The following is a 54,827-nucleotide window of genomic DNA, read 5'->3' on the forward strand; positions in this document are numbered from 1 at the left end:
AACCGCCGCCGGGACGCGAATACCGACGCACTGCTGCACGAAGCGGGCTGGCTGTCGGTGCGAATCTGGGAACACGAGGCGACCGATGTCGCCGCGTCGCGGGTGATCGAGACCGTGAAGGAACGCCGACCCCATTAATGTTGGCGCCATGCCTCAACCGGGTCAGCCCACCGCCGCGGAGTTCTTCGCCGGCATCGGTCTCGTGCGCCTAGGCCTCGAACCGACCGGCTTCGACGTCGCGTGGTCCAACGACATCGAACCGGCGAAGCAGGCCATGTACGAGGCACACTTCAACGACCAGGGCGCACACGAGTACGTACTAGGCGATGTCGCCGCCCTCCGCGGCACCGATCTGCCCGCCGGCCTCAGCCTGGCCTGGGCGTCGTTCCCCTGCACAGACCTCTCGCTGGCCGGCTGGCGCCGCGGCCTGGCGGGCTCGCACTCGTCGACGTTCTGGCAATTCACCCGCATCCTCGACGAACTGGGCCAAGACCGTCCGCCGGTAGTCGCGCTGGAAAACGTAGTCGGCCTGGCAACCAGCCACGGCGGCGACGACCTCCGCGCGGCGATCGGAGAACTCAACCGCCTCGGCTACTCCGCCGATGTCCTCACCCTGGACGCCCGGCGGTTCGTCCCGCAGTCCCGGCCCAGGTTGTTCATCGTCGGCGCGCAAAACCCGCCCTCGGACTCGCCCGCGCCGTCGCCGCTCCGCCCTCCTTGGCTCGCGCTAGACCCAGCGTTGCGGACACATCGCGCCGCCTTGCCCGCACCGCCCCCGCTGCTGGTCACCGGGCTGTCCGCCGCCGTCGAACGCCTCCCGGCCGATGACGAGCGCTGGTGGACCGCACCGCGCGCTGACGCGTTCATCGGGTCGCTGTCGCCGCTCCATTTGGAGCGATTGTCGCAGCTCAAGGCAGGAAAGAAGCTGGTGTACCGGACGGCCTACCGGCGCACCCGCAACGGAAAACCAGTGTGGGAAGTCCGGCCGGACGACATCTCAGGCTGCCTGCGCACTGCCCGCGGCGGATCGTCCAAACAAGCCGTCGTACAAGCTGGCCGCGGCTCGGTGCGGGTGCGGTGGATGACGCCGCGCGAGTACGCGCGGCTGATGGGTGCGGGGAAGTACGCGCTGGATGGGCTGCGGAACAACCAGGCCCTGTTCGGCTTCGGGGACGCGGTGTGCGTGCCGGTGGTGCGGTGGTTGTCGGAGAATTACCTGATGCCGTTGGCTCGTGGGGAAATGAGCCTCGAAGCCGCGGGCTAGTCCGCCCCAGTCGGCTTGGGGATGTCGAAATACCCCGACAACCGCACCGCCGGCGCGTACTCGCCCTTGACCTTTACCTTCCCCGTCACGAACATCGCCGCCACAGCCGCGTTCCCGGTCGCCATGCGGATGAAGTCCTCAACGGCGACAGTGATCGTCGTGTCCGGGGTGCGGGCCAGGTCGGTGCTCGACACGCACAGGCCGTCCTCGATGACTGTTTGGTAGCGGTCGAAATCGTCCCCGGCGGGGAAGCGCCAGGAGACCACGACGTCCACGTGCCGGGCTCGGTCTGGGCGGAAGTGTTCGGACATCCGGCGGAAGATCTCGTCCAGGAAGACCGCGCGCAGTTCGTCGTGGTCGGCGATGCCTTTGAGCTGCTCCCGCGAAGCCGCCGCGACGACGTCGACCAACGACTGTGTGGTCAGCGAAGCGATTTCGATGCCGGCTCCGGCGGTGCCGAGCATGTGCAACGTCTCCAGGACCTGCACGAACTGCTCCGGGGTCAGTTTGCCCACCTCGAGAGAGCGGGCGAAACCGTTCACCGCGTGCTCACCGGGTGAGTGCGCGGCACGCATGCGCGAACGCCAGCGGGACACGGAGCGGCTCAGGCCGGTCGGGGCAGGTCGAAGTGGCCGACCAGCCCGGCTGCGAAGGCCAGGTCGCCCTTGACCTTCAGTTTTCCGGTCACGAACAGCACCGCGGGCGTTGCCTGGTGGGTGATGATGCGGAAGAAGTCCACGGGCGAAAGCGTAATCGTCACGCGGGCTTTCTCGCGCATTTCGCGGGACACCGTGCAGGTTCCATCGGAAAGCACCGTCTCGTAGCGGTCGTAGCCGCCCTCGCCGGTGCCGCCGGACAGCCGCCAGTGCACCACCGCGCGCAGTGACTTCGCACGGATGTGCGCTCCCATGCGCGCGAAGATCTCGTCCAGCACCCGCTCGCGCAGCGGACGTTCGGCGACCACGGCTTCCAGCTGCGCCCGCGACGCCCGCGCGACCAGCGTGGCGAACTTCGTCGGGTCGACCTTGTCCAGCGAGAACGCCGGCACTTGTTCCGACAGCCGCATCAGCGCCGCCAGCAGCCGGTTCATATCGGAGCGGCCCAGTTCGCGGGGGTCGATGGCGTCCGCGACCGCGTTGACGTCGAGCGCGCTCGCGTCGACGGCTTCGGTGCGGTCCAGCGCGTCCAGCAGCGCGACCCCGCGCAGGCCGGCCAGGTCAGAGCTGGTCGCCTCCGGGTTGTCGGCCATCTTCCACCCCTTCCGGAACTTTCCGCCGTAAGGCTACCGGTGAGTAGGTAGCGCGGCAAGCAACGCCGCCGACCTGGGGACGGGTACCGTCCGTGCCAGCGAGAGGGAGGAAACAGTCACCGTGTCCGACGAAGATCAGCGCCCACCCGAGCGAGCGAGGCGGCTCCCGAGGGCGGTCCGTGAACGCCAGATCCTGGACGCCGCGGTGCAGGTGTTCTCCCAGCACGGCTACCACTCGGCGTCGATGGACGAGATCTCCGAGGTCGCGGGCGTCTCCAAACCGATGATCTACACCTATCTCGGCTCGAAGGAAGACCTGTTCGGCAAGAGCATCCAGCGCGAGGCGACGCGCCTGCTCGAGGCCATCCAGGCAGGCGTGCAGCCCGATCTGCCGCCGGACATGCAGCTGTGGCACGGCCTGCGCTCGTTCTACCGCTTCGTCGCCGAATACCGCGAGTCCTGGACGGTGCTGCACCGCCAGGCATTGACGGTCGGCGGCGGCTTCGCGGCGGAGATCACCGCGATGCGCACGCGCGCGATCGAACTGGTCGCGGCGCTCGTGGTGGCCGCGGGCACCCGCAAGGGCCTCGGCGAGCAGACGGAGTTCTCCGGCCCCGGTTTGGCCGCGGCGCTGGTCGGCGCGGCGGAATCGCTGGCCGACTGGGCACTGGACCACCCGGAGATCTCCGACGGCGTGCTCGCGTCCTGGCTGATGAACCTGGTGTGGCTCGGGTTCAACGACCTGGTTGAGGGGCAGGTCTGGAAGCCCTCAGAGGGCTGAGATCACCCCGTCCAGGTGCGGTTTCGGCTTCCGGGCGTGCCACAGCTCGAAGGCCCACCCGTCTTCCGTCTGCCAGGTCGTGAATGCCGCGCGGCCGGGCAGCAGCACCGGCTGTTTGAACCGCACCGCGACGCTGTACGCGTCCGGCAGCCTGCCCTCGAAGGACGCCAGCGCGTGCGCCTTCGTCCACATGCCGTGTGCGATCGCCTTCGGGAAGCCGAACAGGCGCGCGGTCAGCGGGTGCAGGTGGATCGGGTTGCGGTCGCCGGAAACCTCGGCGTAGCGGCGGCCGATGTCGCCCGGGACGTGCCACAGTGCGGACGGTTTCGGGGGCGTCAGCTGGGTGCGCGGACCCGACGAACCCGAGCCCGAGCCGGTGCGGCGGAGATAAGTCGACACCTCGCTCCACACGGTGTCCGCGCCCGAGTGGACCTCGCTCACCATGTCGAACTGGCTGCCTTTTTCGTGCGGGCGCAGGTTTTCCGCGCGCACGCTCACCCGGAACGTCTCGCCCAGCAGCAACGGACGGTGCTGGGTGATCCGGTTCTCGACGTGCACCAAACCCAGCAGGGGGAACGGGAACCCCGGCTCGGTCATCAACGCCATCTGCAGTCCGAAGACCAGCATGTGCGGATACGTCGCGGGCAGCTCGTCCGAGAAGCGGAATCCGCAGACTTCGTTGTAGGCCGCGACGTGTGCCGGGTCTACGACGACCTCGGGGCGCACCAACTCCGTATTGGGCAGGGTCGAGCCGCCGCCTCGGCGCAGCAGGGCTTTCGGGTACAGCGTCGCCAGGCTGGGCGCGCTCGTCACTTCACGAACAGCCATCCCTCACGCCCCCAGCAGCGCCTGGCCGCACACGCGGACCAGGTTCCCGTTGACCGCGGCCGACGCCGGGTTGGCGTACCAGGCAATGGTTTCCGCGACGTCCACCGGGAGCCCGCCCTGGCCGAGGCTCGACAGCCGCCGTCCGGCCTCGCGGATGAACAGCGGTACCGCGGCGGTCATCTTGGTCTCGATGAACCCGGGCGCGACCGCGTTGATCGTGCCGCCGTACTCCGCGAGCTGCGGCGCGCCGACGTTCACCATCCCGATCACGCCCGCCTTCGACGTCGCGTAGTTCGTCTGGCCGACGTTGCCCGCGATGCCCGCGATGGACGAAACCCCGATGACGCGGCCGTTTTCGCGCAGGATCTTGTCGCCGAGCAGCTTGTCGTTCACCGCGAGCTGCGCGGCGAGGTTCACCGCGATGACCGAATCCCAGCCGCCCTCGGTCATGTTGCCGAGAGTCTTGTCGCGGGTGATGCCGGCGTTGTGCACCACGACATCCACCCCGCCGTGGCGCGAAGTCAGGTACTCGGCGAGCTTGGCTGGCGCGTCCGCGGCGGTGATGTCCAACTGCAGCGCCGAACCGCCGATCCGATTGGCCACAGTGGACAGATCGCCGCCCTGCGCGGGGATGTCCAGCGCGACCACATGCGCACCGTCGCGGGCGAGCGTTTCGGCGATCGCCTCGCCGATGCCCCGCGACGCACCGGTCACCAGCGCGACCTTGCCGTCCAGCGGCTTTTCCCAGTTCTCCGGCGTCGGCGCGGTCTTGGCGTGCGTGCCGACGCGGATGACCTGGCCGTCCACGAACGCCGACTTCGCCGACAGCAGGAACCGCAGCGTCGACTCGGCCGCGTCCTCCGCCCCTTCGGCGACGTACACCAGTTGCGCCGTCGCGCCGCGCTTGAGCTCCTTGCCGACCGAGCGGACGAAACCCTCCAGCGCGCGCTGCGCGATCCGCTCGCGGCCCTCGGCCAGCTCCGGCGGCGTGCCGAGCACGACCACCCGGCCGGATGAACCGACCTTGCGGATCACCGGGTGGAAGAACCGGTAGACCTCACGCAGCTGGCCCGGGTCCTTCACACCGGTGGCGTCGAACACCAGCGCCGCGTTCCGGTCGGCGGGCGCGCTGATCACCTCGATGCCCGCCTCGGTGAGCTGCGCCCGGACGGTCTTCTCCAGCCGTCCGCCCGGCGCGGCCCCGAGAAGTGCGGGACCCTCAAGAGCGGGTTGGCCGGGACGGTACCGGCGCAACGTCGCGGGGTTGGGCAGGCCGAGCTTCGGCACCACGAACTTCCCCAGCGGGGTCTTCGTGAACTGCTGGTACCTGTCCGCCATCACGTGCCTCCCGTGCAGTCTGCGTCACGTCGCAGTCTAACCTACTCGCTAGTAGGTTACAGTGTGAAAGGCACGACTCCAGAGAGGTGGACGGCATGGCGACCAGGAAAACCCCGGCGGTGCGCAAGGTCGCGATCGTCGGCGGGAACCGGATCCCCTTCGCGCGGTCGAACGGCCCGTACTCCCGGGCCTCGAACCAGGACATGTTCACCGCCGCGCTGGACGGTCTGGTCAGCCGGTTTTCGCTGCAGGGCGAGGTGATCGGCGAGGTCGCCGCCGGTGCGGTGCTCAAGCACTCCAAGGACTTCAACCTCGCCCGCGAAAGCGTCCTCGGCAGCAAGCTCTCGCCCGCGACGGCGGCATCGGACGTCCAGATGGCGTGCGGCACCGGATTGCAGGCAGTCATCAACGTCGCCCACAAGATCGCGCTCGGGGAGATCGATTCGGCGATCGCGGGTGGCGTCGACACCACGAGTGACGCCCCGCTGGCGGTCAACGCCAACCTGCGCCAGATCCTCGTGCAGCTCAACGCGGCGAAGACGCTCGCCGACCGGCTCAAGCTGGTCGCGAAGATCCGCCCTGGCCACATCGTGCCGGAGATCCCGCGCAACGCCGAACCGCGCACCGGACTGTCGATGGGGGAGCACGCCGCCCTCACCGCGCAGGTCTGGGACATCACCCGCGAGGCGCAGGACGAACTGGCCGCGACCAGCCACCGCAACCTCGCCGCCGCCTACGACCGCGGCTTCTTCGACGACCTGGTCACGCCGTACCTCAAGCTCGCCCGCGACCAGAACCTCCGCCCGGACTCCTCAGTCGAAAAGCTCGCCAAGCTCAAGCCGGTCTACGGCGGCCCGGACGGCACGATGACCGCGGGCAACTCGACCCCGCTCACCGACGGCGCGTCGACCGTCCTGCTCGCGACCGAGCAGTGGGCGAAGGCGCACAAACTGCCGGTGCTGGCGTACCTGACGTTCAGCCAGACCGCGGCTGTCGACTACGTGCACGGCGACGAGGGCCTGCTCATGGCCCCCGCGTACGCGGTGCCGCGGATGCTCGAGCGCGCCGGATTGACGTTGCAGGACTTCGACTTCTACGAGATCCACGAGGCGTTCGCGTCTCAGGTGCTCGCCACGCTCAAGGCGTGGGAGGACCCGGCGTTCGCCAAGGAGAAGCTCGGCCTCGACGCGCCGCTCGGCTCGATCGACCGCACCAAGCTGAACGTGAACGGCTCCTCGCTCGCGGCCGGGCACCCGTTCGCCGCGACCGGCGGCCGGATCGTCGCGACGCTCGCGAAACTGCTGAACGAGAAGGGTTCCGGGCGCGGCCTGATCTCCATTTGCGCGGCGGGCGGCCAGGGCGTCACCGCGATTCTGGAGAAGTAAGCACGCCGACAAGGCCGCCGCCCGGAAACCCGGGTGGCGGCCTTGTTCGCGCACTCAGTCGGTAAGCGACTTCTCCGCGCGCTTGGCCAGCTTGTCGGCGCGCTTGCCCGCCTTCTTCGCCGCGCGCCGGGCCCGCCAGCCCAGCGACGGCTTGCCCGCGGTGTCGCTCGCGGCCAGCAGCAGCCCGCCGGCCAGCGACGCGTTCTTGAAGAACTGGATCTGCTGGGCCTGCTTCTCGCCCGGATCGGACAGCTGCCAGAACCGGTGCGCGGCCAGCGTCGTCGGCACCAGCGAGCCGAGCAGCGCCACGGCCGCCAGCCGCGGGGCCTTGCCGCTCGCCAGCGCGAGCCCGGCCCCGATCTTGACCGCCGCGTCGATCCGCACCAGCGTGGCGGGATCGCGCGGGACCTGGTCCGGAACCAGGCCCTCGACCTTGTCGAAGGTCTCGGTGAGGAACGGTTCGGCCGCCTTCGCGTGGCCTTGGGTGTCACGCAGGGCACCGATGCCGCCCAACACGAAGATCGACGCGAGCAGTGGACGTGCCACCCGGCGCAGTATCACGGTCTCGCCTCTCTGATCTGGAATCCCTGGAGATGAACCTACAACCGGGATTGCCCGCCACGCTCCCCGCCGAACCGAGCTAGCGATACCTAGGCGAATATTGCTTTTATTCTAGATTCCCCTAGACAGTTCTAGCGGACTTCGTGCTTGACCTTGCCGCTACGTCAACCTCTACCGTCGAAGCCGTGGTCAGGACGGAATGGTCGATCCAGGACATCGCCCGGTCCGCGGGCACGACGAGCCGGACCCTGCGGCATTACGACGCCGTCGGGCTCCTGCCGCCGACGCGGATCGGCAGCAACGGCTACCGCTACTACGACGAGGACTCGCTCGTCCGGTTGCAGCGGATCCTGCTGCTGCGCGAACTGGGACTGGGTCTGCCCGCGATCGCCGAGGTGCTCGACGGCCAACGCGACGGCGCCGCGGCCCTCGAAACGCACCTGGCGCTGCTGGAGAAGGAGCGGCAGCGGATCGGGCGGCAGATCGAGTCCGTGCGGACCACGCTCCGGAAACTGAAGGGAGGTGAACAACTCATGGCAGAGGAAATGTTCGACGGGTTCGACCACACCCAGTACAAGGAAGAGGTCACCCAGCGCTGGGGCGCCGACGCCTACCGCAAGGGCGACCAGTGGTGGCGGTCGCTCTCCGAGGACGAGAAGAAGGCTTTCCAGCAGGAACAGCTGGACATCTCGGCCGCGTTCGGAGCCGCCCGCGAGGACGGCTATGACGCTGGATCGGACGAGACGCAGGCTGTCACCGCACGGCTGCACGCCTGGTTGCTGCCCGCCGCGGGGACCGTCTCGAAGTGCTACTTCGCCGGTCTCGGGCAGATGTATGTCGACGACCCGCGGTACGGCTCGTACGACGAGAAGCACGGCCCCGGCACGGCCGAGTACATCCGCGACGCGATGAAGATCTACGCGGAGCGGAACCTGACGGACTAACGCTCCGTCAGAAGGTGCGCTGGGGGTAAGGATGGACGGGGCTGCAGACCCGGCCATCCTTCGGCGACACGCACTAGCGGTATATGGCGGAATATCGGTCCAGCGCTAGATACCTCGATACGGTGACAGAGTGGACCCCATCCGCAACCCCTTCGCGCCCGGCGCCGGGCAGCGGCCGCCCGAGCTGGCAGGCCGGGAAAGGGAGCTGAAGGCGTTCGAGGTCGTCCTCGAACGCGTCGCTCGCGGACGGCCGGAGCGCAGTCTCGTGCTGACCGGCCTGCGCGGGGTCGGCAAAACGGTGCTGCTGGGGGAGCTGCGGTCGATGGCCGTCCGGCACCGGTGGGGTGCGGGCAAGATCGAAGCGCGGCCGGACGCGGAACTGCGGCGTCCCTTGTCGGCGGCGTTGCACCGGGCGATCCGCGACCTCGCCGTGCGGCATCGCGCGCCGGACCGGGTCGAGGAAGTGCTCGGGGTGCTGAAGGCGTTCGCGCTCAAGGCGAACAAGCCGGACGCGAAGCTGCGCGACCGCTGGCAGCCCGGCATCGACGTGCCCGCCGCGCAGGGCCGGGCCGATTCCGGCGACATCGAAATCGACCTGGTCGAGCTGTTCACCGACGTCGCCGAGCTGGCCGCGGACGTCGGCACCGGCGTCGCCCTGCTGATCGACGAGATCCAGGATCTGCAGCCGGACGACGTCTCGGCGCTGTGCGCGGCTTGCCACGAGCTGTCGCAGTCCGGCGCGCCGCTGGTCGTGGTCGGGGCGGGGTTGCCGCACGTGCCCGCGGTGCTGTCGGCGTCGAAGTCGTACTCCGAGCGGCTCTTCCGTTACTCGCGCATCGACCGGCTCAGCCGCGAGGACGCCGACTACGCGGTGATGGCTCCGATCGAACGCGAGGACGCCGGGATCGAACCGGAGGCGCTCGACGCGCTGTTCGACGCGTCCGGCGGGTATCCGTATTTCATCCAGGCCTACGGCAAGGCCGCCTGGGACGCCGCGCCCGCCGACCCGATCACGGTCAAGGACGTGCAGGTCGCCGCGCCCGAGGCGGAGTCGGAGCTGGCGGTCGGGTTCTTCGGGTCGCGCTACGAACGCGCGACGCCCGCCGAACGCGAGTACCTGCTCGCGATGGCCGAGCTGACCCAAGGCCGCGACGAGGCCGCCGGCACCGCCGATGTGGCGGTTTACCTGGGGCGCAAGCCGTCGTCGTTGTCGCCGGCGCGCGACAGTCTCATGAAGAAAGGCCTGGTCTACTCCGCCGAACGCGGGCAGATCGCCTTCACCGTGCCGCACTTCGGGCACTACCTGCTCGGCCGCGACTGAGCGGATCTTCCCTGCGCTACCGGTCTATGCGACCGCCTAGCTGGTTCTAGCGATTTTGCTAGATATCCGTAGAAGAAGTTAGCGCGTTAGCGGTTTGTGACCGCCAACACGAGATCTGTCCGGTGGAGTCCAGGTGGCTGCCGATGATTATTCGGCAAGTGCCCCATGTCACCGTAGATTCGTTGGCTTCCTTGTGAAAAAAGGTGCATACTAGAGACACAGCCACCGAAGACCTCTGAAGGGGATGCAGAAGACAATGAGCAACATCGCCGCCAAGCTCCGTGCCCGTCGCGCCGAGGCTCGCACTCGCCGGGCGCTGAACCGGGCGATCGACACCGCGGCCACCTCGACGGTCCGCCAGGAGCTCATCGCCCTCGCCCAGGCGCGTCAGCCGTTCATGCGCTGACCTGCACGGATAACCTGTTGGTGGGTCACTCACGCGAGTGATCTAGACCACAGCGAATCCTGGGTGTAACGCCGCGGAGAGCCGCGTCGATACCCACTACGACCCCGTGATGCTGGCGGACCCCCGACCTGGCAGCATCACGGGGTTTCCATATGTCTGGACCATTTCGGCCGCTCGCCCACCACCGGGGGAATTCCCTTGCCCCGAGCGGGCGGCGGGGCGATGCTTGACTCAGTCAACGATCGAGTCAAGGTGGTCCCCGTGCCGGATTCCGTCCTCACCGAACGCGTTGCCACGGTTCGCGCATTCAACCGGCTCTACACCGGCGTGATCGGTGTCCTCGACGAGGGACCCGCCGACGCCGAATACTCGCTGAGCGAAGCGCGGGTGCTGTTCGAACTCGCCCAACAGGACCGGCTCCAGGTCAGTGATCTGCGCAAACGGCTGTCCCTCGACGGCGGCTACGCGAGCAGGCTGCTCGGCAGGCTGGAAACCCGCGGTCTCGTCACCCGGGAACGCTGCGCGGACGACGCGCGCCGCCAGCTCGTCGCGCTCACCGAGGAGGGCCGCGCCGCTTTCGCCGATCTCGACCACCGTTCGGCCAGCCAGATCGGCAGCCTGCTCGACCAGTTCGCGGACGCCGACCAGCGCCGTCTGCTCCGCGCGATGGGGACCATCACCGCACTCGTCGGCGAATCGGCGCCGGAACCGACGGTCACCCTGCGCGCGCCACGCCCGGGCGACCTCGGCTGGGTGGTGCACCGGCACGGTGCGTTGTACGCCGAGGAGTACGGCCTCGACGAACGCTTCGAAGCTCTCGTCGCGCGCGTGATCGCCGACTTCGCCGACCACCGCGACGACCCGCGCCAAGCCGGCTGGATCGCCGAACTCGACGGAGAACGAGTCGGCAGTATTTTCTGCACCCCCGGCGACGAGGAAGGCACCGCGAAGCTCCGGCTGCTCCTGCTGGAACCGGCCGCGCGCGGACACGGTGTCGGCAAACGGCTGGTGCGGGAATGCGTCGAATTCGCCAGCGCGCAGGGGTATCGGTCGATGGAGCTGTGGACCCTGTCGCTGCTCGCCGCCGCGCGCGGGATCTACCGCAGTGCCGGGTTCGAACTCGTCGGCGAGGAAGAGACGGACGCGTTCGGGCCGTTGGTGACCGGCGAGACCTGGCGGCGGGAGTTATAGATGTTCGTCTTGTACTGCGCCGTGTGCGATCGCCGGACGTTGCTGGGCGTCGACGAGGTCGACTGGGTCGAGAACCTGACGCGCGGCGTGATCTCGGTGTCCGGCCACTGCCCGCTGGGACACGACGCGGTCATCCTGACCGGCGACGCGTTCACCCCGCACGCGGACCCGAGGTGTTTCGGGCCCGCGCCGCGAGTGTGGACGAAACCGGTGCACCGCCTGCGCGGCTGGCTGCGCACGAGGTTCCAGATGAGCCGCGACCTGCCGGGCCCGTTCTATCGCTTCTGACGCCCCATCAAGTAAAACTCCGGATTCGGCTTGAGCGCGGTCAGATGCGCGAGCCGGTTGGACATCGCGAACAACGCGGTGATCGCGCCGACGTCCCAGATCTCGTCCTCGGTCAGTCCCGCCTCGCGGGCCGCCTCCAGATCGCCCTCGCCGAACAACGCGGACTCGTGGGACAACGCCAACGCGAGATCGAGGATCGCCCGGCCGCGCTCGTCGAGTTCGACCTGCCACGGATTCGCCGCGACCTGGTCGGAGAGTTCGGGGTCCTTGGCGCGGATCCGCAGGATCGCTCCGTGCGCGACGATGCAGTAGGTGCAGTGGTTCGCGCCGGAGGTGGCTACGACGACGAGCTCGCGTTCGGCCTTGGTGAGTCCGCCTTCGCGTTCCATGAGCGCGTCGTGGTAGTCGAGGAAGGCCCGCAGCTCGGCCGGACGGTGGCCTAGGGCGCGGAAGATGTTCGGCGTGAAGCCGGATTTCTCCGCGATGGCGCCGATGCGCTCGCGGAGATCGTCGGGAAGGTCTTCGAGTTCCGTCACGGGGAACCGGCTCACGGGGTTGGTCATGCCGCCCACGCTAACCCGCGCGGTTCGCGTACGGGAGGGGGTCGGATGCGCCCCGTTCACCCGGAAGGGGTTTGCTTACCCCGTGAACTGGACCGCGTACGTGGACGGTTACTGCGAGCGCACCGCGCCCGGACTCTGGGGAGAGCCGCTCAACGACCTGGCCAACCTGGCCTTTCTCGTGGCCGCCGGGATGGTCTGGTGGCGGGCCGACGGGCAGCGCGCCGGGCGGGTGCTCGCTGCGCTGATCGGGTTGATCTTCGTTGCCAGCAGCGTGTTCCACCTCGTCGCCACGCGGTGGGGAGCGGTCGCCGACTCCGCGGCCATCCTGGTCTTCACCTTGTTCTACGCCGCGGCCTTTCCCCGGGTGTTCTTGCGGGCGAAAGCCAAGTGGTCCTGGCTCGGGGCACCGGCGTTCCTGGCCGTCACCGGTGCGTCGGCGGCACTCGGCGGCGGGTTGTATCTGCCCGCACTGGCAGGGCTCGCTGGGTTCGCGATCGCGTTGGCGGTAAAGCGCGAGCCGTACTGGCTGCACTTCACGATGGCCGCCGCGGTGTTCGCGTTGTCGTTGTCCTTCCGGACTGTCGACGGAGTGATCTGCGGAGACTTCCCGGCGGGCACGCATTTCCTGTGGCATTTGCTCAACGCGGTCGTCCTGTACGTCGTCGCGAAGGCGATGATCGGCAAAACAGAAGAGGCCTCCGCGCCGGAAACCGACGCGGAGGCCTCTGTCTAAAAAGGACTCAGTGCGCGCCGATCGGGCGCAGGTCCTTGTCGTGTTCGTCGGCGTGGTAGTCCTCGGGCGCGGTTTCGTCGTTGCCCGGGCTCCACTTCAGGGCCCGTGCGATGACCGAGACCACCGCGGCCACCACGATGTTCGCGATCAGGGCCACGAAACCGGGGTAGATCTGAACCACGGCGAGTGCGGTGCCGCTGAACGGGTGCCAGCCGAAGATCGACAGGTTGCCCATGGCCAGCGCGGAACCGCCGAAGTGGAGTTTTCCGTTGGTGGGGTTGGGGATTCCGTACAGCATAATCAGGCCCCAGCCCATGCCGACGATCCAGCCGGCGATGAGGCCCGCCTTGTGGAACCAGCGCGTGTACAGGGCGATCGCCACCGCGGGCAGGGTCTGCAGGATCAGCACGCCGCCGATCAGCTGCAGGTCGATCGAGAACTGCGGGTCGATCAGGATGATCACCAGCACCGCACCCAGCTTGACCACCAGCGACGCCAGTTTGGCCTGCTTCGCCTCCTGCTTCGGCGTCGCGTCCTTGCGGATGTACTCCTTGTAGATGTTGCGCGTCCACAGGTTCGCCGCGGCGATCGACATGATCGCGGCGGGGACCAGTGCGCCGATGCCGATCGCGGCGAAGGCGATGCCCGCGAACCAGTTCGCGAACTGCGAGTCGAACAGCAGCGGGACGATCGTGTTGCCGTCCGGCTTTCCGGTGGCGGCGTTCGTCAGCGGCTTGACGCCCGCCGAGATCGCGACGTAGCCCAGCAGCGCGAGCAGGCCCAGCACGAACGAGTAGGCAGGCAGCGCCACCATGTTCCGCTTGATCACGTTGCGGCCGCGCGAGGCGAGCACGCTCGTGAGCGAGTGCGGGTACAGGAACAGCGCGAGTGCCGAACCCAGCGCCAGCGTCGCGTACTGCAGCTGGTTGCTCGAGGTCAGCAGGATCGAACCGGACGGCTTGCCCGTCTTCGGATTCGGCTTGGCGAGCGTTTCCTTGGCGGTGTTGAAAATGTGGTCCCAGCCGCCGAGCTTCGAGGGCAGGTAGATGACCGCCACGATGATCACGATGTAGATCAGGATGTCCTTGACGAACGCGATCAGCGCGGGGGCCCGCAGGCCGGACTGATACGTGTAGAGCGCCAGGATCACGAACGCGATCAGCAGCGGCAGGTGCCCGACGATGCCGGAACCGTTGATGCCCATCGTGCGCAGCACGGCTTCCAGGCCGACCAGCTGCAACGCGATGTACGGCATGGTCGCGACGATGCCGGTGATCGCGACCAGCAGCGCCAGCGTCGGCGAACCGAAGCGGCCGCGGACGAAGTCGGCGGGGGTCACGTAGCCGCGCGAACGGCTGACCGACCACATGCGCAGCGCGGGCAGCAGGACGATCGGGTAGACGACGATCGTGTAGGGCAGCGCGTACAGGCCGAGCGCGCCGGCGCTGAACACGAGCGCGGGCACGGCGACGAAGGTGTACGCGGTGTAGAGGTCGCCGCCCAGCAGGAACCAGGTGATCCACGAACCGAACTTGCGGCCGCCGAGGCCCCATTCGTCGAGATGGTCGAGGCCGCCGCCGGCCTTCCACCGCGAGGCGACGAAGCCGAGCACGGTGACGACGACGAACAGGAACGCGAAGACGATGAGTTCGACCCACTGGATGTTGCTCATCGGGCGTCCCCCTCGTCCAGGTCGTCAACGCTCAGCTCGTCCCGGCCGCCGCCCCGCGGCTTGTTCTTGGTGGCCAGGTAGACGATGCCGGTGCACAGCACGCCCAGCACCACGAACGCCAGCTGGAACCAGTAAAAGAACGGAAGGCCGAACAGCCGCGGCCCGTCGAAGTTGAACAGCGGCGTGACCAGGATCAGCAACGGGATCAGCAACAGCAGGTTCCAGGCACTGAACTGGAACCCGCGCACCCGACCGCCCGGTTTGGCAGTGGACATCGAACCTCACCTAACACTCACGTGACACGCGACCGCCTGACCCTAGACCCCGGTCATCCCGCCGTCATACGAGTTCGATATCGATTCGATCAGCACTACGAACACGTTCCAGGGTGTGGACAACCTCGGGGACAACCCGCTTCCGCGCGGCCCCTTCGAGCCGTTCACTACCCCTATCGGCGGGACCAGGCCGCCCCGAATGCCCCAAGAGCTTGTGCCGGACGGCGGTTGTCCACGGGGCTCGGCAGCTTGTGCACAGAGTTATCCACAGGCAGTGGACAACTCTGTGGCTAAACTGAACGGCATGGTCCGCGTGCCCCTCACCGACGAAGAACGCTCCCGCGGCGAGCGGCTCGGCCTGGTGCTGCGCGCCGCCCGGGCCGGACGCAGCATGGTCGACGTGGCCGCGGAAGCGGGCATTTCGGTCGAAACCCTGCGCAAGATCGAGACCGGACGGATCCCGACGCCCGCGTTCTTCACCGTCGCCGCGATCGCTGACGCGGTGGGGATGCCGCTGGACCGGGTGCGCGTCGCGTGCGAGGGCGACGCGGCGGCGTTTTCGCAGGCCAGCTGAGGTTTTCCGGGCTAATCGGGCACTACTGCGGGACGGTTGAGCGGGCACCCGTGGGCTGAGGGATTCCCCTGTGGACAAGTCCGGTAGCTCAGCTGACCGGCGACTCTTCGCGTAGCGCCACCGCGGCGCGGACGAGTGCGGCCACCTCGGGGGAGCGGCTGTTCGGCGGCCAGCCGATCACCGTGGTGACGTCCGGGGCGTCGACGACCGGGACCGCGACGTGTTCCGGCCACTGCCAAGCCCGGCTCGACGCGGGGATTACCAGCAGTGTCCGGCCGAGCGCGACGAGCTGGGCGAGCGTCGACTGGGTGCGCACCTCCGGGCCGGGGCCGTCCGGGTAGCTGCCGTCGAGGCGAGGCCATCGGGCGATCGGCAGGTCCGGCACGTCGCTGACCTCGGCCAGGGTCAGGGTTTCCCGCGCGGCGAGCGGATGGGCGGCCGGCAGGATCGCGACCTGGCCCTCGACCTGGAGATCCTCGGTGTCGAAGCCGGCGAGGTCGTCGTACGGGCGGTGCATGATCGCCACGTCCGCCGAACCGTCGCGCAGCAGTCCGGCTTGCTCGCCGACCTCGCACAACAGGATCTCGACCGGCGGACCCGCGGCCAACAGCCGCTGCAGGAGGTCGTGCGACGCTCCGGCTTTGGTCGCCAGCACCAGCGGATGATTCCCGGCTCGACGCGTGCGGCGGGCAGCGGCCGCGACGGCGGCGAGGGCCAGCCGGGATTCGCGCAGCAGGACCCGGCCTGCCTCGGTCAGCGCGACGCCGCGGCGGTTGCGTTCGAGGAGTTGCACGCCGAGCCGTCGCTCCAGCTGGGCGATCGCGCGCGAGAGCGGCGGTTGAGCGATCCCGAGCCGTTCGGCGGCGCGGCCGAAGTGCAGTTCTTCGGCGACCGCGGCGAAGTAGCGGAGTTCGCGGGTCTCGAGGTCGTCCACCAGCGCCAGCGTAATACCCCGCGGGTATCACAGCGGACTCACTTGATCTTGGACGCGACCGGAACCCGCGCCGACCATGGACGGAGTGAACGACACGAAGACCGCGCTGGTCACCGGCGCGAACAAGGGAATCGGCCTCGCCATCGCGCACGGCCTCGGCTCGATCGGCTTCACCGTCGCCGTGGGTGCGCGGGACGAAAACAACCGCGAGCAGGCCGTCAAAGAACTGCGCGGCGCGGGCATCGACGCGTTCGGGGTCGCGCTCGACGTCACGTCCGAGGACAGCGTCGCCGCCGCGGCCAAGTCCATCGAACGGCTCGACGTCCTGGTCAACAACGCCGGCATCAGCGGCCTGTTCGACGGCGGCGCCCAGGATCCGACGACACTCGACCTCGACGTCCTCCGCACGGTCCTCGACACGAACGTCTTCGGCGTCGTCCGGGTCACGAACGCGATGCTGCCGCTGCTGCGCCGCGCCGAGTCGCCGCGCATCGTCAACCTGTCCAGCAACATGGGTTCGCTGAAGCTGCGGACCGGCCCCATCCTCGCCGCTTACGCGCCGTCGAAGACGATGCTCAACAGCATCACCGTGCAGTACGCCCGCGCGCTCGCCGACACGAACGTCATCATCAACGCCGCGTGTCCCGGTTACGTAGCAACGGATTTCAACGGCTACGCCGGAACCAGGACCCCCGAGCAGGGCGCGGCGATCGCGGTCAAACTCGCGACTCTGCCGGACGACGGGCCGCGCGGCGGGTTCTTCGACGACGCCGGGGAGGTCCCCTGGTGACGCCTCAGCCGCGCAGGTCGGCGAGGACCCGTTCCCGGTCGTTGAGGTAGCGGCAGTCGCGGACCGGCAGTTCGAACGAGTTCAGCAGCTTCTCGAAGTCCGCGTACTCGTCCGGGTTGAGCTGGATGCCGGTCACCTCGAAGTGCGCGGCCAGGGTGTCGGCCAGTTCCTCCCATTCGCCGGACCACTGCAGGTCGCGGTAGTGCTCGAGGTCTTCGGCAGGCATCCGGTCGGCGAGCAGGCGCAGGACGCTGTCGACGAAGTAGCTGATCCGGTTGCCCGCGCGGTCGTCGACGGTCGGGTTCGCCGGGTCTCGCGCGGCGTCCGCGTTCCGGACGACGCCGGGGCCCGGCAGCGGGTAGCTGGTGTGCACGTTCCCGTCGCCGTTGACCAGGACGACCACGCGCACGCCGTAGCGTTCGCCGACGCAGCGCCAGCGGCCGTTGTACTGCTGCCGCCGGGGTTCGCCCGGATCGTTGGCGACGTCCTTGACCACCGCGATGATCTGCTCGTCGCTCCAGCCGGGCGGGAACTCGCACGTCGCCCTGCGTCCGATGCCGGAAGCGTGTCCACCGCCCACGTTCGGCTCCTCTCGTCGGCACGGAGCCTAACCCGGACTACGCCGTTCAGCCGAGTTGTGCCAGCACCAGGATTCCGATGGCCAGCAGGTCCGGACCGCGGAACAGTTGCCGCATAAGGTTTGCCGGCATCGGGCCAGCGGGGGTGTCGACGAAACCCGCGCTGCTGTAGTCGACCGGTTGCCGCGTGACGGTGCGCAACACCGACAGCACCGCCAGGGCGACGGTCACCCACGAGAGCGGCGAAAACGCGGTGCCCAAAGCCAAAAGCGCCACTGAGAGCAGAGCGCACCAGATCAGGGCGACCACCGTCAGCGCGACGCCGTGGGCGATCACCAGCTCCTGCGAAGACGAGCCCAGCCACCGTCGCCGACCCGGATTCCGCCACAGCACGCCGAGACCAGCCCCGAAAGGAGTAAACGCGACGTACGCGCCGATGCCGATGAGCACCGGTCCCGGCAGAGTGGGAACAGCAACATGTCCGACGGCTACCGCGAAAGCCACTAACAAGACCGCGCCCGCGTACCGGGAACGGCCGACGATCCCGACCCACGCGAGCCGGAACGCGGTGGGCGGGCGCAGCGACCACGAACCGGCGGACGCGGACTCCGGCAGCATCATCATCGGGTCGAGGAACGTCACCGCCATCGCGCGCAGGACCCGCGCGTTCCAGCCGTCCAGCAGCACCGCGCGACCGGCGCCGCTGACCGCTTTGCCGCCAAAAGCCAGCAACAGCCCGCACAACGCGAGCGCCGCGCCGACGTACTGCACCGCCATCGCGTCGAGCCTCGCCGCGGCGATGACGACGCCGGCCACCGCGAGCAGCAGCGGTCCAGCGGCTTCGAAAATGAACGCGGTGCGCCGCGCTGTGGTGAACGCGAGGATCGTGCCGCCCGCGACGAGGGCTGCGGCGGCCCGCCACCAGTCGGCCGAACTGCCGCCGACCGCCAGCATCAGCGCGGCGAGATATCCGATCACCACCACGAATCCGGTGAGCACACCGGCCAGCCGGGTCGCCACGACGCGGCGACGGTCCACCTCGGCGAAGTCCATCCAGGTCAGCTCGGCCGGTTCGGCCCAGACGAACCCGCGGCGCAACAGGCTTCGCCAGCCCACCGCGGCACACAACGCGACCAGGCCGAGCACCGCCGAGTAGTCCACTGCGGACGGTCCAAAAAGGACTCGATGCCAGGCGTCGGTACGGAAGAAGGCGGTGAACAGGAAGCCGACCCCGAAGATCAGCACGAACGTAGGACTGTCACCGCTGAAAATGCCGCCGAACCGCTTGCGGCCGGGCACACGCAACCGGGTCACCACAGTTCGAGCACGCTGTCTGCCGTGTCCAGCAACGGTTGATGGTGTGTGGCAACGACAACTGCCGCGCCCGCCGCGGTGGAGCGGCCGATCAGTTTGACCAGCCATTCCTTGCCCGCCGTGTCGAGCGCGCGTTCCGGCTCGTCCAGCAACAGCACCCGATGCGGCCGCGCGGTGACGCCGAGCAGCAGCAACCGGCGACGCTGTCCGGCCGAGAAATGCCCCGCGGTGACGCGGGCGCGTTCAGCGAGCCCCGCGTCCGCGAGCAGTTCGTCGTAATCGCCGAGGTCTTCGCCGAACGAGCCGGAGAGCAGTTCCAGGTGCTGCATCGGAGTCAGTTCGGCGAAGAAATCCGAATCGTCGAAGAGCACGGAAACCTTGCGACGGAAGGAAACACTGCGTTCGTCCGGTTTGGCTCCGTCGATCAGCACCCGGCCCCGCTGCGGTTCCTGCATCCCGTACAGACACCGCATCAAGGTGGATTTCCCGACGCCGTTAGGCCCGACGAGCACCGCGCATTCGCCTGGGTCGACGGAGAAATCGAGATCCTCCAGCAACCACAGGTCACCGGCCTTCACGCCGAGCCCGCGCGCGTCCACTATCGGCGACACAGCAGCTCCACCACCGGGGCCAGCACTTCGAGATTCGGCTCGAGGACGGTGAAATAGCTGAAACCGAACCGAGCGCGATGCGCGACCAGCTGCTCGGCGATTTCCTCGACGCTGCCGACCAGGACAGTGGGCACTTCAGCCAGCTCGTCCAGCGTGAGCGTGTCGCTGAGGCGCGCATGGATTTCCCGCAGCGCGCTTTCGCGATCATCAGTGATCTGGACGAATTGCACGAGCAGGTTGAATTCCGCGTCGCGGCCGGCGAGCCGCTCAGTGACAAATCGCGTGCGTTCTTCCACCGCGTCCGCCGTCGCCAGCATCAGCGGCGCACCGTCGCGCACCTTTGCCATGCCGCTGAAGGCAATCGTCGCCGCGTGTTCGGCGGCGAGCGAAAGCAACCGGTCGCCGCGGCCGCCGATCATCAACGGGGGACCACCGGACTGCACGGGTTTCGGCGCGTATTCCGGATCCGCGTACAGCCGCGCGAGTTCCTTGATCGCGAGTTCGAGGTGATCGACCCGGGCGCCCGCACTGGGAAACGGCATTCCGGCCGCTTCGAACTCCGCTTTGACATAACCGGCGCCGAGGCCGAGTTCGAGCCGTCCGGACACGAATTGGTCGGTGCCCGCGACCTCGCGCGCGAGCAGCACCGGGTTGTAGAACGGCGCGTTGAGCACGAAAGTGTTGAGCCGCACCCGTTCGGTGACCGAACCGGCCAGCACGAGCGCGGGAAACGGCGGCGCGATGCCGAGGTGGTCGGCCACGCTCAGCACGTCGTAGCCGAGTTCCTCGACCCGGCGGCATTTCGCGACCCACTCGTCACGCGGGCCCGGCCGCACCAGGTTCACGCCGAACCGGAAAGTCTTCTCCCCAACAGAGGCCATGCGGCCCACGCTACCGTTTCCCGGCAACGAAGAAGGGGACGTCCGCGCCCGGTGCGAACGTCCCCTTCTCAGGCGCGGCTGTGGCGTCAGCCCAGACGCTGGGCCAGCGCGTCCAGCTCGTCGCGCAGCGAGGACGGCACCTCGCCGATCTTCGCGAACCACTCCTCGATGAGCGGCAGTTCCTCGCGCCACTCCTCGTTGCGCACCTCCAGCGCGGCCTGGATGTCCTCGACCGGCTCGGAAAGGCCCTCGAGGTCGAGGTCCTCGGCGTTCGGCACGAAACCGATCGGGGTCTCGACCGCGTTGCCCTTGCCCTCGACGCGCTCGAGCACCCACTTGAGCACGCGCGAGTTCTCGCTGAAGCCCGGCCACAGGAAGCGGCCGTCGTCGCCGCGGCGGAACCAGTTGACGTAGAAGATCTTCGGCAGCTTGTTCGCGTCGGCGTTCTTGCCCAGGTCCAGCCAGTGGTTGAAGTAGTCGCCGGCGTGGTAGCCGAGGAACGGCAGCATCGCCATCGGGTCGCGGCGCACGTTGCCGACCGCGCCGACCGCAGCGGCGGTGGTCTCCGACGACATGGTCGCGCCCATGAACACGCCGTGCTGCCAGTCGCGGGCCTGGTTCACCAGCGGCACCGTCGTCTTGCGCCGACCGCCGAACAGGATCGCCGAGATCGGCACGCCCTTCGGGTCGTCCCACTCCGGCGCGAGGATCGGGCACTGCGACATCGGCACGCAGTAACGCGAGTTCGGGTGGGCGGCCTTCTCCTCCGAGTCGGGCGTCCAGTCCTGGTGCTTCCACGAGGTGGCGTGCGCGGGCTTGTTCTCCATGCCCTCCCACCACACGTCGCCGTCGTCGGTGAGCGCCACGTTCGTGAAGACCGTGTTGCCCTTCTCGATCGTGCGCATGGCGTTCGGGTTCGTGTGGTTGTCGGTGCCCGGCGCGACGCCGAAGAAGCCGTACTCCGGGTTGACCGCGTACAGGCGGCCGTCCTCGCCGAAGCGCATCCACGCGATGTCGTCGCCGAGGGTCTCCGCGCGCCAGCCCGGGATGGTCGGCTGCAGCATGGCGAGGTTGGTCTTGCCGCAGGCGCTCGGGAACGCCGCCGCGACGTAGTGGACCTTGTCCTCGGGCGAGATCAGCTTGAGGATCAGCATGTGCTCGGCGAGCCAGCCCTCGTCACGGGCGATGACCGAGCCGATGCGCAGCGAGTAGCACTTCTTGCCCAGCAACGAGTTGCCGCCGTAGCCAGAGCCGTAGCTCCAGATCAGCCGCTCCTCCGGGAAGTGCGAGATGTACTTGGTCTCGTTGCACGGCCAGGCGACGTCCTTCTCGCCAGGGGCCAGCGGCTTGCCGACCGAGTGCAGCGCGGGCACGAACTCGCGCTCCGAACCGTCCGGCGCGATGAACTTGTCCAGCGCCGCCTTGCCTGCCCGGGTCATCACGCGCATCGACGCGACGACGTAGGCGAAGTCGGTGATTTCGATGCCCAGCTTGGGGTTTTCGTCGCCGAGCGGGCCCATGCAGAACGGGATGACGTACATCGTGCGCCCGGCCATGCAGCCGCGGTACAGCTCCGTCATGGTGGCCTTCATCTCGGCCGGGTCGACCCAGTTGTTCGTCGGGCCCGCGTCCTTCTCTTCCTTCGAACAGATGAAGGTGCGGTTCTCGACCCGCGCGACGTCGTCGGGGTCCGAGGTGGCCCAGTAGGAGTTCGGCTTGGCGTCCAGCTTCACGAAGGTGCCGGCGTCGACCAGCTCCTGGTTGATCCGGGCGGCTTCCTCGTCAGACCCGTCGACCCACACCACGCGGTCCGGGGTGGTCAGCTCGGCGACCTCCCGGACCCAGGACAGCACGCCACTGTGCGTCGTCGGCGCGTTGTCCAGTCCGGGGATGGCGACTGCGGTCATCTCTACTCCTGACTTCCGACGACAAAAGAGCCCACACCGCGAACGACAGTGTTCTTGGTGCGGGCTTCGTTGCCGGCGACCGAATGGCTTCGCACACCGGCGGAAGACCGGTGTGCGGGTTTTGGGATTCCCCGACTGTAGCCGGATGGACGGCAGGTAACCGAGAGCTGACCTGTCGGTTCTCTCACAAGAACGATAAGGGAATCGATTCAGTTTCACCGGAACGGGCCAGCGCCGAAAATCTTTCCGCGTGGCCCGCGTCGCATTCGTGCCGGATGCCGGGAGAGGGTTGAGCAGTCCTGATCTTGCGCGGACGCTGCCGGGCGCCGGTTCGCTGGAGCCGGGCGGATCGCGTCGGGATTTGGCGGCCCCGGAGACAGCGAAACGGGCCCGGCGCGCGGCCGGACCCGTTCGTGTGACGTCAGTTACCGAGGGCTCAGTTGGGGCTGATCCACTGCCCGGTTCCGCTGTCGATCTTCGCGACGCCGCTGAGCAGCTGGGCGCCCTCGCCGCCCCAGGCCGAGTCGCTGCCCGGGTCGGCCGCGGCCGCGTGGTTCGAGCCGCCGTCGGCCTCGGTCCACTGGCCCTGGCCGGTGTGCTCGAACGTGTGGGTGGAGCCGTCCGCGCCGACCTGCACCGCGACGTCGGCCTGGCCGTCGCCGTTGGTGTCGGTGAACGCGATCGTGCCGCCGGACTTCGTCTCGACCACGGCGGTGTCGTAGTGCCCGTCGTGGTCGGTGTCGATGGTGGCGACCCCGGCGTCGACGTTGCCGTCCGGCAGGTCGGCGTGGATGTGCCCGGTGGTCGAGGTGTCCTGCGAGTGCGTGTCGGTGCCGTCGGAACCGGACTGGCCGTGGCCGGATTCGACCCAGCTGCCGCTCTGCTCGTCGTAAACCGCCTGGTCCACGACGTGCCCGGTCGAATCGAGCACCGCGTAGTGGTCGGCGACGCCGTCGTGGTCGGTGTCGGCGAACGCCTGCGCGGAGCCGTCGTCGTGCTCGACGACCGCGGTGTCGGAGACCCCGTCGTGGTCGGTGTCGTAGTTGACCTCGGCCTGGTACTCCTGGCCGTCGACGTGGACGGTCAAGGCCTCCGGGCCGGTCGCGTCGGTGCCGCCGCTCTCGTCGACCCACATGGGTTGGTCCCCCTTAGTACGCCGGGTCTGCCGTTTCTCGCTCGGTATGACTCACGTTAGGCCGGTTCGGTTCCCGTCCACAAGCCGATCACGTGCTCACGGCGGCAGGTTGGCCGGAAGCCCGTCGCCGGTGACGAAAACGCACCAGGTCCCGGCTTCCTCGCGGTTCAGATCCAGCCGCGTGGTCGTCGCCGGATGGGCGTTCCGGGTGACCTCGACCTCGAAGAACGCGCCGTCGCCGGGGCCGGTGGTCGGCTTGCCGAGGCGGATCCGGACGTTGTCCTCGTCGAAGCGCTGGACCGCCCGGGTCGCCGGGTACTCGGTGGAGGCGTGGCAGTTGACGTTCTGCAGGCCGATCGGGTCGCGCCTGTTGACCGCGTCGACGTACGCCTTGACCACGACCTCGGGCCCGCCTGCCGGGCGGTGCACCTCGACGCTGTCGTCGGTCGCGACGATGAAGACGGCGACGCCGCCACCAGCAAGAAGCACTACGGCACCCAGGCAGATCCCGATGATCAGCCCGATCCGGCGGCGCTTCTTCGGCGGCTGCGGTGGCTGCCACTGTTGCGGCGGCGGGCCGCCCCACTGCGGAGCGGGCGGCGGTGCTCCCCACTGCGGTGGTTGCGGCGATCCAGGTCCGTACGTCACCCGCTGATCATGCCCGATCGCGGACCGTGCGAATGCGGGAAAGCAGAGTTTCGGCCCGGGTATGGCCCTCGGTCACGTCCTTGAGCCGTTTCGAGACGATCGCGATCTTCTTCGCCCGCTCCTGCGCGCTCATCTTGATCGTCTGGTCCACCTCTTTCAGCTCCGCCTCGATCGCCTCGATGCGGCGGCCGAGTGCCTCGTCGAGAGCGAGCGACAGTTGCTGCTCGGCTTCGATGAGCTGTTCGGCGATCAGCTGGTCGAGCGTCGAACGGGCGTCGGCGATCGCTTCGACCAGCCATTGCTTCAGATGTTGTTTGTCCGAGGCGTGTTTGCGGGTGCGCGCCATCCACCAGCCCGCGCCGAGGCCGATCACGATCGTCGCCGGGAGCACGACCGGGTTGAGGATCGCGACGCCGGCCAGCGGCAACGCGGCGATCTTCCCGGCGCCGACGCCGCCGGAAATTCCCATGAACACCAGCAGTTTGTCTTCGGCGGTCGGTGGTTTCTTGTCCGGCGGGCGCAGCACCACCGGCGGGCCGCCGGCGCGGGCGAACTGCGCGCGGATCACGTCGAGTTCCTCGGCGGAGAACAGCTCCGACAGCGCCGTGTTCGTCACCTGGTTCAGCCGCCTCGACAACTGCATCGACACCCGCTGCGACGCGGTCTGCAGTGCGATGTCGACTTCTTGCGGCAGCGCGGCCAGTTCGTCGCGTTTGGCCGCGTCGATGCGCTGGCGGAAATGCGTCTGTGCCTCGCGCATTTCACGGCTGCTCTCGTGGCCGACCTCGACCCGGGTGCGCTGGATTTCGCCGCGCAGGCGCAGTTGCCAGCCGCGGGTGGAGGTGCGGCGCTGGGACTGCAGATCGTCGCGGCGGGCGCGGAGTTGTTCGGCTTCCGCTTCGCCCGCCGACAGAGCCCGGCTTTCGCCTTGCAGCTTCGCCTTGATCCCGGCCAGCGCGCTCGACAGCGAGCGGAGCGTGTTGGCTTCCTTGAGCATCATCGACCGGCCGACCAGCAGTTCCTGCAGCGCGACCTGCACCGCGGCGATGCCGGACTTCTCCCGGAGCATCGCGGCGACCTGCGCGTTCGGTGCCTTCGCGGCGGTCTCGAAGACGCGCGCCGACACCGGGTGGAAGACCGCGTCGGCGAAGCGCGGCGCGTGTTCGGCGAGCAGTTGCCGGTCGGCTTCCAGGATCTCGCGCCAGCCGCGGAAGGCATCGGTTTTAGCCAGCACGAAGACCACCGTCTCGACGCGGTCCGCGACCTCGCGCAGAAACTGCAGCTCAGTGGAGGTGAACGGGGCCGACGCGTCGACCACGAACACCAGCGCGGTCGCGCCCGCGGCGGCTTCCTTGGCCAGCTCGCCGTGCAGCGAATCGAGCCCGCCGACGCCCGGGGTGTCGACCAGCGTCAGCCGTTCCAGCAGCGGGACCGGGCCGGACACCTCGACGTAGCGCGGCGGCAGCTGTCCCGGCGGCAGCTCGTGCGCGGCGGACACCCAGTCGACCAGCTGCGTCAGGTCGAACGGCACCGACGCCAGCTGACCGGGGTAGCAGGCCTGCGCGCCCCACTGCTGCGCGTGCTCGAAAACGAGGTAGGTCGCGGTGGCCACGTCAGCGTCCACAGGGGACAGTCCCGGGGTCGCGAGCAGGGCGTTGACCAGCGAACTCTTCCCGCGGTTCGTCTCTCCGACGACCACCACGGACGGTTTCTCCGACCGGGCCTTGCGCTGGTCCTCGACCCATTTGGCGGCCTGCGGATCGGCCTCGCGGACGACGCCGAGCAGCTGTTCGCGAGCGGCCTGGACCTGAGCGGGAAGCGTCGGTGCGGTCACTGCGCCCGCTTCGCGTAGACGGTGACGATCGGCGCGCGCAACAGCCGGTCCTGGTCGGCGAACCCGACGACCTCGGTCTCCGCGACCACGCCTTCCAGCTCCGGATCGTCGGTGGGCACCGCGCCGCCTGCCTCGTGGCGAGACGGGTCGAAGCGTTCGCCCTCGGCGCGCAACGCGGTGACGCCGATGTCGGCGAGCCCGTGTTCGAGCCGTTCCACGACGCCGCTGCTGCGGGCGCGGTCCAGCGCGTACAGACACAGCTGGATGAGCGCCTGCCGGTCGGAAAGCGCGCGTTCGAGGTCACCCGGGGCAGCTACGAGGTCCACATCGGGATCCGACGCATCCGCCGCGGCGGCGGTTCCGTCCGCCTCGGCGATGATCCGCGCGAGAGCGTCCGCGCTGATCTCGCCGGTCGGCGCTTCGGCCGCGTCGGCAGGTTCCTCGTGGCCGAACCACGCCATTGAGACCCTCCCCTGGTCGTCCGGGTGATTTCACCAGTTTGCGGCAATGCGGTGCGCGGCGGGGGCGGATCACTCAGACGGGCCGAGAATCCGGGTCAGCAACTGCCGCAGCACCGCCTGCTCGTGCTCGACGTCCAGGTCGGGATCGAGGCTCGCACGGGAAAGCAGGGCGTCGACCAGCGCGACGACCCAGTTTCCCGCGTCGACGGGGGACAGCATGGGGGAGAACCGGCCGGTCCGGGCCCCGCGCTCGATCAAGTCCGCGAGACCGACGCGCATGCGGTCGTCGTTGCTGCGGATCAGCTCGTTGAACTCCGGATCGCGCGCGGCCTGCGCGGCCGCTTCGAGGATCAGCCGCACGACGCCGGGCAGCACGATCGCCACCGTCATCCGCTCGACGACCGCGAGCACGCCTTCCCACGGGTCGGCCATATCCACCGCGGTGGCGAGCAGTTCCTCGTTGTCGGCGGTGTCCGCCTCGAAAATGCCGACGAAGACCGCACGCTTGCTGGGGAAGTAGTGGAACAGGCTGCCGGAGCTGATCCCGGCGGCGCAGCAAATGTCCGCGGTGGAGGTCTTTTCGAACCCGTCGCGAGCGAAGCATCCCGCTGCCGCGTCGAGAATCGCGCGTCGTTTCGCCGCGTGCTTTTCCGGATCGACGGTCCTCACCACAGGAACATCATCGCTCAGGCGGCGGTTCGTCGAGCCACGGGCGGCCGTGCGCGGTGAACGCTTCGGCCAACTGCCGGCGCGACAGGTCTGTCTTCTCCCTGGCGATTTCCCGGTCGTTTTCGCCGAGCAGCACGAGCTTGCCGTCGTCGACGAACACGGAGGTGAGGGGAGTGTCGATGCGCCGGCGCCGCTCACGCCGTTCGAGCGTGACGCGCGTGGCGGACACCGTGACGATCAGCCGGTCCCACGCCCAGAACCAGGCGAACGCGACCCCGAGCAGCAGGCCAACGACGACCGCACCGATCAGCCGCCACGGCTGCGGCACCGAATGCAGCATCCGGAACGGGCCCTGCACCGGAAACCACGGCAGGGACGTGATCCAGTCGGCGAGCGCCTGCACGCCCCAGCCCAGCAGCGCCCCGGCGACCGGGCAGACCAGCCAGGACCCGCGGCGCACCCACGCCGGTTCGTCGACCACTGTCTCCATGGGGATCATTATTAGACCGAGTGCTCGGTTTATCAAAACAGGGTGCGCGAAACCCCTGGGGCAAGCGTTTGCGCGAGGGTCAGGCGAGTTCGTGGATCAGCGAGCGCATCGCCTGGTCGAGCGCCGGAACGTCCGCGGCCAGCCGGGACGAGACCAGCAGCTGGTGCTCCGCCGTCCGCAGCCACACCCGGCCCGCGACCGGGATCTCCAGCACCGACAGCCGGAACGGCCGCGCGCGGCGGCCCAGCTCCACCTCGGTTTCGCGGACGAGCCGGCCGATCCGTTCGCTCGCGAGGATCTGGCGGCGGTGGAAGCCGGACGAGACCGGGCGGCGGGCCGCGGCGAAGTGTTCGGCGGCGGCCGGGGCGAAGTGCTGGGCCGCGAGGTCGATCGCCGAACCGTCGCCGGGAGCAGGGCTTTTCCGGCGGGTGCGGGCGGAACCGCGCTCGCGGAGGAAGGTCAGCAGGCCGTTCCACCACGGTTCCCACTGCGCCTGCACCGCCGCGCGGTCGAGGGCGGGCGGGACGTGCACCGGCACCGCGGGTTCGACCGGCGGCAGCAGCTGGCCGTCGGCGATCGAGAGCGCGAGCACGTCCCGGAGGAACAACGCCACGTCGACGTCGTGGTCGCTTCCCCAGTTCACCCGCCACGAGGTGGTGTCCTCCAGCCGCACGACATTCAGCCTACGCGTCGCGGACGGGTTGTTTACTGTTCGCGAATCTGTTGCCAGATCAGGAAATAGGCGCGGTGCACGACGTGGGCCACGCGGCTTTGCGCCGGAGTCGCGCCGAACGACGCGAAAGACCGCCACCAGCCCGCGCGTTCCAGCGCGTGTGCCGCCAGCTCCGGCCGCGAGGCGCCGGGAAGGCCGAGCTGCGCGCCGAGGTCGGCGTTGCTGCCGACCCGGAGCACCTCTTCCGCCAGGTCTTCCGGCATCTCGACCGCGCCAGAGGCGACGAGCGTCAACGCTTCCAGCAGCCGCAGCTGATGCGCTTCCGGACGGGCCAGCAACACCTCGATCGCGTCGTGCACGCGCTGCCGTTCGCCCGGGTCGCCGGACGCGTGCGCCAGCGCGGTCACCGACGCCAGCGCGGCCGCGGCCTTGATCCCGTCCGCGCGCGCGGCGAAGACGATCGACAGCCGGCGGCGCACCGCGTCGAGTCCGGAGATGTCGAGAAGCTTGCGGCGCAACGCTCCCGCGGTGATCTCCGGTTCCGCGCGGATCGCGTCGACCGCGCAGCGGATTCCGAAGAGATCGAGTTTCTCCAGCAGCCGCAACCGGATTCCGGTCGGGATGTCGCACTCCCAGCTGGTGAAGATGTCGGCCGCGATGAGCATCGTTTCGAGGACGTCGTCGTCGAGCGCGGCGAGCTGGCCGAGCGCTTCGGCGTCGGCGGAGGTGAACCCGCCGGACTCGGCCGATTCGGCGATCAGGCCGATCACCGGCAGCACGTCCGCGACACGCGGCTTCAGCGTCGCGGCCTGCTTCTCGGCGAGCAGCTGCGCGGCCTTCCAGACGTCCCCACCGGAGCCTTCGACAGTTTCCGCGACGACCGTGTCCGCCTTGTTCAACACGGCGATCGCGTTGACCGGCCCCGCGTCCCGGCTCGCGGTCGCGGCGGTGAACGCGGCCAGCGCCTGCTGATCGTCCGCGCGCACGCCCTGGGTCACCACGTAAAGCACGGCCTCCGCGCCCGCGACGGCGTTGCGCGAGGTGTCGTCGAGGTCGTCGGAACCCTCGTCCTGCTCGGCCGCGCCCAGCAGCTGCTCGGTCCGCGACACCGACGCGGCGTCCAGCGAGCCGAGGCCGGGGGTGTCGATCACCGTCATGTCTTGCAGCACCGCGTTGGTGAGGTACGCCTCGAGGTGCGAGACCTCGGAGATGTCGACGCCGAGCTCGGCCGGGATCGAACCGTCCGCGGCGAAGGGCAGCACCTGCTTGCGGCCGTCGAGGAACACCACCTCGACGCGGTCGACGGTGCCGTACTGGAACCGCGTGACCAGCCGCGTGCACTCGCCCACGTCGGTGGGTGCGACCAGCCGCCCGATCAACGCGTTGACCAGCGTCGACTTGCCCGATTTGATCCGCCCGGCGACCGCGACCTGCAACGGCGCGCCGAGCCGTCGCAGCACCTCGGCGAACCCGGCGGCGGTGCGCGGGGACACCTGGGACCGCAGCCGGTGGCACAGCTCCGCCACCGACGCGGACAGTGGGCCGGCGAGTCGTCCCCGTTCCGCCGCTGCCGTCACCGCCCCGGCCCCCTTCCGGCTCGTTCGCTCACCCGAGCAGGAATCGTCGCATGCCGGTCATCCTTCGGTCGCACCGAAGGTGCTACCCGGGACCGACGCGGCCGCCCGGGACGCGACCTACTGTTGAGTCGTGCGACGGCTCAGCCTCTGGATGCGTGCTCACCCGATGGTCGGGGACTCGCTGCTCGCGCTGTTCCTCGCGGCGTTCGACATCCTGGTGTTCGCCACCAACAGCCTCGACCCCGAACTGCCCGGCCCGAAGTGGTACCTCGCGATCCCGATCGACCTCGCCGTGGTCGCGCCGCTGGTCTTCCGCCGCAAACGGCCGGTCCTCGCCGCGTACATCGTGTACGTCATTTCGTACGCGCACGGCGCGCTGGACCTCGGAGTTTCCGGCCTGGCCGCGCTCGCGATCAGCCTCTACTCGGTCCAGGTCTACGTCGGACGCAAACAGGGCCTGCTCTACGGCGGCGCGTTCGTGGTGGCCATGATCGTCACCGCGATCGTCAAGCCCGAGCCGTCGATGCTGGCGCAGCTGGTGTTCAGCGCCTTCACCATCGCCTTCTGCTGGCTGCTCGGCGAATTCATGTACGCCCGCCGCGCCTACCAGCGCGAACTGGAGGCCCGGTTGCATCTGCTGGAGACCGAACGCGACCAGGCCGCGCGCATCGCGGTGGCCGAGGAGCGCGGGCGGATCGCCCGGGAACTGCACGACGTGGTCGCGCATTCGGTGAGCGTGATGGTCGTGCAGGCCGACGGTGCCGCGCTCGCCCTGAAGTCCAATCCGGAGCTGGCCGGACGCGCACTCGGGACGATCTCCGAAACCGGTCGCGGCGCGCTCGGCGAACTGCGCCGGCTGCTCGACGTGCTGCGCAACGACCGCGGCGACGACGAACCCCGGGTGCCGCAGCCGGACGCGACCGCGCTGGGCGACCTCGCCGAGCGGATGCGCGCCGCGGGCGTCCCGGTCGACCTCGCCCTCGGCGACGGACTGGACGAACTGCCCGCCGGGGTGTCGCTCGGGATCTACCGGATCGTCCAGGAATCGCTCACCAACACGCTCAAGCACGCGGGGGCGGGGGCGAGCGCCGCGGTCCGGGTGCACCGGACCGGCGACCAGGTCGAGGTGCTCGTGCGCGACGACGGCGCGGGCCGGGCGCGGCGGCTGGAACAGGTCGGCGCGAACGGAGCGACCGGGTCGGCGACGGCGGCGACGGTTCGGCAGCCTGCGCCGCGGCTGTCGGTCGCGGGCGGGAACGGGCTGATCGGGATGCGGGAGCGGGCGCACGTGTACGGCGGGACACTGGAGGTGGGCCCCGCCGCCGGCGGTGGCTGGCAGGTGCGAGCGGTGCTGCCGGTTAGGTTGAACTCGTGATCCGAGTGGTGGTCGTCGACGACCAGGAACTGATGCGCGTCGGGTTCCGGATGGTGCTGGGCGCGCAGGCCGACATCGACGTGGTCGGCGAGGCGGGCGACGGCGCGCAAGCCGTGCGGATGGCCGCCGAACTGCGGCCCGACGTCGTGTTGATGGACGTGCGGATGCCGGTGCTCGACGGCGTCGAGGCGACGAAACAGATCGTCGCGGCCGGCACCGCGCGGGTGCTCGTGATGACCACCTTCGACCTCGACGAGTACGTCTACGCCGCGCTGCAGGGCGGTGCGTCCGGCTTCCTGCTCAAGGACACCCAGCCGGACTACCTGGTGTCCGCGCTGCGTTCGGTCGCCGACGGCGACGCGGTGATGTCGCCGTCGGTCACGCGCAGGCTGCTCGACCGGTTCGTCGGCTCGGGCGGTTCGGAAATGCGCGATCCGGCCGAACTCGACGTGCTGACCGACCGCGAACGCGAAGTGCTCGTGCTGATCGCGAAAGGCATGTCGAACGTCGAAATCGCCGAAACCCTGTTCCTTTCCGAAGCTACGGTGAAAACCCACGTCGGGCGGATCCTGTCGAAGCTCGACCTGCGCGACCGCGTGCAGGCGGTCGTCCTCGCGTACGAGACCGGGCTCGCCCGTCCCGGGATCGGCTGAATCGTCCCGTTCGGACACTGTCCACACCGGACCCCGCCGCGGATTTCGCAGCGGGGTCCGCGCGTACGGGGGAAAGTTCAGGGTCGGCTCAGGGGCATCCCCCATCGCGCTCCACCCTGCGACACGATTGAGTACTACTCAGGTCGGGTAGCCGGTTCGATCCACAGGATGACGCGAAAACGGCCGCGCTGAGACAGGATGAATTCCGTTAGCACCGCCGTAGAGGGAGCAGGGGATGATCGAGGCAACAGGTCTCACCAAGCGTTACGGGAGCACGCTCGCGGTGAACAACCTGTCGTTCAGCGTGGCAGCGGGGAAAGTCACCGGATTCCTCGGCCCGAACGGCGCCGGCAAGTCCACGACCATGCGCATGATCCTCGGCCTGGACAACCCGACCGCGGGCCAGGTCCGGATCGGCGGGAAGCTCTACCGCGAGCTGAAGGACCCGCTGCGCACGGTCGGTGCGCTGCTCGACGCGAAATGGGTGCACCCCAACCGCTCCGCGCGGGCCCACCTGCAGTGGATGGCCCGGTCCAACCGGATCCCGGCCTCGCGGGTGGAGGACGTGCTCGACACCGTCGGCCTCACCAGCGTCGCGGGCAAGCGGGCGGGCGGGTTCTCGCTCGGCATGTCGCAGCGGCTCGGCATCGCCGCCGCACTGCTCGGCGACCCGGAGGTGCTGCTGTTCGACGAGCCGGTGAACGGCCTCGACCCGGAGGGCATCCTCTGGATCCGCAAGTTCATGCAGCGCCTCGCCGCCGAGGGCCGGACCGTGTTCGTGTCGAGCCACCTGCTTTCGGAGATGGCGCTCACCGCGACCGACCTCGTGGTCATCGGCAAGGGTCAGCTGATCGCGCAGTCCACCACTGAGGAATTCGTGGCGCGGGCCGCGGAAAACACCGTGAAGGTGCGCTCGCCGCAGCGTCCGGCGCTGCGCCAGCAGCTGATCTCCGCCAGCGCACAGGTCACCGATTCCGGCGAAGCGCTCATTGTGTCCGGAATGGACAGTGCGAAGATCGGCGAGATCGCCGCTTCGGCGAACCTCGTGCTGCACGAGCTGAGCCCGCAGACCGGCTCGCTCGAACAAGCCTTCATGCAGATCACCGGCGACTCCGTCGAGTACCACACCGGGCTCGAAGCTGAGGCGCAGCAGGCCGCGGCCATCCGCTGACCACACTCTCGTTGGGAAGAGAAAACTCATGACTTTGCTCGCGGTCGAACGCATCAAGCTCTTCACCACCCGGTCGCCGTGGTGGTGCGCCCTCATCGCCGTCGCGCTCACCGTCGGCTTCGCCGGCCTCATGGCCACCGCGTTGCCGAGCGGGGAAACGATCTCGGTCGCCAACACCCAGGCCGGGCACCAGTTCGGCATCGCGGTGATCATGGTGCTGGCGGCGCTGTCGGTCACCACCGAGTACCGCTTCGGCACGATCCGCACCACGTTCCAGGCGGTGCCGCACCGGGGTTCGGTGCTCGTCGCCAAGGCCACCGTCGTCGCGCTGCTGTCGCTCGTGATCGGCGAGATCGCCGCCTTCGGCGCGTGGGCGCTCGGCTACGCGATCCGCCCGTCGGACTCGGTGGCGCTGCACACCTCCGCGGACTGGATCAACGTCGCGGGAGTCGGCGTGGTGTTCGCCTTCGCCGCGGTCATCGCGGTCGCCGTCGGAACGCTGATCCGGCACAGCGCCGGCGCGCTCTCGCTGCTGCTGATCTACGTGCTGGCGGTGGAAAGCCTCGTGCAGCTGATCCCGACGATCGGCCCGAAGATCCACCAGTGGATGCCGTTCAACGTCGCGGAGCGCTTCCTCGGCGGTTCGGCTTCCTCGCGCGGACCGGGCATGCCGGACGCGGTCCTGTCGCAGTGGGGCTCGCTGGCCTACTTCGCCGGGGTGGCCGTGGTGCTGCTGGCCATCGCGATCGGCGTCGCGAAGAAGCGCGACGCGTAAAGACCCACAGGGGCGTTCGGGCGAGTCAGGCGGGGGCCGGCGGAGCCGAACAAGGGGAAAAAGGGAAAAGGGGAACAAGATCCGGGTCGCCATTCGGGGGGCGGCCCGGATCTTTCCGTTTCGGTAGAGTTCGGTGCCACGAGAAGGGGGACGGCGTGCTCGAAGCGACTGGACTCACCAAGTCCTACGGCGACACCGTCGCGGTGCGGGACCTGACATTCACCGCGGAGGCCGGTCGCGTCACCGGATTCCTCGGTCCGAACGGGGCAGGCAAATCCACCACGATGCGGCTGTTGCTCGGGCTCGACGCGCCCACCGCGGGCACCGCGCACATCGAAGGCAAGCCGTACCGGCAGCTGTCCGATCCGCTGCGGACGGTCGGCGCGCTGCTCGACGCGACATGGCGGCATCCGGGCCGCTCCGCCCGGCAGCACCTGCGCTTCCTGGCCGCGACGAACGGGCTGCCGGACCGGCGTGCCGACGAGGTGCTGGAGCTTGTCGGGCTGTCCGCGGTGGCACGCAAACGCGCGGGCACCTTCTCGCTCGGCATGCTGCAACGGCTCGGCATCGCGAGCGCACTGCTCGGCGACCCGCGGGTGCTGCTGTTCGACGAACCGGTCAACGGCCTCGACCCGGAAGGCGTGCACTGGGTCCGCCAGTTGCTGCACGGGCTCGCCGCGGAAGGCCGCACGGTGTTCGTGTCGAGCCATCTGCTGCCGGAAATGGAGCAGACCGCGCAGGATCTCGTGGTGATCGGCCGCGGCCAGCTGATCTATCAGGGCACGATGGCCGATTTCGTGGAGCGCGCCGGATCGCGCGGGGTCCGGGTGCGCACGCCGCACGCCGACGCGCTGCGCACCGCGCTCACCGAAGCGCGCGCGGTTTTCACCGAGGATTCCGGTGCGTTCCTGGTGTCCGAAATGGACAGTGACGCGATCGGCGAACTCGCTTTCGCCGCGCGCGCCACGCTGCACGAGCTGAGCCCGCTGGCCGGTTCGCTCGAGCACGCCTACCTCGAATTGACCGGCCAGGCGGCCGAATTCACCAGTGGAGGTGCGCGGTGAATGTGCTGCGGGCGGAACGGATCAAGCTTTTCAGCACCCGCGCGCCGTGGTGGTGCGCGCTCATCGCGGTGGCCGCGCCGATCGCGTTCACCGCGTTGTTCCTCGGGCTTTCCGGGGCCGAAATCACCGCGGACGTGAGCAATACCCAGCTCGCCACGAGCACCGGCCGCACGGTCGCGCTAGTGCTCGCGGTGCTCGCCGCGACGGCCGACTTCAACTGGGGCACGCTGCGGCTCACCTTCCAGGCGGTGCCGACGCGGACGCCCGCGCTGCTCGCCAAGGGCGCCGTGGCGTTCGCGACGTGCGCGGCACTGGGCCTGCTCGCCGGCGTCGGCTCGTGGGGCATGGCGCATCTCGTGCGCCCGGACGCCGACCTCAGCCTGCACTCCGGAGCGGACTGGCGCATCGTGTTCGGCCAGATCCTGACCTTCGCGCTCACCGGACTGCTCGGCGTCGGCGTCGGACTGCTGCTGCGCAGTTCCGCGCTGGCCCTGGCGATCGTGCTGGTGTGGACCCAGCTGGTCGAGGGCCTGGTGCTGCTGATCCCCAAGATCGGCAGCGATCTTTACCAGTGGATGCCGTTCTACGCGGCCTCGCAGTTCGCCGGTGGCGATTTCACCAGGACGACGCTGAAACTGTCGCCGCCTTTCGGACCGTGGGGTTATCTCGCGTATTTCGCGGCGATCAGCGTGGTGTTGTTCGCCGCGGGCGTGGCCACCGCGAATCGGCGCGACGCCTGACCTGCACGTGCACATTCCCGATTGCGCGGCAGGCAATCGGATTAAATTCACGTAAACCGGTGTGGCTTCTCTCACAGGGAGCGGACATACTGTCGGAAAGCCACGGATATTCACAGCAGAGCCCCGTCTCAGCTCTCCGGAGGTGAACCGTGACGGTGGACGTTGATCAGAATCTCGTTTCCCGCAACGCTGCGGTACCAACCCCTCGGCTCGAGCCGATGCTGGACCTCGAATGGTCCCAGGCGATCGAACTGCCTCGGTTCGCGCTGCCCGCGACCCGGCCCGCCGAACTGCGCCAGGCGTGGGTGCACCGCGCACCCGAGGACGCGGTGCTCGGGCTGTACCGGCGGGCGAGTGGAGCCGACGACGCACTGCCCGCACCGTGGTGGCTGCGCGCGGTCGCGAGCGGACGGCTCGAGTCGCGCGAACTCGGCTTCCGCATCGAAGACCGGGTGGCGCAGCTGCTCGGCAAGCGGATGGGCTGGGAGTTCGTCCCGTAGGCGGCCGACGGCGAATCCGGGTACTGGGAGTTCATGCCGTCCGAACGCGGCAAGTCCGGCCATTCCATCCCGACGACCGTGCTGAACACGGACCGGCACGACGGCTGGATCGACGTTTTGCCTGCGCACTCTGCCCGCGCACCGGAGCCGGTCGCGGTCGCCGGACTAGCCGGACTGCGCTCCCGGCTCGGGGAGTTCGAAGCGGTCCGCTGACGCGCCCGTATGTTGTCCGGGTGGAAAACGAGGACCAGCCACGGCTGCGCAGCGTGGTCAGCTACGTCAAACGCGGCGGGCGGATGACCGTCGGCCAGCAGCGAGCCTGGGAAGAACACTGGCCACGACTCGGCCGGACGGTGTCGGAACTGCCGCCCGGACCAGTCGACTTCACGGCATGGTTCGGCCGCGAAGCGCCGGTCATGCTGGAGATCGGTTCCGGCATGGGCGAGACGACGTCGCAACTGGCCGCCGCCGCGCCGGAGCTGAACTACGTGGCCGCCGAGGTGTACGACCCCGGGCTAGGGCAGCTGATGCTGCGCGCGGAGAAGCTCGGAGTGACGAACCTGCGGCTCATGCACGGTGACGCGGTGGTCCTGCTGACGTCGCATGTCGCGCCCGACACGCTGTCCGGCGTGCGGCTGTTCTTCCCGGACCCGTGGCCGAAGAAGCGCCACCACAAGCGGCGGATCGTGCAGCCGGAATTCGTAGCGCTGATCGCGTCCCGGCTGGCTCCGGGTGGGACGTTCCACATGGCGACGGACTGGGAGCACTACGCGGAGCAGATGCTGGAGGTTTGCTCGGCGGAGCCTGCGCTGCGGAACCGGTACGCGGATGAGCCTGGTGGATGGGCTCCCCGGCCGGAATGGCGGCCGGTGACGAAGTTCGAACAACGAGCGGACCGGGAGGGGCGGGTTTCGCACGATTTGATCTTTGAGAAGCGCTGATTCGTTGGGAGAGGGCTGGCGGCGGGTTGGTCTTTCGCCTGGGCGCTGCGCTGGGCTCGGGCTGGTCTTTCACCTGGGCGCGGGCGGGGCTCGAGCTGGTCTTTCAGCTGGGTGCCGGGATGGGCTCGGGTCGGTCCTTCACCTGGGTGCCGGGATGGGCTCGGGTCGGTCTTTCTGCTGGGCGCCGGCGAGGCTGGGCTAGGGCTGGCGAGTCTTGGCGGGGGCTGAGGCTGGCGGGGCTGGCCGGGTCCGAAGCGCCCCAATGCCACATTGGGTGCGTCGCATGCACCCAATGTGGCGTTCGTTGCGTTGAGCGCACCCAATGCGGCATTGGGGCGGACGGCGAGGCGAAGTTGGCCGCGCGGGCGGAGCTGGCGAACGTCGGCGATGTTGTGAAGCACCGCTAGACCGCAAAGCGGCGGAACGCGCGGAGTTGGTGAAGCGGCGAAACGGCCCGCGGCGGCGAAGCAGCGACGCACGCGACGCTGGCGAGCACCGGCTGTGGTGAAGCGCCCGAGATCGGCGAAGCAGCGAACCGGGCCGCGCGGGCGAAGCAGCGCAGCAAGACCGGCGGACAAACGCCCGCGACGTCGCGAAGCGCCCGAGAACCGCGAAGCGGGCCGAGTTAGCGAAGCAGGCAGGGCTGGCAACGCCAACAACGTCGCGAAGCGCGCGAGGTTGGCGAAGCGGCGAAACGCGCCGAGTTGGTGAAGCGGCGAAGCGACCCCCGGCGGCGAAGCAGCGACGCACGCGACGCTGGCGAGCATCGGCTGTGCGGTGAAGCGCCCGAGATCGGCGAAGCAGCGAAGCAGGCCGCGCGGGCGAAGCAGCGGAGCAAGCGATGCTGGCAAACGCCCGCAGCATCACGAAGCACGCGAGGCTGGCGAAGCGGCGAAACGGCCCGCGGCGGCGAAGCAGCGACGCACGCGACGCTGGCGAACGTCGGCCGTGCGGTGAAGCGCCCAAGAATGGCGAAGCAGCGAAGTCATCTCGGCAGACGAAGCAAGCCGTAACCAGCCCACCGAGCCAAGCAGCAGGAAAGCGACGAAGGGCCGCCCCCGGGTTCCCATCCCCGGTGACGGCCCTTCGTTTCCTTCACCCCCGGTGCCGCCCCTCCCCCGACGAGGGGCGGCGGCCAGCTATTCGTCGGCCAGTGGCTCCGCTTGCACTCGCTTCAGTGCGGGCGTGCAGACCGACGCGCCGAGCAGGGCGACCCCGATGCCCAGCACCACCGGCGCGGCGATCCATGGACTGAACACGACCGAACCCCGTTCCATGGTTGCCATGAACAACCCCAGTCCGACCGCGACGCCCACCACACCGGCGCCGATGGTCGCCACGAGCGCGGGCAGGGCGGCTTCCATTCGCAGCGCTCGGGACAGCACTCGGACCGGTGTGCCCGCCGCCATCAGGGCGCCGAATGTCCGTCGGCGGTCCATGACGGATCCCGCCGTCGCGACTGCGGCGCTGCAGCCGGCGAGGATGCCTGCTGCGATGAGGCCGATCACGGTGACCCGGCGCAGGTCGCTGAGCTGCACTTGCTGTCCGTAGAGGTGCTGCTCGCGGCTGCCGATCTCCGCCCCGACCGCGTTGGGCACCAGTGCGGTTCGCACGCTCTCGCGGTTGGTCTCGGCGGTCGGCACGACCAGGGTGACCTGGCTCGGTTTGACCCCGGCCGGCACCGCGGACGGGTCGATCACGTATTCGCCGAAGTTGTTGTGCCGTTCCGGGTGATACGTGCCCAGGTTGACCGCGCCGAGCGGGGTGCCGGTGCTGTCCTCGCCGCCGTACCGCGCGACTCGCAGGTTGTTCGTGTCCAGTTGGTACGGGGCGTACAGGCCGACGCCCGGTTTGCAGTCCCGCTCGGTGATCCCCAGCCGGGTCAGCTTGGCAGCGTCGGCGCAGGTCATGACGTATGCACGCTGCATCGACTGGTAGTTCCCCTCGCCCTGCATCACGTAGACGCTGGCCACCGGGATGACGCGTTCGGACAGTCCCGCCTTCGAGAGCGTGGCGTTGGTCCGCTCGATCGCCTCAGGGGCCCGGTCCGCGGTGACGTCGACGTACAGCGCCGAGTCCACGTACTGGCGTCCGCCGCCGGCGAGGGATTCGATCGACGGCAGCAGGGTGAGCGCCATCGACCCGGTGAACACCGCGAGCACGATCCCGGCCGAGGCTCGGTAGGAACCCTTCGGGTCGTTGCGCAGCCGACGTCCGGCCAGCAGCGACGACGGCCGTCGCCAGATCCGGACGAACGTGCCGCCGACCGCCGAGGTCACCCACGGTCCGACCACCATCGCCGAGGCGACCACCAGCAGCAGGCCGAACAGCACCAGGTTGCCGCTGCCCCCGCTGCGTGCGCCGAAAACGGTGTAGAAGAAGAACAATCCGGCCGCGGGCAGTGCGAGCAGCCGCCACCAGCGCAACGGCTTCACCGTGTGCCCGCCGGTCGCGAACAGCGGCGTGCGCACCACCCGGCGCAGGCCGAGCACCCCGGCGAGCACCACGAGCAGCGGGACCAGCAGCACCGCGAGCACGGTCAGTCCCACCGGCAGGGCGAAGTCCGAGGCCAGCCAGGTTCCGCCGTCCCACGGCACGAACGTGGCCAACCCGCGCAGTGCCGGGCTCAGCAGCAGGCCGAGCAAGGCGCCGACGCCCGCGGACAGCCCGGTCTCGGCGGCGACCATCGCGGTCACCTGGCCAGGGGTCGCACCGGCCAGGCGGATCGCGGCGAGCCGTTGTTCGCGGCGGGCGGCGGTGAGCCGGGCGGACGACGCGACGAGCACCAGGCTCGGCACGAGCAGCACGATGATGCCGACCCAGGACAACACCGTCAGCAGGCCGTCCGGATGCCCCTGCCCGGTCGGGAAGGCCGTGGCCGGGAAAGCGTCCTGGCCAGGCTGGTCCTTGTGCCCGTACGGGCGCATCTCCTGCGGGCTGTGCCCGACGAGCGCGACGAGCTGTTCCGGGTACCGCAGCGCCTCCTCGCCGAACGCGGCGACCGGTTTGCCGAAGCGGTTCCCGAGCTGGTCGGCCGGGGTGGTGTTGAGCAGTCTCCCGAGCGCGGGCGACACGATCGTCTCGCCGGGGCCAGGCAGCTGCGGGATGCCCGGCGGCAGGCGCAGCGAATCGGCTGGTCCGGTGACCGCGATGTCGACGCGGGCGACCTGCTTGCCCTCGAAGTAGTCCTTGGACGAGTTGACCAGCAGGGCGTTCTGCTGGCCGGAGTCGTAGCGGCCGCTGCTCTGCCACAGTGCCCGCTGCTCGCGCGCCTGGGTGGCGTACGGCAGGGTCGCCAGCAGCAGGACGAGCCCGGTCGCGACGGCGACGCCGACCGCGGTGAGGATCGCCGAGGTGCGGGTCCGCCGGTCGCCGCGCAGCACCCGCAGGGCGAGCTGGAACGGGTTCATGCCGCGAGCCTCGTCGCGATCAGGCCGTCGCGGATCGCCACGGTGCGCGGCATCGATTCGGCGAGTTCCCGGTCATGCGTCACCACGAGCACCGCGGCCCCGGACGCCTGCGCGGCGGCCAGCAGCGCGTCCATCGTCTCGCGGCCAGTGCGGGTGTCGAGCGCGCCGGTCGGCTCGTCGGCGAAGATCACCTTCGGCCGGTGGGTGAGCGCGCGGGCGATCGCCACGCGCTGGGCCTCGCCGCCGGAAAGCTCTCCGGGACGGCGCGCTTCCTTGCCGGCGAGCCCGAGTTTGCCGAGCCATTCCCGTGCCGCGGCAATGGCTTCGCCACGAGTTCCGCCGGCCAGCAGCGACGGAAGTGCGACATTCTCTTCGGCGGTCAGCTCGGACACGAGCATTCCGGACTGGAACACGAAACCGAATTCGGTGCGCCGCAGTTCGCTGCGCCGCTTTTCGCCGAACTGGTCGATCCGCTGTCCCTGCAACCAGATTTCGCCGCTGTCGGCGCGCAGGATGCCCGCCAGCACGTGCAGCAGCGACGTTTTGCCGGAGCCGGACGGGCCGACGATGGCGATCGCCTCGCCCGGCTGGACGTCGATGTCGATTCCGGCCAGCGCGTGCTGCTGCCCGTAGCGCTTCACCAGCCCGCGTCCCGACAACACCGGTCCGGCGCTCCACTGTGGATTCGTCATCCGCCAGCTCTCTCCCTGTCTCCGTCATGCGTCTTCGGCTGCGACGGAAAGCAGCTTCGCGGATCCGGGCGGGTGTCCACTTCGGGCAGACGGCCGGTACCCGCGGGCCCGCCATCGGCCGATCGGCCGATGGCGACGAACCACGTGGCCAAGGTGCGCGAGGCCGCGGATCATCTACCGTCACGGTGTGCCGCACACCCCGCCGTCGAAAACGTTCGCCGCGCGGGCGACCGAACTCGCCCGCCGCCTCGACATGTCCGTGCTCGTGTTGTTCGGCGCACTGGCGTTCGACCTCGTGTTCGTGACCGACGCGGCACTCGACAACGTGGGCCCGAGGTTCGTCGATCTCGGTCTTTTCCCCGGCATTTTCGTGATGGCGGCGTGTGCGTTCTGGGCCCGCAAACGCGCGGCGGTCGCGGGCGTATTCGGTGCGCTGACGCTGATGTTCTGCACCTTCGCCATCCGCTATCTGCACATCCCGACCTACTCCAGCGTGCTGGCGAACCTCACCATCACCGAGGTCGTGGCCGGGGTCGAAATGGTCTACTTCCTCGCTCGCCGGGCCCGGCCCGGGGTCGCCTTCGCGGTGATCTGCGCGCTGGTGATGGGCGCGCTTACCGCGGTGTTCGGCCGCGAATACGACGGCAGGCTCTACGGCAGCGCCATCGTGCAGGCGCTGCTTTTCGGTTTCCTGTTCCTCGTCGCGGCGGTGCTCACCGGGGTGGTCGGCCGCCCGCGTCGCGAGCGGGATCCGGCGACGGCGGAACGCCTGCGCAGCATGCACCGGTTCACCGAACTGGTGCGCGGCCAGTGGCCGTTGATCGGCATGCTCAGCATCGGCGTGCTGATCGAATTCGGCTACACCTACGAAAGCGGCAGCCGCGGGTTCCCGCTGCTGGCCTGCTCGATCGGCGCCGCCGCGGTGACCACGCTGTCGCCGCGCCGACCACGCGATTCGATCCTGGTGGTGGCCGGGCTTCTGCTGCTTTCCGCGCTCGCGACGCCGTTCCTGCACCCCAGCCACAGCTACCAGCTGCTCGGCGGCATCCCGCCGACGCAGATCGTGGCCGCCTTCGGCGTCGTGGTGAACGTGGTGCGGGCGGTCCCGCTCGCGCGGGCCTGGCCGCGGATCGTGCTGCTGTCCGGCGTGGTCGCGGTCGGCGCGGTGCTGAACTTCAGCCAGTACCGCACCGGACGGCTGCTCACCGACCCGATCACGCTCGGGATGCTCGCCACTGTCGCGGTCCTGCTGCTCGGCATCGCCATCGCGATCGGCCTCTACCTGCGTTCGCGCGATTCCGAGCGCGCGCAGGTGGTGAAATCGGCGGTCACCGACGCGCAGACGTCCGAGCGGATGGCGCTGGCCAGGGAACTGCACGACGTCGTCGCGCACCACGTGACCGGCATCGTCGTGCAGGCGCAGGCCGCGCGGATGATGGGGGAGAAGAACCCGGAGCTCGCGCTGGAGGCGATGGGCCGGATCGAGAACGCGGGCGTCGAGGCGCTCGCCGCGATGCGCCGCCTGGTCCGCAGCATGCGCGGCGACGCACAGGCCGGATCCGGCGAGTTCAACGAGCAGGCGACCACGGACCTGGCCGCCGACCTGCGCAAACTCGTCGACGCGGGCAACCACGGCATCCCGACGCAGCTGCGGCTCGACCTTCCGGCGGACCTGCCGCACGAGGTCGGCCGGTCCGCGCTGCGGCTGATCCAGGAGTCGCTCACCAACGTCGGCAAGCACGCCTCGGACGCCACCGAGGCGCTCGTGCTGGCCGAGGTCGTCGACGGCGAACTGCACTTGCGGGTGACTGACAACGGCACCGGGCAGACTCACCGTCCGGCTGGCGGGTCGGGCGGATACGGTCTGGTCGGCATGCGCGAACGCGTCGCGTTGCTGCACGGCAGGCTTTCCGCAGGCCGCGAGCGCAGCGGCGGCTGGCGGGTCGAAGCGTGGCTGCCGCTCGAGGCGAACGGGGAGACAGACAGGTGATCCGGGTACTGATCGCGGACGACCAGGAAATGGTGCGGATGGGCTTCCGCATGATCCTGGACGCCCAGGACGACATCGAGGTGGTCGCGGACGTGCCGGACGGCGTCTCCGCGGTCGCCAAGGCGCGCGAACTGCGGCCGGACGTCTGCCTGCTGGACATCCGCATGCCGGGCCTGGACGGGCTGGAGGTCACCCGCCAGCTGGCCGGCCCGGACGTCGCCGACCCGCTGAAGGTCGTCGTGGTCACCACCTTCGACCTCGACGAATACGTGCACACCGCGCTGCGCAACGGCGCGAGCGGCTTCCTGCTCAAGGACGCCGGACCGGCCCTGCTGATCGAGGCGGTGCGCGCGGCCGACCGCGGCGACGCGCTGGTGTCTCCGCAGATCACCGTGCGGCTGCTGAAGCATTTCGACGGCGGGACCACCGCCAAGCGCGAGGCCCCGGCGCCGTCGGAGCCGCTGACCGCGCGCGAACTGGACGTGGTGAAGGCGGCCGCCCGCGGGCTCACCAACACCGAGATCGGCGCCGAGCTGTTCCTGTCGCTGTCGACGGTCAAGACGCATTTGGCTTCGGTGCAGGGCAAAGTCGGCGCGCGCAACCGAGTGGAAATCGCGGCTTGGGCCTGGCGTAGCGGCGTAGTCGATTAACCGCTACTGGGACGCCCGTACTATCTCGTTATGTCGCGTCGATTCCACGCCCCGGTTGTTCTGCCCGCCGACCCGTCCTGCTCGCTGCTCCGCGACGCCGTCGTCGATGTCGACGACGAGGGCCGGATTTCGTTCGTCGGACCGGCTTCGACCGCGCCGGAGTTCGCCGGCGAGGTGACCCGGCTGACCGGAATCCTGTTGCCCGGCTTGGTGAACTCGCACGCGCACAGCCCGATGACGCTGCTGCGCGGCATGGGCGGCGACCTGCCGCTGCTGCGCTGGCTGCGCGAGATCATCTGGCCGACCGAGGCGAAGCTGAAGCCCGCGGACGTGCGCACCGGCATGCTGCTCGGCTCGGTCGAAATGCTCCGGCACGGCGTGACGACCAGCGCGGAAATGTATTTCGAGGGCGAGCAGCTCGTCGACGCGGTGCTCACGACCGGCGGCCGGGTGCTCGTCGCGCCGCCGGTGATCGAACTGCCCGGGCTGGACTGGCGCACGACGCTCGCGGCGATCGACCGGTGGATCGACGCCGACGGGCTGCGGTTCGGTCCCGGCGAGCGGATCGAGCTGGGCTACGGGCCGCATTCGGCGTACATGCTGAACCCGGACGGCCTGCGCGCTACCGCGGAATCCGCGGCGGCCCGAGGGGCGCTGGTGCAGATTCACGTGGCCGAGGCGGCCGCGGAGGACCTGGAGCAGCGCAAGGAGCACGGGTCGGTGCCGAAGCTGCTGGATTCGCTGGGGATGTTCAACGGGCGGACGCTGGCGGCGCATTCGGTGCATTTGTCGGACGAGGACATCGCGATCTTCGCCGCCCGCGGCGTCGGGATGGCGCACTGCCCCGGGTCGAACGCGAAGCTGGCTTCGGGGATCGCGCGGATCAAGGATCTGCGGGCGGCCGGGGTCGCGATCGGCCTCGGCACCGACGGTCCGGCGTCCAACGACGACATCGACCTGTGGGAAGAGCTTCAGCTGACCGCGATGCTGGCCCGGCTGGCCAACGACGACTCGACCGTGGTGACCGCGAAGGACGTCTTCCTGATGGCCACCCGCGGCGGCGCCGAAGCGCTCGGCCGCCCCGACCTCGGCGCGCTGGAGCCGGGGCGCTGGGCCGACCTGGTGCACGTCGACCTCGACGACCCGGCCTTCGCCGCCGGTCTCGACGTGCCGGACGAGCAGTTGCTGGCGAACCTCGTGTGGGCGGCCGGGTCGCGCCGGGTGCGCGACGTGTGGGTCGCGGGCGAGCAGGTCGTCGCCGACGCCGAACCGACGCGGGTCGACCGCCGCGAGGTCCAGGCGGCGGTGGCCGACACCGCCGCCCGGCTGCGGGCCTGACCTCAGCGAGGACGGACCTGGATCTCGGTGAAGTGGGCTTCTGGGGTGGCGGTCACCGCGGTGAGCACGGCCGTCGCCACGGAGTCCGGGCGCAGGTACTTGTCGGCTTCGTACTCGCCGCCTTCCTGGGCGCGGGCCTCGCGTTGCATGTCGGTGTCGGTGCGCCCGGGGAACACCGACGTCACGCGCAGGTCCGGCTCTTCCGCGCGGAGTGAGTCGGTGAAGGCCCGGACGGCGAATTTGCTTGCCGCGTAAGGACCCCAGCCGGGGCGGGCGGTGTAACCCGCGCCGGAGTTGATCACCACGACGTGGCCGTTCGCGTTGCGGAGGGCGGGCAGCAGCAGACGGGTCAGCTCGGCGACCGCGATGACGTTGACCTCCAGGTTCGTGCGCCACACCGAGGACGGCGCGTCGGCGACCGTGCCGATCTTGCCGACGCCCGCGGAGTGGACCAGCACGTCGAGGCGGTCGATCTTGCTGGCCGCGGCTTCCAGGGAAGCGGCGTCGGTGAGGTCGACCGGCCATGGCTCGGCACCGGGCAGTTCCTCGGCCACTTTCGCGAGTGCGTCGGTGTCGCGGCCGCCGAGGAGAAGACGGTGCGTCGGGGAGAGCTGATGCGCGATAGCCGCGCCGATGCCCCGCGAGGCACCGGTGATCAGGGCGAGCGGAAGGTCGGTCATACCGGCCACGGTAGGCGTCCGCCGCTGATTCGCCAGCCCGGGGAGTCGGCGATCACTTCGCCGGAGCGCAGGAGACCGCGGCCCACGGATCGCGCGGGTAGCGGATCTCCGTTCGGTCCCACGAGCCGGTGAAATTGTCGATAAACCGACTCCAGGTGAGCGGTTCGCGGGTGGAGGCCAGGATGTTCTGCACGTCGGGGCAGCGCAGCGCGACACGGGCGGCGTCGATTTCGGCGGGCTGGAACATCCGGATCTCGCCGTCGGTGGCGTAGTCGCCGTATCCGGCTTCGGCGATTTCCCAGGCCGCGACCAGCCACTTCGAGTGCCCAGGACGGCCATTGGGGATCGACGACGAGTGCGCGGCCAGGTCGCTGGCCAGGCCGTAGCCGTCGTGGATGCGCACGTCCAGCGACACGATGTTGCTGATCGCGCCCATGCTGTCGGCCGCCATGGTCACGTACGGCCGGGTGGTCGGGAAGCGGAACCACTGCTTCACGTCGCCGTAGCTGTAGACGAGCACGGCTGGCTGCTTCGTCGCCTGCACCGCGTCGACGGCGTGGCGGATGATGTCCTGGCCGAGGTAGTCCGTCGCCAGCACCGGATGTTCGTGTCCAGTCGCCCAGGCCCAGTAGCCGCGTTCGTCAGTGACGCTCACCGCTTGGTGGGTGCCTTCGTACGGCACGCGCAGCCAGCCGCCCGCGACTACCGACCACGCGGCGACCCCGGCGACGAACGCGATGGTCTTCCGGGTCAGCGGGATCGCCATGACCGGAAGCAGCAGCACGAACAACGCGGGCAGCAACATCCGGCCGTGCATGAAATCTCCGCCGACGCGCACGACGTACAGCGCGAGCAACAGCGCGGCGACCAACGGAGTCAGCAACAGGATCCGCGACCGGCGCACCAGTACCGCGGCGATCACCAGCAGCAGCAACGGAATCCACAGCACGTACGGGCTGATCAGGTCAGCCAGATACGCGAAGCCGCGTGGCCAGTCGCTGTTGGCCGCTTCCTTCGCGAGCGCGGTGTTCGGCGTGAGCAGACCGTAGTAGCCCATCCGAAACACCTGGTACGCCACCGGAATCGCGATTCCCGCGCCGAGCCAGCCCAGTGCGGCAAGCCATCGCGGGCGGAGCAGGAGCACCAAGGCGACGAAGCCGACCATGCTGAACAACGCCAGGTCCGGCCGGACGAGCGGGCCGAGTCCGAGCACGATCGCGGTGGCGACCGGCGTTTTGCCGCGCACCAGCAGCCACCAGCTCAGTCCGAGCCACAGCAACACCAGGCCGGTTTCCAGCCCGGAAGTCGCGAAATCGCGGAACGGCGGGAGCGCGCACACGATCAGCGCACCGGCGGGAGCCACCGGTCCGGCGTAGAGCCGACGGGCGCCGTCCAGGCCGAAGAACAGGCCGCCGACGGCGCACAGCAGGCCGGTGATCACCGCGATCCATTCGAGCGGCGGTCCGGGAATCGTGCCGATTCCGGCGAGCAGCCAGGTCCACAACGGACTCGTGCTCGCCTCGACGCGCTCGCCGACATTGAACACCGGACCGTTCCCGGCGAGGATCTGCCGGACGGTGCGGAGCACGAGCAGCCCGTCGTCGCTCATCCACCGGCGCTGCCAGGCGAGCACCGTGTACAGCACGAGAACCGCCCCGGCGGCGGCCCACGTCCAGGTCATCGGGCGGCGGTACCACGGGAGCGGGTCGGCGGGCAGGCCGGCGGCCGCGGTCATGATTGGTCCAGACCTCCCCGAGACGTGACGTGCAGCCACAGTCTCGCATCCGCCGGGAAGCGACGCCGCGCGGTCGCCGTCAGCGGTCGGCCGAGGCGGAGGCGGTCGGCATCGGCGGTCCGCTCGGCGCGGGCGGGACGGTCGGCGCCGGCGGGGCGAGGCCGATGTCCAGGTCCATCCGCTCGCGCTCCTTGCCGCCGAGGGTGAACGGCGACGTGCAGCCGGTCGCCGGGTCGACGGCCGAGTCCAGACCCGGTGCGCCCGCGCCGCGCTGGGTGACGGTGAGCCCGTCCGGCAGCTTCGAGATGTCGAAGCACACCTGGTAGGTGCCGTCCTTGCGCTGATCGAACAGGTAACTGCCGTCGGCGTTCGTGCGCGCGGTGGCGACGGTGCCGCCCGCGCCGTCCTTGAGCGTGACCGGCAGCTCCGGGAAGCCGGGTTCGTCGTCGTCCTGCGTGCCGTTGCGGTTCAGGTCTTTCCACGCGCGGTCGCCGATCTTGCCGACCGCGGGCTGCGGCGTGACGGTGACCGTCGCGGTGGCCTTCTGCTCGGCGAGCGGGCCGCCCGGACCGGTGCCGGTGACCTTCGCAGTGTTCACGTGCCCGTTGTCGTCCTCGGTGAGGTTCGGGTGGTCACAGGTGAGTTCCCGCGACGCGTTGGCGGCGAGGTCGAACGCGCCGGGGAGACCGGAGCACCACGGGTCCTTCACGAGCAATCCGGTGAGCGGCTGGGACCCGGTGTTGGAGACGGAAATGCGGAAGTGCGCGGCGTCGCCGGCCGGGATGGCAGCCGACGGGCCCCACGTTCCGTCCGCCGGATTCCGCACCTCCATCTTCACCGCGAACGCGGCGAGGGCCACGTGCACGCAGTCCCACAGCACCCAGTTGTGGTTGGTGCTGGCGAAAAACGAGACCGCCGCGGTGTCGTCCGGTGCGGTGAACGGCGGCAGCTGCTGTTGCGCGAGCCTGCCGTCAGACGCGACGTCGTGCGTCACCGCGAGCGGTTTCTCCGCCAGTACGCGCCCAGTGCGGTCCGCGAAGCGCAGCCCGGTGGTCGCGCTCGCGCGCGAGCCGAGGCCGGATTGCGCCGTCCCCGCCCACACCGACAGCGAGTATTGCCCGCCAGGCACCGCTTTCACCTGCTGGGCAGCCGAGCTGACCCGGCCGTCCGGCGTCTGGATCTGGGCGTTGACGTGCCCGTCGACCGCGTGCGCGGTGCTGGTGACGAGCTTCGGCACCCGGTCCGGCGGGGTGCTGCGCGGAACCGGCGCGGCGGGGCTGAACAGGTACCCGCTCGGCGCTCCGCCGGGCGAACCGGCGTCCTCCACGCTCGGGTTGGCCGCGATGCCGCCGCACTCCGGAGCCCCCTCGGCGGGAGCCGACCCGGGAGTGACGACGGCGAGCGCGCCGACCAGCATCGCAGTGCCCGCCGCCGCGCCCGCCGTGCGTCCGATCGCGACTTTCCTTGCCCGCCTCACGCGGTGAAGCTAGACCCAGCAAGCCCGATCGGCGGTAAGAAACACCCCAAAGTGTTACCGGTGCCCGATCCGGCCCGGCAATCCGAAGGCGCCCTTCTTCCAGACCGAAACGATCGCGGGCCGCGGCTGGGAGCTTCCGCCGTCCGGCCAGTGCGAGGTCGGGTTCGCCGAACTCGGCGCGTCCTCGCCGGGGTGCTGCACCGCGACGAGCACGAGGTTCTCGGTGACGACCGGACCGCACGTCTCGGCGCCGACCGGCACGGACAGGAACTGCTTCACGTGCCCGCGCTCCGGTCCGGCCACCGGGACCGAGAAGAGGCCGTCGTTCGCGCCGAGGGTGTTGCCGTCGGTCGAGATCCACAGGTTGCCGTGCGGGTCGAAGGCCACGTTGTCCGGGCACGAGATCGGGCTGACCTGGTCCTTCGGGAAACCGCCGAAGTAGGTGTCGGCCGTGGCCGGGTCGCCGCAGACCAGCAGCAGCCGCCAGGAGAACCGGGTCGCGGCCGAGTCGCCGCGGTCCTCGTCCCATTCGAGAACGTGCCCGTTTTTGTTGCGGGTGCGCGGGTTCGCCTCGTCCGGACCCGCCTTGCCCGCCGCGCCGCGGTCGGAGTTGTTGGTGAGCGCGGCGTAGATCCGGCCGTTGACCGGGTTCGGCTCGATGTCCTCCGGACGGTCCATTTTGGTCGCCCCGGCGCGGTCGGCGGCCTGGCGGGTGAACACGTAGACCTCCTCCGCGGTGAATCCGTCCACAAAGGACTTGTCGCCGCTGGCAAGGGGGATCCACTCGCCGGTGCCGTCGAACTCGCCGTCGGCGGGCAGCTTGCCGGAACCGTCGATCTCGCCGGGGCTGTCGCCGGAGAACTTCGCGACGTACAGGGTTCCGTCGTCCAGCAGCGCCGAGTTGTGCCGCCGGGCGAGCGCGGAATGCCCCTTCTTGTACTTGCCCTTCGAGACGAACTTGTAGATGTACTCGAACCGCTCGTCGTCGCCGGAGTACACCGCGACCCGGCCGTCCGCGGTGATCTTGACGTTCGCCGCCTCGTGCTTGAACCGGCCGAGCGCGGTGTGCTTGACCGGCGTGGAATGCGGGTCGTTCGGGTCGATTTCCACGACCCAGCCGAACCGGTTGGGCTCGTTGGGCTCGCGCGAAACGTCCCAGCGCTGGTCGAAGCGCTCCCACTTGCGCGTGCTCTCGCCGGTGCCGATCGCGTACCGCTTGAGCCGCGCGGCCTGCGCCGGGTCGGACACCTTGTCCGCGTGCGCGAAGTACTGGTGGAAGTTCTCCTCGCCGGACAGCACGGTGCCCCACGGCGTGACGCCGCCGGAGCAGTTGTTCTGCGTGCCGCGCACGCGCTTGCCGGACGGGTCGGCCGACGTCTTGAGGTACTTCGAACCGGCCGCCGGACCGCGCACCTCGAAAATCGTGTCGAGCGTGATCCGCCGGTTGAGCGGGCTCGGAACGGTGCGCAGCGCGCCGCCGATCGGGTCGCGCAGGGTCTGCAGCACCGACAGTCCGTGCGCCGCCCAGGCGATCTTCACCTGCTCCTCGGTGGGGTTGGCCGGGTCGTACTGATCGGCCGGGAAGAGGTGCACCTCGGTGGTGTACTCGTGGTTGACCACCAGCAGATTGCGCAGGCCGAGCGGGTCCTGCGGGATCAGGCCGACGAAGTCGTTGTTGTAGCCGAACTGCTTGGCCTGCGCGGCCGCGGTCTGCTTGCGGAAATCGAACTTCGGCGCGCCGGGGACCACCGCGTCGCCCCAGCGGATCACCACGTGCTGGGCGTACCCGTCGGGGATGCTGACGGCGTCGAGTTTGTTCGGCGGCACCGGCGTGAAGTCGGTGCCGGGCACGGTGCGGCCCTTCGCCAGCGGCGCCGGGGCCTGGGCCGGCGTGGCCGCGGCGGCGGTGCCGGACAGCGCGGCGAACCCGCCCGCGGCCGCGGCCATCACCGCGCCCGCCTTGAACACGCCGCGCCGCGAGACGCCCTTGGCGATGTCGCCGAAGTATTCGTTGCCGGTCGGGTTCGGGGCCTCGTGCGCGCACGCGTTGCCGCAGCGGTATTCGCAGGTGATCGGTGACCGGCCGCCGGAATGCGCGGTGAACAAGGGCAGCAGTCGTCCGGGCTCCAGGGACACGGGGCCTCCAGGGTCGCTTCTCGGTGGGAACCCGGCGACCGTATGCGGCGAAAACCCCCTGAATCAGACCAAAAGGTTAACGGCGGATGTATTCGCGCAAAGACGGCGATCGCCCCCGAACAGACAGTCCGGGGGCGATCGCCGAGTGTCGCGAAACGGCTCAGAACTCCTCGTCGCCGACGAGCGCGGCCTCCTTCGGCACGGTGTGCGGGTCGGCCTTCTTCTCGCGCTGCGAAAGCAGCACGGCGGCGATCACGCAGAGCACGGCGGCGACCAGGAACGGACCCTGCTCCCAGCCCATCCACTCGGCGACGTGCCCGACGAGCGTCGCCGCGATCGCGCCGCCGAACCAGCGGCAGAAGTTGTACCCGGCGCTCGCGACCGGCCGCGGCGCGTCGCTGATCGACATCGCGGTCCCGGTGAAGAGCGTGTTCAGCAGCCCGGAAACCAGCCCGGACACGATGATCCCGACGACCACCACCGGCTTGCTCGGGATGGCGAGCACCAGCATCAGCACCGTGTACCCGGTCACCGCCAGCGCGGCCGCGTGCCGTTCGCCGAAGCGGGCGGCCATCTTCGGCGCGAGCACCACGCCGGCGATCGCCACGCACAGGCCCCAGCCGCAGAAGATCAGGCCGACCGCGATCGCGTTCCAGCCGAGCACGAACGGGGACCAGGCGAGCACCGCGAAGAAGGCGGCGGTGTAGAGCGCCGAGGCGATCGACGTCCGCAGCAGACCGGGGTGCTTGAGCGCGCGGATCGGGTCGAGCAGCTTGATCGGTTCGCGTTTCTCGTGCGAGTCGCTCTTCAGGAAGATCGAGCACAGCACCAGCGCGGCGATCATCAGCACGGCGGTGCCGAGGAACGGACCGCGCCACGAGATCGTGCCCAGCAGCGCGCCGAGCAGCGGGCCGACGGCGAGACCGACGCCGAGCGCGGCCTCGTAAAGCAGGATCGCGCCGGATTGGCCGCCGGTCGCCGCGCCGACGATCACCGACAGGGCGGTGGCGATGAAGAAGGCGTTGCCCAGCCCCCACACCGCGCGCAGGCCGACGAGCTGTTCGATCGAACCCGCCGCGGCGCACAGCGCGGTCGCGGCGACGATCAGGGTCAGCCCGACCAGCACGGTCCGCTTGGCCCCGAACCGGGCGGACATCGCGCCGGTGAAGAGCATCGCGATCACCTGCACGCCGAGATACGACGTGAACAGCAGCGTGACCTGGGACGGCGAAGCGTTCAGCCCCTTGGCGATGGACAGCAGGATCGGGTCGACGAGGCCGATGCCCATGAACGCGATGACCGCGGCGAACGCGGTGATCCACACCTGTTTGGGCTGGCCCTTGACCGCGTCCAGCAGGCTCGAGTGGTGCTCAGCGTTCATCGCGGATCAGTTCCTCCTTCAGACATAACAGCGAGTTCCGCGGCGGGGTCGTCACGGTGGAAGTCGGCGATCAGCTTGGTGAGCGCGGGGAGCGCGGCGTCGATGGCGGCGCGCTCGTCCGGGTCGAGCCGGTCGAGCCGCGCCCGCAGCTCCGCCTCCCGGCCCGCGATCATCTCGGCGTAGAACCGCTCGCCTTCCGGGGTGGCTTCCACGAGCACGGCGCGCCCGTCGTCGGGATCGGGACGGCGGGTCACCATGCCGAGCCGTTCGAGCCTGCGCACGACGTCGGTCATCGACGGCATCCGCACGCGCTCGAGGCTCGAGAGCCTGCTCATCCGGCTCGGTCCCCGGCCGACCAGCTCCGACAGCACCGACCCCTGGGTCAGGGTCAGCAGCTGCGCGGATTCGCGGCGCACCAGGTAGTACAGCCGGAACACCACCGGCCGCAGCCGGTGCGCCAGATCGCCCATCGAGGAAGTCACTTAGCTAGGCTAACAAAAAGTAGTTAGGGTAGCGAAGTAATTCGGCTCACAAGGTGGTCCAGTCCAGGACCCCTAGGCTGGACCAGTGGATGCGGTGATCTTCGACCTCGACGGCGTACTGGTGGACTCCGAGACGACGTGGGACGAGGTGCGCCGCGCGGTAGTCGCCGAGCACGGCGGGACCTGGCGGCCCGAGGCGACCCGCGCCCAGCAGGGGATGAGCACGCCGGAATGGGCGAACTACCTGGTGGAAACCCTGGGCGCGCGGCTCACCCCGGACGAGATCGCGCGCACCGTGATCGACGAGATGGCCGCCCGCTACGCCGACCGGCCGCCGGTGATCGACGGCGCGGACCAGGTCGTCCGCGAAATCTCCCGGCACTGGCCGGTCGCGATCGCCAGCTCGTCGCCGCCGGTGCTGATCCACTCGTTCCTGACCGCGTGCGACCTGACGTCGCTGGTCCCGGTCGCGGTGTCGAGCGAGGAAGTGGCCGCGGGCAAGCCGGCGCCGGACGTCTACCTGCGCGCGGCGATGCTGCTGAACGTCGAAGCGTCCCGCTGCGCCGCGGTCGAGGACTCGACCAACGGCCTGCGCGCGGCGTTCGCGGCGGACATGAAGGTGTTCGCGGTGCCGAACCCGCATTTCCCGCCGGACCCGGAGGCACTGCGGGACGCCACAGTCCTGCCGAATCTGGCCGCGCTGCCCGCCGCGCTCCGTGGGTGACGCAGCCCACAGCGGCAAATAACCCCAAATCGGTCGCAGCCGGTATCCGCCCGGTCGCGCAGTGCCATCCTGAACGCCTGCCAACAAGATCGGCACAAGGGGTGGAAATGGCTGCACCGGACCAGGATTGGGACATCGTCAGCAGCGTCGGACTGACCGCGCTCGGGGTCGCGGCGGGCCGGGCGATCGCGACGGTGTCCCCGGATCCGCTGATCGAAGACCCGTATGCGGCGGAGTTCGTCCGCGCCGCGAACCCGCCGCGGCCGATGCCGGTCGAACCGGTCGACGACGCGCTCTGGATGGCGATGGCCGCTTACCTGGCGGTGCGGTCCCGGTTCTTCGACGAGGTGGTCACCGGCACGGACGCACCGCAGGTCGTGATCCTCGCGGCCGGGCTCGACGCCCGCGCCTACCGGCTGGACCTGTCCGGCCGCGACGTCTTCGAGGTGGACCAGCCGCGGGTGCTCGCGTTCAAACAGGACGTCCTGGACGGACTCGGCGCGACCCCGCGCTGCCGCCGGCACGCGATCGGAGCCGACCTGCGCGAGGACTGGCCCGCTGCCTTGGAAAACGCCGGATTCGACCGCGGCCGCCCGGCAGTGTGGATCGCCGAGGGATTGCTGCCGTACCTGCCCCCGCGGGCGGAGGAGCTGCTGTTCGACCTCGTGCACGCCCGCAGCGCGCCGGGCAGCCGGATCGGCATCGAGCACATCCCCGACCTCGGCAGCACCGACATCCTCGACACCATCCGGTCGTCGGACGCGGGAGCGCGGCTGGGCCTCGACGTGAACGACGTGCTTTCGACCGAACCGCGCCGCAACCCGGTCGAATGGCTCGTCCGGCAAGGCTGGCAGACGACCGTCGACCGCGCGGGCGATCTCGCCGCCAGTTACGGCAAGCACCTGCCCGACCCGCTCGGCGACGCCATGACCAAAACCGAACTGGTCACCGCCGACCTGCCCTAAACGCCGAGAAGGACTCCCTGCAGGCATTCCCGCAAGGAGTCCTAATGGGTTGTGTTCGGGCGGGTTTGGCAGG

The 54,827-nt window shown here is 69.5% G+C and carries 54 protein-coding genes and 1 pseudogene (1 of these 55 only partly in view); 25 read left to right on the plus strand and 30 right to left on the minus strand.

Annotation, left to right across the window (positions count from 1 at the left end; genetic code table 11):
• Positions 1 to 138, plus strand: partial view of a very short patch repair endonuclease gene (locus EIZ44_RS03765; protein ID WP_107050910.1) — the 3' end only. Its footprint begins 291 nt before the window's first position; the window shows 138 of its 429 coding nt (coding positions 292–429); the start codon falls outside the window, past its left edge; its stop codon occupies positions 136 to 138.
• A 10-nt stretch (positions 139 to 148) separates the two neighbouring features.
• Positions 149 to 1,264, plus strand: a complete 1,116-nt coding sequence (locus tag EIZ44_RS03770; protein WP_134727733.1) for a DNA cytosine methyltransferase — start codon at positions 149 to 151, stop codon at positions 1,262 to 1,264.
• Here EIZ44_RS03770 and EIZ44_RS03775 read toward each other — a convergent pair.
• Together EIZ44_RS03775 and EIZ44_RS03780 are read right to left on the minus strand one after the other, a co-directional pair.
• On the minus strand, positions 1,261 to 1,839 hold the full coding sequence (locus EIZ44_RS03775; RefSeq protein ID WP_205673037.1) for an SCP2 sterol-binding domain-containing protein: 579 nt from the start codon (positions 1,837 to 1,839) through the stop codon (positions 1,261 to 1,263). The two genes, EIZ44_RS03770 and EIZ44_RS03775, sit on opposite strands and share 4 nt — an antisense overlap.
• Positions 1,840 to 1,868: 29 nt before the next feature.
• Positions 1,869 to 2,513 (minus strand): SCP2 sterol-binding domain-containing protein, encoded by a 645-nt coding sequence (locus EIZ44_RS03780; protein ID WP_037808997.1) that lies wholly within the window; start codon positions 2,511 to 2,513, stop codon positions 1,869 to 1,871.
• 121 nt (positions 2,514 to 2,634) lie between these two features.
• Between EIZ44_RS03780 and EIZ44_RS03785 the strand changes: the two genes are divergently transcribed.
• A complete protein-coding gene (locus EIZ44_RS03785) occupies positions 2,635 to 3,294 on the plus strand; it encodes a TetR/AcrR family transcriptional regulator (protein ID WP_037808998.1) in 660 nt (219 codons plus the stop codon).
• Here EIZ44_RS03785 and EIZ44_RS03790 read toward each other — a convergent pair.
• Both EIZ44_RS03790 and EIZ44_RS03795 read right to left on the minus strand, forming a co-directional pair.
• Complete coding sequence (locus EIZ44_RS03790) at positions 3,283 to 4,122, minus strand: MaoC/PaaZ C-terminal domain-containing protein (RefSeq protein ID WP_134727734.1); 840 nt, start codon at positions 4,120 to 4,122, stop codon at positions 3,283 to 3,285. The genes EIZ44_RS03785 and EIZ44_RS03790 overlap by 12 nt on opposite strands.
• Positions 4,123 to 4,125: 3 nt before the next feature.
• Positions 4,126 to 5,460, minus strand: coding sequence for a 3-oxoacyl-ACP reductase (locus tag EIZ44_RS03795; protein WP_037809002.1), 1,335 nt, complete (start codon positions 5,458 to 5,460; stop codon positions 4,126 to 4,128).
• 95 nt (positions 5,461 to 5,555) lie between these two features.
• Here EIZ44_RS03795 and EIZ44_RS03800 point away from each other — a divergent pair, with 95 nt between their 5' ends.
• The gene (locus EIZ44_RS03800) at positions 5,556 to 6,845 is read left to right on the plus strand and encodes an acetyl-CoA C-acetyltransferase (protein WP_037809004.1); all 1,290 of its coding nucleotides are present in this window, start codon (positions 5,556 to 5,558) and stop codon (positions 6,843 to 6,845) included.
• 54 nt (positions 6,846 to 6,899) lie between these two features.
• Here EIZ44_RS03800 and EIZ44_RS03805 read toward each other — a convergent pair whose 3' ends face one another.
• Positions 6,900 to 7,406: a DoxX family protein gene (locus tag EIZ44_RS03805; protein ID WP_009085133.1), complete on the minus strand. Its 507-nt coding sequence runs from the start codon at positions 7,404 to 7,406 to the stop codon at positions 6,900 to 6,902.
• A 185-nt stretch (positions 7,407 to 7,591) separates the two neighbouring features.
• On the opposite strand from EIZ44_RS03805, the gene EIZ44_RS03810 reads away from it, so the two are divergent.
• From EIZ44_RS03810 to EIZ44_RS03825, 5 genes are all read left to right on the plus strand, one after another.
• On the plus strand, positions 7,592 to 8,350 hold the full coding sequence (locus EIZ44_RS03810; RefSeq protein WP_037809006.1) for a MerR family transcriptional regulator: 759 nt from the start codon (positions 7,592 to 7,594) through the stop codon (positions 8,348 to 8,350).
• A gap of 130 nt (positions 8,351 to 8,480) precedes the next feature.
• Complete coding sequence (locus EIZ44_RS03815) at positions 8,481 to 9,671, plus strand: ATP-binding protein (RefSeq protein ID WP_037809009.1); 1,191 nt, start codon at positions 8,481 to 8,483, stop codon at positions 9,669 to 9,671.
• A 256-nt stretch (positions 9,672 to 9,927) separates the two neighbouring features.
• Positions 9,928 to 10,077, plus strand: coding sequence for a hypothetical protein (locus tag EIZ44_RS44575; protein ID WP_162836041.1), 150 nt, complete (start codon positions 9,928 to 9,930; stop codon positions 10,075 to 10,077).
• A gap of 222 nt (positions 10,078 to 10,299) precedes the next feature.
• On the plus strand, positions 10,300 to 11,268 hold the full coding sequence (locus EIZ44_RS03820) for a bifunctional helix-turn-helix transcriptional regulator/GNAT family N-acetyltransferase (RefSeq protein WP_134727735.1): 969 nt from the start codon (positions 10,300 to 10,302) through the stop codon (positions 11,266 to 11,268).
• Entirely contained in the window at positions 11,269 to 11,556 is a 288-nt protein-coding gene (locus EIZ44_RS03825; protein ID WP_043831679.1) for a hypothetical protein, read from the plus strand.
• On the opposite strand, the gene EIZ44_RS03830 is transcribed toward EIZ44_RS03825, so the two are convergent.
• Complete coding sequence (locus EIZ44_RS03830) at positions 11,544 to 12,119, minus strand: peroxidase-related enzyme (protein WP_037809430.1); 576 nt, start codon at positions 12,117 to 12,119, stop codon at positions 11,544 to 11,546. The two genes, EIZ44_RS03825 and EIZ44_RS03830, sit on opposite strands and share 13 nt — an antisense overlap.
• 82 nt (positions 12,120 to 12,201) lie before the next feature.
• On the opposite strand from EIZ44_RS03830, the gene EIZ44_RS03835 reads away from it, so the two are divergent.
• A complete protein-coding gene (locus tag EIZ44_RS03835) occupies positions 12,202 to 12,852 on the plus strand; it encodes a hypothetical protein (RefSeq protein ID WP_134664239.1) in 651 nt (216 codons plus the stop codon).
• A gap of 7 nt (positions 12,853 to 12,859) precedes the next feature.
• Here the strand turns inward: EIZ44_RS03835 and mctP are convergent, their stop codons facing one another.
• Both mctP and EIZ44_RS03845 read right to left on the minus strand, forming a co-directional pair.
• Positions 12,860 to 14,524 carry a monocarboxylate uptake permease MctP gene (gene mctP / locus EIZ44_RS03840; protein ID WP_037809015.1) on the minus strand — a complete coding sequence of 555 codons (1,665 nt, stop codon included), beginning with the start codon at positions 14,522 to 14,524 and terminating at the stop codon, positions 12,860 to 12,862.
• Positions 14,521 to 14,799: a DUF3311 domain-containing protein gene (locus EIZ44_RS03845; RefSeq protein ID WP_043831686.1), complete on the minus strand. Its 279-nt coding sequence runs from the start codon at positions 14,797 to 14,799 to the stop codon at positions 14,521 to 14,523. Before EIZ44_RS03845 ends, mctP begins: the two co-directional genes overlap by 4 nt.
• Before the next feature lie 304 nt (positions 14,800 to 15,103).
• Here EIZ44_RS03845 and EIZ44_RS03850 point away from each other — a divergent pair, with 304 nt between their 5' ends.
• Complete coding sequence (locus EIZ44_RS03850; RefSeq protein WP_037809018.1) at positions 15,104 to 15,373, plus strand: helix-turn-helix domain-containing protein; 270 nt, start codon at positions 15,104 to 15,106, stop codon at positions 15,371 to 15,373.
• An 88-nt stretch (positions 15,374 to 15,461) separates the two neighbouring features.
• Here the strand turns inward: EIZ44_RS03850 and EIZ44_RS03855 are convergent, their stop codons facing one another.
• Positions 15,462 to 16,307, minus strand: coding sequence for a LysR family transcriptional regulator (locus EIZ44_RS03855; RefSeq protein ID WP_037809019.1), 846 nt, complete (start codon positions 16,305 to 16,307; stop codon positions 15,462 to 15,464).
• Positions 16,308 to 16,383: 76 nt separating this feature from the next.
• On the opposite strand from EIZ44_RS03855, the gene EIZ44_RS03860 reads away from it, so the two are divergent.
• A complete protein-coding gene (locus EIZ44_RS03860; protein WP_134727736.1) occupies positions 16,384 to 17,097 on the plus strand; it encodes an SDR family oxidoreductase in 714 nt (237 codons plus the stop codon).
• A gap of 4 nt (positions 17,098 to 17,101) precedes the next feature.
• Here the strand turns inward: EIZ44_RS03860 and EIZ44_RS03865 are convergent, their stop codons facing one another.
• The 13 genes from EIZ44_RS03865 to EIZ44_RS03925 form a co-directional block, all read right to left on the minus strand.
• The gene (locus EIZ44_RS03865) at positions 17,102 to 17,677 is read right to left on the minus strand and encodes an EndoU domain-containing protein (RefSeq protein ID WP_037809021.1); all 576 of its coding nucleotides are present in this window, start codon (positions 17,675 to 17,677) and stop codon (positions 17,102 to 17,104) included.
• Positions 17,678 to 17,723: 46 nt separating this feature from the next.
• Positions 17,724 to 18,992 (minus strand): DUF6297 family protein, encoded by a 1,269-nt coding sequence (locus tag EIZ44_RS03870; protein WP_134727737.1) that lies wholly within the window; start codon positions 18,990 to 18,992, stop codon positions 17,724 to 17,726.
• Complete coding sequence (locus EIZ44_RS03875; protein WP_134727768.1) at positions 18,986 to 19,591, minus strand: ATP-binding cassette domain-containing protein; 606 nt, start codon at positions 19,589 to 19,591, stop codon at positions 18,986 to 18,988. The genes EIZ44_RS03870 and EIZ44_RS03875 overlap by 7 nt, the downstream gene beginning before the upstream one ends.
• Positions 19,588 to 20,481 carry a TIGR03621 family F420-dependent LLM class oxidoreductase gene (locus EIZ44_RS03880; protein WP_134727738.1) on the minus strand — a complete coding sequence of 298 codons (894 nt, stop codon included), beginning with the start codon at positions 20,479 to 20,481 and terminating at the stop codon, positions 19,588 to 19,590. Before EIZ44_RS03880 ends, EIZ44_RS03875 begins: the two co-directional genes overlap by 4 nt.
• An 86-nt stretch (positions 20,482 to 20,567) precedes the next feature.
• The gene (locus EIZ44_RS03885) at positions 20,568 to 22,388 is read right to left on the minus strand and encodes a phosphoenolpyruvate carboxykinase (GTP) (RefSeq protein ID WP_037809023.1); all 1,821 of its coding nucleotides are present in this window, start codon (positions 22,386 to 22,388) and stop codon (positions 20,568 to 20,570) included.
• A gap of 436 nt (positions 22,389 to 22,824) precedes the next feature.
• Positions 22,825 to 23,523, minus strand: a complete 699-nt coding sequence (locus EIZ44_RS03890) for a hypothetical protein (protein ID WP_134727739.1) — start codon at positions 23,521 to 23,523, stop codon at positions 22,825 to 22,827.
• Positions 23,524 to 23,619: 96 nt separating this feature from the next.
• On the minus strand, positions 23,620 to 24,171 hold the full coding sequence (locus EIZ44_RS03895) for a hypothetical protein (protein WP_134727740.1): 552 nt from the start codon (positions 24,169 to 24,171) through the stop codon (positions 23,620 to 23,622).
• A gap of 7 nt (positions 24,172 to 24,178) precedes the next feature.
• The gene (locus tag EIZ44_RS03900; protein ID WP_134727741.1) at positions 24,179 to 26,005 is read right to left on the minus strand and encodes a dynamin family protein; all 1,827 of its coding nucleotides are present in this window, start codon (positions 26,003 to 26,005) and stop codon (positions 24,179 to 24,181) included.
• A complete protein-coding gene (grpE, locus tag EIZ44_RS03905) occupies positions 26,002 to 26,466 on the minus strand; it encodes a nucleotide exchange factor GrpE (protein ID WP_199817334.1) in 465 nt (154 codons plus the stop codon). Before grpE ends, EIZ44_RS03900 begins: the two co-directional genes overlap by 4 nt.
• 69 nt (positions 26,467 to 26,535) lie before the next feature.
• Positions 26,536 to 27,138, minus strand: coding sequence for a TetR/AcrR family transcriptional regulator (locus EIZ44_RS03910; protein WP_134727742.1), 603 nt, complete (start codon positions 27,136 to 27,138; stop codon positions 26,536 to 26,538).
• A gap of 7 nt (positions 27,139 to 27,145) precedes the next feature.
• A complete protein-coding gene (locus EIZ44_RS03915; protein ID WP_134727743.1) occupies positions 27,146 to 27,625 on the minus strand; it encodes a YqeB family protein in 480 nt (159 codons plus the stop codon).
• 79 nt (positions 27,626 to 27,704) lie between these two features.
• Entirely contained in the window at positions 27,705 to 28,298 is a 594-nt protein-coding gene (locus EIZ44_RS03920; RefSeq protein ID WP_134727744.1) for a hypothetical protein, read from the minus strand.
• A gap of 32 nt (positions 28,299 to 28,330) precedes the next feature.
• Entirely contained in the window at positions 28,331 to 29,875 is a 1,545-nt protein-coding gene (locus EIZ44_RS03925) for a dynamin family protein (RefSeq protein WP_134727745.1), read from the minus strand.
• Between the two features lie 166 nt (positions 29,876 to 30,041).
• Between EIZ44_RS03925 and EIZ44_RS03930 the strand changes: the two genes are divergently transcribed.
• The 8 genes and pseudogenes from EIZ44_RS03930 to trmB all read left to right on the plus strand — a co-directional run bounded on the left by EIZ44_RS03930 (position 30,042) and on the right by trmB (position 37,094).
• Positions 30,042 to 31,250: a sensor histidine kinase gene (locus tag EIZ44_RS03930; RefSeq protein WP_134664411.1), complete on the plus strand. Its 1,209-nt coding sequence runs from the start codon at positions 30,042 to 30,044 to the stop codon at positions 31,248 to 31,250.
• On the plus strand, positions 31,247 to 31,903 hold the full coding sequence (locus EIZ44_RS03935) for a response regulator (RefSeq protein ID WP_009085178.1): 657 nt from the start codon (positions 31,247 to 31,249) through the stop codon (positions 31,901 to 31,903). The genes EIZ44_RS03930 and EIZ44_RS03935 overlap by 4 nt, the downstream gene beginning before the upstream one ends.
• Positions 31,904 to 32,138: 235 nt before the next feature.
• Positions 32,139 to 33,074, plus strand: a complete 936-nt coding sequence (locus tag EIZ44_RS03940) for an ABC transporter ATP-binding protein (RefSeq protein ID WP_134727746.1) — start codon at positions 32,139 to 32,141, stop codon at positions 33,072 to 33,074.
• Positions 33,075 to 33,102: 28 nt separating this feature from the next.
• Positions 33,103 to 33,849, plus strand: a complete 747-nt coding sequence (locus EIZ44_RS03945) for an ABC transporter permease (RefSeq protein WP_037809034.1) — start codon at positions 33,103 to 33,105, stop codon at positions 33,847 to 33,849.
• 155 nt (positions 33,850 to 34,004) lie between these two features.
• A complete protein-coding gene (locus tag EIZ44_RS03950; RefSeq protein WP_037809036.1) occupies positions 34,005 to 34,913 on the plus strand; it encodes an ABC transporter ATP-binding protein in 909 nt (302 codons plus the stop codon).
• Positions 34,910 to 35,653 (plus strand): ABC transporter permease, encoded by a 744-nt coding sequence (locus tag EIZ44_RS03955; RefSeq protein ID WP_043831715.1) that lies wholly within the window; start codon positions 34,910 to 34,912, stop codon positions 35,651 to 35,653. The genes EIZ44_RS03950 and EIZ44_RS03955 overlap by 4 nt, the downstream gene beginning before the upstream one ends.
• 218 nt (positions 35,654 to 35,871) lie before the next feature.
• Positions 35,872 to 36,366, plus strand: a pseudogene (locus EIZ44_RS03960) (hypothetical protein).
• 20 nt (positions 36,367 to 36,386) lie between these two features.
• Positions 36,387 to 37,094, plus strand: coding sequence for a tRNA (guanosine(46)-N7)-methyltransferase TrmB (trmB, locus tag EIZ44_RS03965; protein WP_081684824.1), 708 nt, complete (start codon positions 36,387 to 36,389; stop codon positions 37,092 to 37,094).
• A 1,139-nt stretch (positions 37,095 to 38,233) separates the two neighbouring features.
• On the opposite strand, the gene EIZ44_RS03970 is transcribed toward trmB, so the two are convergent.
• Both EIZ44_RS03970 and EIZ44_RS03975 read right to left on the minus strand, forming a co-directional pair.
• Positions 38,234 to 40,504 (minus strand): FtsX-like permease family protein, encoded by a 2,271-nt coding sequence (locus EIZ44_RS03970; RefSeq protein WP_134727747.1) that lies wholly within the window; start codon positions 40,502 to 40,504, stop codon positions 38,234 to 38,236.
• Positions 40,501 to 41,196, minus strand: coding sequence for an ABC transporter ATP-binding protein (locus EIZ44_RS03975; protein WP_037809043.1), 696 nt, complete (start codon positions 41,194 to 41,196; stop codon positions 40,501 to 40,503). The genes EIZ44_RS03970 and EIZ44_RS03975 overlap by 4 nt, the downstream gene beginning before the upstream one ends.
• Before the next feature lie 187 nt (positions 41,197 to 41,383).
• On the opposite strand from EIZ44_RS03975, the gene EIZ44_RS03980 reads away from it, so the two are divergent.
• The 3 genes from EIZ44_RS03980 to EIZ44_RS03990 are packed head-to-tail and all read left to right on the plus strand — an operon-like array spanning position 41,384 to position 45,174.
• The gene (locus EIZ44_RS03980; protein WP_043831719.1) at positions 41,384 to 43,186 is read left to right on the plus strand and encodes a sensor histidine kinase; all 1,803 of its coding nucleotides are present in this window, start codon (positions 41,384 to 41,386) and stop codon (positions 43,184 to 43,186) included.
• A complete protein-coding gene (locus EIZ44_RS03985) occupies positions 43,183 to 43,836 on the plus strand; it encodes a response regulator (RefSeq protein ID WP_043831721.1) in 654 nt (217 codons plus the stop codon). The genes EIZ44_RS03980 and EIZ44_RS03985 overlap by 4 nt, the downstream gene beginning before the upstream one ends.
• 30 nt (positions 43,837 to 43,866) lie before the next feature.
• Positions 43,867 to 45,174 carry an amidohydrolase family protein gene (locus tag EIZ44_RS03990; RefSeq protein ID WP_043831723.1) on the plus strand — a complete coding sequence of 436 codons (1,308 nt, stop codon included), beginning with the start codon at positions 43,867 to 43,869 and terminating at the stop codon, positions 45,172 to 45,174.
• A 2-nt stretch (positions 45,175 to 45,176) separates the two neighbouring features.
• Here the strand turns inward: EIZ44_RS03990 and EIZ44_RS03995 are convergent, their stop codons facing one another.
• From EIZ44_RS03995 to EIZ44_RS04020, 6 genes are all read right to left on the minus strand, one after another.
• On the minus strand, positions 45,177 to 45,854 hold the full coding sequence (locus EIZ44_RS03995) for an SDR family oxidoreductase (protein ID WP_037809047.1): 678 nt from the start codon (positions 45,852 to 45,854) through the stop codon (positions 45,177 to 45,179).
• A gap of 52 nt (positions 45,855 to 45,906) precedes the next feature.
• Positions 45,907 to 47,589 carry an arabinofuranosyltransferase AftB family protein gene (locus EIZ44_RS04000; protein ID WP_134727748.1) on the minus strand — a complete coding sequence of 561 codons (1,683 nt, stop codon included), beginning with the start codon at positions 47,587 to 47,589 and terminating at the stop codon, positions 45,907 to 45,909.
• Between the two features lie 79 nt (positions 47,590 to 47,668).
• A complete protein-coding gene (locus EIZ44_RS04005) occupies positions 47,669 to 49,066 on the minus strand; it encodes a DUF7850 domain-containing protein (protein WP_051728650.1) in 1,398 nt (465 codons plus the stop codon).
• Positions 49,067 to 49,120: 54 nt separating this feature from the next.
• Positions 49,121 to 51,202, minus strand: a complete 2,082-nt coding sequence (locus EIZ44_RS04010) for a PhoX family protein (protein WP_167753957.1) — start codon at positions 51,200 to 51,202, stop codon at positions 49,121 to 49,123.
• A gap of 160 nt (positions 51,203 to 51,362) precedes the next feature.
• Positions 51,363 to 52,583 (minus strand): MFS transporter, encoded by a 1,221-nt coding sequence (locus tag EIZ44_RS04015; protein WP_134727749.1) that lies wholly within the window; start codon positions 52,581 to 52,583, stop codon positions 51,363 to 51,365.
• Entirely contained in the window at positions 52,580 to 53,065 is a 486-nt protein-coding gene (locus tag EIZ44_RS04020; RefSeq protein ID WP_037809053.1) for a MarR family winged helix-turn-helix transcriptional regulator, read from the minus strand. The genes EIZ44_RS04015 and EIZ44_RS04020 overlap by 4 nt, the downstream gene beginning before the upstream one ends.
• Positions 53,066 to 53,150: 85 nt before the next feature.
• On the opposite strand from EIZ44_RS04020, the gene EIZ44_RS04025 reads away from it, so the two are divergent.
• Positions 53,151 to 53,789 (plus strand): HAD family hydrolase, encoded by a 639-nt coding sequence (locus tag EIZ44_RS04025; protein ID WP_134727750.1) that lies wholly within the window; start codon positions 53,151 to 53,153, stop codon positions 53,787 to 53,789.
• A gap of 107 nt (positions 53,790 to 53,896) precedes the next feature.
• Entirely contained in the window at positions 53,897 to 54,754 is an 858-nt protein-coding gene (locus tag EIZ44_RS04030) for an SAM-dependent methyltransferase (protein WP_134727751.1), read from the plus strand.
• Positions 54,755 to 54,827: the final 73 nt, after the last annotated feature.

It is taken from the genome of Amycolatopsis nivea, assembly GCF_004522235.1.
GTDB lineage: Bacteria > Actinomycetota > Actinomycetes > Mycobacteriales > Pseudonocardiaceae > Amycolatopsis > Amycolatopsis nivea.

Excerpts from the sequence above, each read along its gene's own strand:
- EIZ44_RS03770 (WP_134727733.1), top strand. The coding sequence starts at position 149 with ATGCCTCAACCGGGTCAGCCCACCGCCGCGGAGTTCTTCGCCGGCATC.
- EIZ44_RS03775 (WP_205673037.1), bottom strand. The coding sequence starts at position 1,839 with ATGCGTGCCGCGCACTCACCCGGTGAGCACGCGGTGAACGGTTTCGCC.
- EIZ44_RS03780 (WP_037808997.1), bottom strand. The coding sequence starts at position 2,513 with ATGGCCGACAACCCGGAGGCGACCAGCTCTGACCTGGCCGGCCTGCGC.
- EIZ44_RS03790 (WP_134727734.1), bottom strand. The coding sequence starts at position 4,122 with ATGGCTGTTCGTGAAGTGACGAGCGCGCCCAGCCTGGCGACGCTGTAC.
- EIZ44_RS03795 (WP_037809002.1), bottom strand. The coding sequence starts at position 5,460 with ATGGCGGACAGGTACCAGCAGTTCACGAAGACCCCGCTGGGGAAGTTC.
- EIZ44_RS03800 (WP_037809004.1), top strand. The coding sequence starts at position 5,556 with ATGGCGACCAGGAAAACCCCGGCGGTGCGCAAGGTCGCGATCGTCGGC.
- EIZ44_RS44575 (WP_162836041.1), top strand. The coding sequence starts at position 9,928 with ATGAGCAACATCGCCGCCAAGCTCCGTGCCCGTCGCGCCGAGGCTCGC.
- EIZ44_RS03820 (WP_134727735.1), top strand. The coding sequence starts at position 10,300 with ATGCTTGACTCAGTCAACGATCGAGTCAAGGTGGTCCCCGTGCCGGAT.
- EIZ44_RS03825 (WP_043831679.1), top strand. The coding sequence starts at position 11,269 with ATGTTCGTCTTGTACTGCGCCGTGTGCGATCGCCGGACGTTGCTGGGC.
- EIZ44_RS03830 (WP_037809430.1), bottom strand. The coding sequence starts at position 12,119 with ATGACCAACCCCGTGAGCCGGTTCCCCGTGACGGAACTCGAAGACCTT.
- mctP (WP_037809015.1), bottom strand. The coding sequence starts at position 14,524 with ATGAGCAACATCCAGTGGGTCGAACTCATCGTCTTCGCGTTCCTGTTC.
- EIZ44_RS03845 (WP_043831686.1), bottom strand. The coding sequence starts at position 14,799 with ATGTCCACTGCCAAACCGGGCGGTCGGGTGCGCGGGTTCCAGTTCAGT.
- EIZ44_RS03850 (WP_037809018.1), top strand. The coding sequence starts at position 15,104 with ATGGTCCGCGTGCCCCTCACCGACGAAGAACGCTCCCGCGGCGAGCGG.
- EIZ44_RS03860 (WP_134727736.1), top strand. The coding sequence starts at position 16,384 with ATGGACGGAGTGAACGACACGAAGACCGCGCTGGTCACCGGCGCGAAC.
- EIZ44_RS03880 (WP_134727738.1), bottom strand. The coding sequence starts at position 20,481 with ATGGCCTCTGTTGGGGAGAAGACTTTCCGGTTCGGCGTGAACCTGGTG.
- EIZ44_RS03885 (WP_037809023.1), bottom strand. The coding sequence starts at position 22,388 with ATGACCGCAGTCGCCATCCCCGGACTGGACAACGCGCCGACGACGCAC.
- EIZ44_RS03890 (WP_134727739.1), bottom strand. The coding sequence starts at position 23,523 with ATGTGGGTCGACGAGAGCGGCGGCACCGACGCGACCGGCCCGGAGGCC.
- grpE (WP_199817334.1), bottom strand. The coding sequence starts at position 26,466 with ATGGCGTGGTTCGGCCACGAGGAACCTGCCGACGCGGCCGAAGCGCCG.
- EIZ44_RS03915 (WP_134727743.1), bottom strand. The coding sequence starts at position 27,625 with ATGGAGACAGTGGTCGACGAACCGGCGTGGGTGCGCCGCGGGTCCTGG.
- EIZ44_RS03930 (WP_134664411.1), top strand. The coding sequence starts at position 30,042 with ATGGTCGGGGACTCGCTGCTCGCGCTGTTCCTCGCGGCGTTCGACATC.
- EIZ44_RS03940 (WP_134727746.1), top strand. The coding sequence starts at position 32,139 with ATGATCGAGGCAACAGGTCTCACCAAGCGTTACGGGAGCACGCTCGCG.
- EIZ44_RS03945 (WP_037809034.1), top strand. The coding sequence starts at position 33,103 with ATGACTTTGCTCGCGGTCGAACGCATCAAGCTCTTCACCACCCGGTCG.
- EIZ44_RS03970 (WP_134727747.1), bottom strand. The coding sequence starts at position 40,504 with ATGAACCCGTTCCAGCTCGCCCTGCGGGTGCTGCGCGGCGACCGGCGG.
- EIZ44_RS03975 (WP_037809043.1), bottom strand. The coding sequence starts at position 41,196 with ATGACGAATCCACAGTGGAGCGCCGGACCGGTGTTGTCGGGACGCGGG.
- EIZ44_RS03990 (WP_043831723.1), top strand. The coding sequence starts at position 43,867 with ATGTCGCGTCGATTCCACGCCCCGGTTGTTCTGCCCGCCGACCCGTCC.
- EIZ44_RS03995 (WP_037809047.1), bottom strand. The coding sequence starts at position 45,854 with ATGACCGACCTTCCGCTCGCCCTGATCACCGGTGCCTCGCGGGGCATC.
- EIZ44_RS04000 (WP_134727748.1), bottom strand. The coding sequence starts at position 47,589 with ATGACCGCGGCCGCCGGCCTGCCCGCCGACCCGCTCCCGTGGTACCGC.
- EIZ44_RS04015 (WP_134727749.1), bottom strand. The coding sequence starts at position 52,583 with ATGAACGCTGAGCACCACTCGAGCCTGCTGGACGCGGTCAAGGGCCAG.
- EIZ44_RS04030 (WP_134727751.1), top strand. The coding sequence starts at position 53,897 with ATGGCTGCACCGGACCAGGATTGGGACATCGTCAGCAGCGTCGGACTG.